52 protein-coding genes, 1 other RNA gene, 1 pseudogene and 3 other annotated features are annotated in these 55,391 nt (G+C 40.1%); of the genes and pseudogenes, 41 read left to right on the top strand and 13 right to left on the bottom strand.

All coding sequences use genetic code 11. From position 1 onward, the window contains the following. The first annotated feature begins 111 nt into the window (after positions 1-111). Positions 112-336: a binding site (T-box leader), on the top strand. Between the two features lie 54 nt (positions 337-390). Further along, on the top strand, positions 391-3,033 hold the full coding sequence (locus tag IEX94_RS06965; protein WP_188856602.1) for a valine--tRNA ligase: 2,643 nt from the start codon (positions 391-393) through the stop codon (positions 3,031-3,033). Positions 3,034-3,093: 60 nt separating this feature from the next. On the opposite strand, the gene IEX94_RS06960 is transcribed toward IEX94_RS06965, so the two are convergent. Then, a complete protein-coding gene (locus IEX94_RS06960) occupies positions 3,094-3,975 on the bottom strand; it encodes an ATP-grasp domain-containing protein (RefSeq protein ID WP_188856601.1) in 882 nt (293 codons plus the stop codon). 59 nt (positions 3,976-4,034) lie between these two features. Here IEX94_RS06960 and IEX94_RS06955 point away from each other — a divergent pair, with 59 nt between their 5' ends. From IEX94_RS06955 to yajC, 28 genes and pseudogenes are all read left to right on the top strand, one after another. Next, positions 4,035-5,255, top strand: a complete 1,221-nt coding sequence (locus IEX94_RS06955; RefSeq protein ID WP_188856600.1) for a bifunctional folylpolyglutamate synthase/dihydrofolate synthase — start codon at positions 4,035-4,037, stop codon at positions 5,253-5,255. 93 nt (positions 5,256-5,348) lie between these two features. Next, on the top strand, positions 5,349-6,104 hold the full coding sequence (locus IEX94_RS06950) for an SPOR domain-containing protein (RefSeq protein ID WP_188856599.1): 756 nt from the start codon (positions 5,349-5,351) through the stop codon (positions 6,102-6,104). A 166-nt stretch (positions 6,105-6,270) separates the two neighbouring features. Further along, complete coding sequence (gene radC, locus IEX94_RS06945) at positions 6,271-6,831, top strand: RadC family protein (protein WP_188856598.1); 561 nt, start codon at positions 6,271-6,273, stop codon at positions 6,829-6,831. A 551-nt stretch (positions 6,832-7,382) separates the two neighbouring features. Beyond that, positions 7,383-9,266, top strand: coding sequence for a reverse transcriptase/maturase family protein (locus tag IEX94_RS06940; protein WP_188856597.1), 1,884 nt, complete (start codon positions 7,383-7,385; stop codon positions 9,264-9,266). Positions 9,267-9,345: 79 nt separating this feature from the next. Then, positions 9,346-9,486, top strand: a pseudogene (locus IEX94_RS06935) (JAB domain-containing protein); the annotation flags it as partial. A gap of 199 nt (positions 9,487-9,685) precedes the next feature. Beyond that, positions 9,686-10,723, top strand: a complete 1,038-nt coding sequence (locus IEX94_RS06930; RefSeq protein ID WP_188856596.1) for a rod shape-determining protein — start codon at positions 9,686-9,688, stop codon at positions 10,721-10,723. 12 nt (positions 10,724-10,735) lie between these two features. Continuing rightward, positions 10,736-11,638, top strand: a complete 903-nt coding sequence (mreC, locus tag IEX94_RS06925; protein WP_188856595.1) for a rod shape-determining protein MreC — start codon at positions 10,736-10,738, stop codon at positions 11,636-11,638. Continuing rightward, positions 11,635-12,168: a rod shape-determining protein MreD gene (mreD, locus tag IEX94_RS06920; RefSeq protein ID WP_188856594.1), complete on the top strand. Its 534-nt coding sequence runs from the start codon at positions 11,635-11,637 to the stop codon at positions 12,166-12,168. Before mreC ends, mreD begins: the two co-directional genes overlap by 4 nt. Positions 12,169-12,212: 44 nt before the next feature. Further along, the gene (gene minC, locus IEX94_RS06915) at positions 12,213-12,899 is read left to right on the top strand and encodes a septum site-determining protein MinC (protein WP_156856292.1); all 687 of its coding nucleotides are present in this window, start codon (positions 12,213-12,215) and stop codon (positions 12,897-12,899) included. After that, positions 12,892-13,692 carry a septum site-determining protein MinD gene (minD, locus tag IEX94_RS06910; protein ID WP_156856291.1) on the top strand — a complete coding sequence of 267 codons (801 nt, stop codon included), beginning with the start codon at positions 12,892-12,894 and terminating at the stop codon, positions 13,690-13,692. The genes minC and minD overlap by 8 nt, the downstream gene beginning before the upstream one ends. Positions 13,693-13,938: 246 nt before the next feature. Beyond that, entirely contained in the window at positions 13,939-14,700 is a 762-nt protein-coding gene (locus IEX94_RS06905; protein WP_194461795.1) for a M23 family metallopeptidase, read from the top strand. Next, a complete protein-coding gene (locus tag IEX94_RS06900; RefSeq protein WP_156856342.1) occupies positions 14,687-15,538 on the top strand; it encodes a M50 family metallopeptidase in 852 nt (283 codons plus the stop codon). The genes IEX94_RS06905 and IEX94_RS06900 overlap by 14 nt, the downstream gene beginning before the upstream one ends. Positions 15,539-15,598: 60 nt before the next feature. Further along, positions 15,599-15,675 (top strand) — a sequence feature (ribosomal protein L21 leader region). Between the two features lie 14 nt (positions 15,676-15,689). Beyond that, complete coding sequence (rplU, locus tag IEX94_RS06895) at positions 15,690-15,998, top strand: 50S ribosomal protein L21 (RefSeq protein WP_156856289.1); 309 nt, start codon at positions 15,690-15,692, stop codon at positions 15,996-15,998. Between the two features lie 12 nt (positions 15,999-16,010). Continuing rightward, entirely contained in the window at positions 16,011-16,340 is a 330-nt protein-coding gene (locus tag IEX94_RS06890; RefSeq protein ID WP_156856288.1) for a ribosomal-processing cysteine protease Prp, read from the top strand. A gap of 13 nt (positions 16,341-16,353) precedes the next feature. Then, positions 16,354-16,644, top strand: coding sequence for a 50S ribosomal protein L27 (rpmA, locus tag IEX94_RS06885; RefSeq protein ID WP_156856287.1), 291 nt, complete (start codon positions 16,354-16,356; stop codon positions 16,642-16,644). 341 nt (positions 16,645-16,985) lie between these two features. Next, complete coding sequence (locus IEX94_RS06880) at positions 16,986-17,498, top strand: Spo0B domain-containing protein (RefSeq protein WP_188856592.1); 513 nt, start codon at positions 16,986-16,988, stop codon at positions 17,496-17,498. Positions 17,499-17,509: 11 nt separating this feature from the next. Next, positions 17,510-18,790: a GTPase ObgE gene (gene obgE / locus IEX94_RS06875; protein ID WP_188856591.1), complete on the top strand. Its 1,281-nt coding sequence runs from the start codon at positions 17,510-17,512 to the stop codon at positions 18,788-18,790. A 21-nt stretch (positions 18,791-18,811) separates the two neighbouring features. After that, complete coding sequence (gene pheA / locus IEX94_RS06870; RefSeq protein WP_188856590.1) at positions 18,812-19,663, top strand: prephenate dehydratase; 852 nt, start codon at positions 18,812-18,814, stop codon at positions 19,661-19,663. Positions 19,664-19,799: 136 nt separating this feature from the next. Further along, positions 19,800-20,699: a SafA/ExsA family spore coat assembly protein gene (safA, locus tag IEX94_RS19685; RefSeq protein ID WP_229782606.1), complete on the top strand. Its 900-nt coding sequence runs from the start codon at positions 19,800-19,802 to the stop codon at positions 20,697-20,699. Between the two features lie 234 nt (positions 20,700-20,933). Beyond that, a complete protein-coding gene (nadE, locus tag IEX94_RS06860; RefSeq protein ID WP_188856589.1) occupies positions 20,934-21,674 on the top strand; it encodes an NAD(+) synthase in 741 nt (246 codons plus the stop codon). Between the two features lie 58 nt (positions 21,675-21,732). After that, positions 21,733-22,251: a YhcN/YlaJ family sporulation lipoprotein gene (locus tag IEX94_RS06855; protein ID WP_188856588.1), complete on the top strand. Its 519-nt coding sequence runs from the start codon at positions 21,733-21,735 to the stop codon at positions 22,249-22,251. 296 nt (positions 22,252-22,547) lie between these two features. Further along, on the top strand, positions 22,548-23,282 hold the full coding sequence (locus tag IEX94_RS06850) for a YebC/PmpR family DNA-binding transcriptional regulator (RefSeq protein WP_188856587.1): 735 nt from the start codon (positions 22,548-22,550) through the stop codon (positions 23,280-23,282). Between the two features lie 549 nt (positions 23,283-23,831). Continuing rightward, positions 23,832-24,434: a Holliday junction branch migration protein RuvA gene (ruvA, locus tag IEX94_RS06845; protein WP_188856586.1), complete on the top strand. Its 603-nt coding sequence runs from the start codon at positions 23,832-23,834 to the stop codon at positions 24,432-24,434. Between the two features lie 18 nt (positions 24,435-24,452). Next, positions 24,453-25,457, top strand: a complete 1,005-nt coding sequence (gene ruvB, locus IEX94_RS06840; RefSeq protein ID WP_188856585.1) for a Holliday junction branch migration DNA helicase RuvB — start codon at positions 24,453-24,455, stop codon at positions 25,455-25,457. After that, the gene (locus IEX94_RS06835; protein WP_188856584.1) at positions 25,454-25,651 is read left to right on the top strand and encodes a DUF2905 domain-containing protein; all 198 of its coding nucleotides are present in this window, start codon (positions 25,454-25,456) and stop codon (positions 25,649-25,651) included. Before ruvB ends, IEX94_RS06835 begins: the two co-directional genes overlap by 4 nt. A gap of 45 nt (positions 25,652-25,696) precedes the next feature. Next, positions 25,697-26,725, top strand: a complete 1,029-nt coding sequence (gene queA / locus IEX94_RS06830; protein ID WP_188856583.1) for a tRNA preQ1(34) S-adenosylmethionine ribosyltransferase-isomerase QueA — start codon at positions 25,697-25,699, stop codon at positions 26,723-26,725. A gap of 16 nt (positions 26,726-26,741) precedes the next feature. Continuing rightward, the gene (tgt, locus tag IEX94_RS06825) at positions 26,742-27,881 is read left to right on the top strand and encodes a tRNA guanosine(34) transglycosylase Tgt (protein ID WP_188856582.1); all 1,140 of its coding nucleotides are present in this window, start codon (positions 26,742-26,744) and stop codon (positions 27,879-27,881) included. Positions 27,882-27,936: 55 nt separating this feature from the next. Then, on the top strand, positions 27,937-28,185 hold the full coding sequence (gene yajC, locus IEX94_RS06820; protein ID WP_156856339.1) for a preprotein translocase subunit YajC: 249 nt from the start codon (positions 27,937-27,939) through the stop codon (positions 28,183-28,185). Between the two features lie 508 nt (positions 28,186-28,693). Here yajC and IEX94_RS06815 read toward each other — a convergent pair. Together IEX94_RS06815 and spoVB are read right to left on the bottom strand one after the other, a co-directional pair. Continuing rightward, positions 28,694-29,071, bottom strand: a complete 378-nt coding sequence (locus IEX94_RS06815) for a TIGR04086 family membrane protein (RefSeq protein WP_188856581.1) — start codon at positions 29,069-29,071, stop codon at positions 28,694-28,696. 93 nt (positions 29,072-29,164) lie between these two features. Then, a complete protein-coding gene (spoVB, locus tag IEX94_RS06810) occupies positions 29,165-30,718 on the bottom strand; it encodes a stage V sporulation protein B (protein ID WP_188856580.1) in 1,554 nt (517 codons plus the stop codon). A 113-nt stretch (positions 30,719-30,831) separates the two neighbouring features. Between spoVB and IEX94_RS06805 the strand changes: the two genes are divergently transcribed. From IEX94_RS06805 to dtd, 7 genes are all read left to right on the top strand, one after another. Continuing rightward, positions 30,832-31,116 carry a post-transcriptional regulator gene (locus IEX94_RS06805; RefSeq protein WP_188856579.1) on the top strand — a complete coding sequence of 95 codons (285 nt, stop codon included), beginning with the start codon at positions 30,832-30,834 and terminating at the stop codon, positions 31,114-31,116. Positions 31,117-31,156: 40 nt separating this feature from the next. Beyond that, positions 31,157-33,409, top strand: coding sequence for a protein translocase subunit SecDF (secDF, locus tag IEX94_RS06800; protein WP_188856578.1), 2,253 nt, complete (start codon positions 31,157-31,159; stop codon positions 33,407-33,409). Between the two features lie 20 nt (positions 33,410-33,429). Then, the gene (locus IEX94_RS06795) at positions 33,430-33,768 is read left to right on the top strand and encodes a LapA family protein (RefSeq protein WP_156856272.1); all 339 of its coding nucleotides are present in this window, start codon (positions 33,430-33,432) and stop codon (positions 33,766-33,768) included. Between the two features lie 51 nt (positions 33,769-33,819). After that, positions 33,820-36,138 carry a single-stranded-DNA-specific exonuclease RecJ gene (gene recJ / locus IEX94_RS06790; protein ID WP_188856577.1) on the top strand — a complete coding sequence of 773 codons (2,319 nt, stop codon included), beginning with the start codon at positions 33,820-33,822 and terminating at the stop codon, positions 36,136-36,138. Next, on the top strand, positions 36,128-36,640 hold the full coding sequence (locus IEX94_RS06785) for an adenine phosphoribosyltransferase (RefSeq protein WP_188856576.1): 513 nt from the start codon (positions 36,128-36,130) through the stop codon (positions 36,638-36,640). The genes recJ and IEX94_RS06785 overlap by 11 nt, the downstream gene beginning before the upstream one ends. 206 nt (positions 36,641-36,846) lie before the next feature. Further along, a complete protein-coding gene (locus IEX94_RS06780) occupies positions 36,847-39,051 on the top strand; it encodes a RelA/SpoT family protein (protein ID WP_188856575.1) in 2,205 nt (734 codons plus the stop codon). A 25-nt stretch (positions 39,052-39,076) separates the two neighbouring features. After that, positions 39,077-39,523 (top strand): D-aminoacyl-tRNA deacylase, encoded by a 447-nt coding sequence (dtd, locus tag IEX94_RS06775; protein ID WP_156856268.1) that lies wholly within the window; start codon positions 39,077-39,079, stop codon positions 39,521-39,523. A gap of 48 nt (positions 39,524-39,571) precedes the next feature. On the opposite strand, the gene IEX94_RS06770 is transcribed toward dtd, so the two are convergent. Continuing rightward, complete coding sequence (locus tag IEX94_RS06770) at positions 39,572-40,633, bottom strand: N-acetylmuramoyl-L-alanine amidase family protein (RefSeq protein ID WP_188856574.1); 1,062 nt, start codon at positions 40,631-40,633, stop codon at positions 39,572-39,574. Positions 40,634-40,816: 183 nt separating this feature from the next. On the opposite strand from IEX94_RS06770, the gene IEX94_RS19985 reads away from it, so the two are divergent. Both IEX94_RS19985 and IEX94_RS19980 read left to right on the top strand, forming a co-directional pair. Further along, entirely contained in the window at positions 40,817-40,942 is a 126-nt protein-coding gene (locus IEX94_RS19985) for a hypothetical protein (protein ID WP_268239582.1), read from the top strand. Continuing rightward, complete coding sequence (locus IEX94_RS19980; protein ID WP_268239581.1) at positions 40,939-41,067, top strand: hypothetical protein; 129 nt, start codon at positions 40,939-40,941, stop codon at positions 41,065-41,067. The genes IEX94_RS19985 and IEX94_RS19980 overlap by 4 nt, the downstream gene beginning before the upstream one ends. Before the next feature lie 303 nt (positions 41,068-41,370). Here IEX94_RS19980 and IEX94_RS06765 read toward each other — a convergent pair whose 3' ends face one another. The 7 genes from IEX94_RS06765 to IEX94_RS06735 all read right to left on the bottom strand — a co-directional run bounded on the left by IEX94_RS06765 (position 41,371) and on the right by IEX94_RS06735 (position 49,218). Then, positions 41,371-41,715 (bottom strand): BPTI domain-containing protein, encoded by a 345-nt coding sequence (locus IEX94_RS06765; RefSeq protein WP_188856573.1) that lies wholly within the window; start codon positions 41,713-41,715, stop codon positions 41,371-41,373. 209 nt (positions 41,716-41,924) lie between these two features. Continuing rightward, positions 41,925-42,275 carry a PTS sugar transporter subunit IIA gene (locus IEX94_RS06760; RefSeq protein ID WP_229782605.1) on the bottom strand — a complete coding sequence of 117 codons (351 nt, stop codon included), beginning with the start codon at positions 42,273-42,275 and terminating at the stop codon, positions 41,925-41,927. Beyond that, positions 42,262-43,017: a ChbG/HpnK family deacetylase gene (locus IEX94_RS06755; protein ID WP_229782604.1), complete on the bottom strand. Its 756-nt coding sequence runs from the start codon at positions 43,015-43,017 to the stop codon at positions 42,262-42,264. The genes IEX94_RS06760 and IEX94_RS06755 overlap by 14 nt, the downstream gene beginning before the upstream one ends. Before the next feature lies 1 nt (position 43,018). Further along, positions 43,019-44,302, bottom strand: coding sequence for a PTS cellobiose transporter subunit IIC (gene celB, locus IEX94_RS06750; protein WP_188856572.1), 1,284 nt, complete (start codon positions 44,300-44,302; stop codon positions 43,019-43,021). After that, entirely contained in the window at positions 44,302-44,622 is a 321-nt protein-coding gene (locus IEX94_RS06745) for a PTS sugar transporter subunit IIB (protein WP_188856571.1), read from the bottom strand. The genes celB and IEX94_RS06745 overlap by 1 nt, the downstream gene beginning before the upstream one ends. A 104-nt stretch (positions 44,623-44,726) precedes the next feature. After that, entirely contained in the window at positions 44,727-46,022 is a 1,296-nt protein-coding gene (locus IEX94_RS06740; protein ID WP_188856570.1) for a 6-phospho-beta-glucosidase, read from the bottom strand. Positions 46,023-47,301: 1,279 nt separating this feature from the next. Next, on the bottom strand, positions 47,302-49,218 hold the full coding sequence (locus IEX94_RS06735) for a BglG family transcription antiterminator (RefSeq protein ID WP_188856569.1): 1,917 nt from the start codon (positions 49,216-49,218) through the stop codon (positions 47,302-47,304). 420 nt (positions 49,219-49,638) lie between these two features. Further along, positions 49,639-49,859, top strand: a binding site (T-box leader). A 73-nt stretch (positions 49,860-49,932) separates the two neighbouring features. Here IEX94_RS06735 and hisS point away from each other — a divergent pair. The 3 genes from hisS (at position 49,933) to ssrS (ending at position 53,239) form a co-directional block, all read left to right on the top strand. Continuing rightward, positions 49,933-51,216, top strand: coding sequence for a histidine--tRNA ligase (gene hisS, locus IEX94_RS06730; RefSeq protein WP_188856568.1), 1,284 nt, complete (start codon positions 49,933-49,935; stop codon positions 51,214-51,216). Position 51,217: 1 nt separating this feature from the next. Next, positions 51,218-52,984: an aspartate--tRNA ligase gene (aspS, locus tag IEX94_RS06725; protein WP_188856567.1), complete on the top strand. Its 1,767-nt coding sequence runs from the start codon at positions 51,218-51,220 to the stop codon at positions 52,982-52,984. A gap of 75 nt (positions 52,985-53,059) precedes the next feature. Beyond that, positions 53,060-53,239, top strand: a non-coding RNA gene (gene ssrS, locus IEX94_RS06720) — 6S RNA. 45 nt (positions 53,240-53,284) lie between these two features. On the opposite strand, the gene IEX94_RS06715 is transcribed toward ssrS, so the two are convergent. After that, a complete protein-coding gene (locus tag IEX94_RS06715; RefSeq protein WP_188856566.1) occupies positions 53,285-53,923 on the bottom strand; it encodes an RsfA family transcriptional regulator in 639 nt (212 codons plus the stop codon). A gap of 75 nt (positions 53,924-53,998) precedes the next feature. Continuing rightward, a complete protein-coding gene (locus tag IEX94_RS06710) occupies positions 53,999-55,291 on the bottom strand; it encodes a replication-associated recombination protein A (RefSeq protein WP_188856565.1) in 1,293 nt (430 codons plus the stop codon). Positions 55,292-55,391: the final 100 nt, after the last annotated feature.

The following is a 55,391-nucleotide window of genomic DNA, read 5'->3' as shown; positions in this document are numbered from 1 at the left end:
CAGAAATACTGGAGTGGAAAGGGTACCGAGAAAATCTTGACACAAACTTGTTCCAGTAAAGAGTTGACGTTTTTAAGTGAAGTGTATACAATATAAGGTAATTAAAATATAATGATGCAAATGATTGGGAAGAGTACAGGATGAACGCCTACAGGAAGGGAAATGATTTGCTGAGAATTTCCTAGGAAGGTTGTGCTGGAAGGTCGCCCTTGATGCAGCTGCTTCGAATTACAGTAGAGGCACGCCGGCTATGCGCCGATATCTGTCGATGAGTGTACAAATATTTATTTGTAAACAAAGGTGGTACCACGGAAGTTAACTCTTTTCGTCCTTTTTTGAAGGATGGAAAGGGTTTTTTTAATTGTTAAAACTAAAGGAGGGTGATCGGTGATGTCGGATAAAAAAGTAACATTGCCATCAAAATATAATCCAAATGAAGTAGAAGCAGGTCGTTATCAATTTTGGCTGGAGGGGAAATTCTTTGAAGCCCCGAATGATCCGAAGAAAGAACCTTATTCTATCGTTATTCCACCGCCAAACGTAACGGGCAGGCTCCACCTAGGGCACGCTTGGGATACGACAATGCAAGACACGATTATCCGCATGAAGCGAATGCAAGGATATGATGTTCTCTGGCTTCCAGGGATGGACCATGCAGGAATTGCAACCCAGGCAAAAGTTGAAGGTGAATTGAAAAAGATGGGAACGAACCGTTATGAGCTTGGACGGGAAAAGTTCCTTGAGAAGTCTTGGGAATGGAAGGAAGAGTATGCTTCTTTCATTCGTTCACAATGGGAAAAGCTCGGCTTAAGTGTTGATTACTCGAGAGAACGATTTACGCTCGATGAAGGATTGTCCGATGCGGTTAAAGAGGTTTTCGTCAAGCTTTATGAGAAAGGACTCATTTACCGTGGCGAATACATTATCAACTGGGATCCGCAAACAAAAACAGCTCTTTCCGATATTGAAGTAATTCATGAAGAGGTCGAAGGGAAATTTTATCACTTTAAATATCCCATCAAAGATAGTGATGAGTTTATCGAGATTGCTACAACACGTCCGGAAACGATGCTTGGAGATACGGCGGTAGCTGTCCATCCGGATGATGAAAGGTACCAACATCTTATTGGGAAAACGGTAATTTTGCCACTTGTCGGTAGAGAAATCGAAATCGTTGCAGATGATTATGTTGATATGGAACTAGGTTCTGGCGCGGTAAAAATAACACCAGCCCATGATCCGAATGACTTTGAGATTGGTAATCGTCATAACTTGGAAAGAGTTCTTGTTATGAATGAAGACGGTACAATGAACGAAAATGCTGGTAAATATGAGGGGATGGACCGGTTTGAATGCCGTGAACAGATTGTAAAAGATCTAGAGGAAATCGGTGCCCTCCTGAAGATTGAGGAAAGGGTCCACCAGGTTGGCCACTCGGAACGAAGCGGTGCAGTTGTGGAACCGTACTTATCGACCCAATGGTTTGTAAAAATGAAGCCACTTGCTGATGCTGCAGTTGCGCTACAAGAGAGTGATGATAAAGTCAATTTCTTCCCAGAAAGGTTCGAACGGACGTACCTCCACTGGATGGAAAACATTCGTGATTGGGTAATTTCACGACAGTTATGGTGGGGCCACCGGATACCGGCCTGGTACCATAAAGAAACAGGAGAAATCTATGTAGGAAGAGAAGCCCCTCGTGACCATGAGAATTGGGAACAGGATGAAGATGTACTTGATACATGGTTCTCCTCCGCCCTTTGGCCGTTCTCTACGATGGGCTGGCCGGATACGGAAGCGGCTGATTTCAAACGTTACTTCCCGACTAAAGCACTCGTAACTGGCTACGACATCATCTTTTTCTGGGTAGCGCGGATGATTTTCCAGTCGAAGGAATTTACAGGGGAAAAGCCATTTGAAGATGTGCTCATTCATGGATTAATCCGTGATGCAGAGGGAAGGAAAATGAGTAAATCTCTTGGAAATGGTGTTGACCCGATGGATGTTATCGATAAATACGGGGCAGACTCCCTTCGTTACTTCTTGTTAACTGGCTCAACGCCTGGACAGGATTTACGATTCCACTGGGAAAAGGTTGAATCAACTTGGAATTTCGCGAATAAAATCTGGAACGCTTCCCGATTTGTCTTAATGAACTTAGAGGATTTCAACTATGATGATATTGATTTGTCTGGAGATCTTTCAGTTGCTGATAAATGGATCTTGACAAGATTGAACGAGACGATTGATCAAGTAACGAAGAATACGGATAAATATGAATTTGGGGAAGCGGGTCGTCAGTTATATAACTTTATTTGGGATGAGTTCTGTGACTGGTATATTGAAATGGCGAAACTGCCACTTTATAGTGATGATGCCGCCAAGAAGAAAACGACGCAATCTGTATTAGCTTATGTGCTTGACCAGACGATGCGTTTGTTGCACCCGTTTATGCCGTTTATTACAGAAGAAATTTGGCAGCAACTGCCACATGCTGGAGAATCCATTACCATTGCCAGCTGGCCACAAGTGAAACAGGAATTACATGATGAACTGGCTGTTAAAGAAATGTCTCGTCTTATGGCCATCATCAAGTCAGTTCGTAATATCAGAGCTGAAGTTGATACACCAATGTCGAAGAAGATCAATATGCTAATTGAGGCGGAGAACGAACAAATTGTCTCTGAACTTGAGCGAAATCGAGCATATGTGGAGCGTTTCTGTAATACGGAAAAATTAGAAATTGCCGCTAAGCTACAAGTTCCAGATAAAGCAATGACAGCCGTTGTGACAGGAGCAGAGATTTTCCTGCCGCTGGAAGGTCTAATCGATATTGATAAAGAATTGGAACGTCTGGAAAAGGAATTGGAAAAATGGACTCAAGAAGTAGATAGAGTTAAGAAGAAATTATCTAATGAAGGCTTTGTGAGTAAAGCTCCAGAAGCTCTAGTTGAATCGGAAAGACAGAAGGAAAGAGATTACTTGGAAAAACAGGCAAAAGTAAAAGCAAGACTGGAAGAATTAAAAGGTTAGGAAAAAAAGAAGCAGCTGGAGGCTCAACTCATTGAACCCCAGCTGTTTTTTTGTTCCCCTTTATAATTTATTTAAAATATATTCCATCATGTAATCTGCAGCATTGATGCCAGTACATTCATATAAATTCCGGATATGTGCGTTGGAGTTTATTTCACATACGATTGGCTGATTTCTATCACCATTCAATAAATCAACTCCGGCAAAATCAGCATCGATTGCTTTCGCCGCCTTCACTGCTAGTTCTTCTTCTTCTTGAGATGGTGTATAAGCTTCCATTCGGCCTCCCGCCGTAATATTAGCCCGGAAATCGTCTGCAGACCTCCTTTTCATTCCAGCAACGACTTTGTCACCTACAACTTGCAAACGAATATCCACTCCATAACTCGTGTGGACAAATTCCTGGAAGACAAATGGCTTATTGCCGATTAACTGAAGTTTTTTATCGAGTTCCTGTTTATTTTTAACAAGATATACTTGCTCACCGAAGGAACCGAATGCTTCTTTCATTACGAGAGGAAATCCGAGTTCCTTAATTGCCTTATCTATAATCCGTTCGTCAAAACTCCCTGTGTGGAAGATTTTTGGAGCGATAATTGTTTTCGGAATTGGCAGCTGTAATTTGGAAAGTTTTTGATACGTTGCAATTTTATCATCACTCACAGCAATCGCTTTTGCCTGATTAAATACAGGAACACCAAGGTATTCCAATTGCTTCGCTAAATAAATATCCTTATCTGTAAATACTACATAATCAGGGAGGGAGGTTTCCGATAATAAACCAAGGCTTGAGGTTGTAAGCAGACTTAGTAAATCATTATTTTTAATAATTTCAGCCTTACTATTTAATGTCCTTGCAGCTGTTTGAATCATTTCCGCGAAATCAAGAAATTTATTTCCTGGCAAGTTGCCGTTATAGATGATCCATCCGGTTCGTTTCAACTTTCATTTTCCTTTCTGCTATAATTAACTTACGATCAATCGAGGAAAGCGGTGTTATCATGTTTTCTACTATACAAGAGGTGGAAGTGTTTTTCAATGAACGAAAAAAATTGGGGATGAAACCAGGTCTTGAGCGGATTACTGGATTGCTCAATCGTTTAAATAACCCAGAAAAACATTTCAAAGCGATTCACATTGCCGGTACGAACGGTAAAGGATCGACATTGCATTTTATTAAAGCCGCCCTGATGGCAAACGGCTATGAGGTTGGGGTTTTTACATCACCGAGCTTCACGGGCTTAGGAGGCCACATTTTTTTAAACGATCAACAACTATCTGAACAAGCATTACTTGAATGGATGAATCGCCTTTTCCCGCATATTAGGGAAATGGATAAGGCGAATCTTGCACCGACAGAGTTTGAAATACTTACTGCTCTGGCGTTTTCTTTTTTTGCGGAAAATGGAGAAATTGTTCTCATTGAGACGGGAATGGGTGGGCGATTCGACACAACGAACGTCTTGCAGCCGATTCTGTCGATTATTACATCGATTGCTCTTGACCACACGGATTATTTAGGGGGAAGTGAGGAGGAAATTGCTTGGCACAAGGCTGGAATTATTAAAAAGGCGATACCGGTTATCATTGGTAATGTGAGTGAGGAAGCTTTTGCTGTAATTAAAGAAGAGGCCCGGCATAAACATGCTCCCTATTATAGGCTTGGGATCGATTTTAATCGCAGCCAGCTTAATCTGCAAATGAAAGGTGAACACCAGCTTGATAATGTCAGTCTTGCGATTCAAGCGGTACTTATTTTAAAGGGAAATGGCTTTGAAATGGATGTAGAAAAAGGGATCCACCAGATGGAAAAGACGATGCTTCCTGGCCGGTTTGAACAGATTCAAAGTAACCCAACGATTATCCTTGACGCCGCTCATAATCCGGACGGGATAAAGGCTTTTGTTCAGACTGCCAATGAATTATTCCCAGATGCGGAGAGACATGTGATTGTTGCCATGTTTCGTGATAAGGCAACGGAAGAGATGCTGGACTTACTAACAGAACAATTTGATCATGTCACCCTTACTTCCTTCGATCATCCGCGGGCATGGAACCTTGATGAATTCCAAGGAAATACCTCGGTCGATCAAATAGATTCTGACTATCAAGCAGTTCTCGAACGTACTTTACAAAGTGATAGCGTATATTTTATTACCGGCTCTCTTCATTTTATAACAGAGATACGTCACTATTTATTGAATCAACGTAAAAAGTTGTAGAAAACTTTTACAATTCACCTGACAAATTTCTTCTAGTTTTTCATTCTGGATATGGTAGAGTAATGCAAAGGAATTCTAGCAGGGAGTGACGAGATGTCAGATAATAAATATACGGATGATCGGTTTATTGAGGATGGCAGCGCAGTAAAGAAGAAAGTGGAAAATGAGTTTACACCTGTCCATTATCATCCAAAAAAAGTAAAGGATAATAGTTGGCTTGCACCTGTTTTCCTGACCATTCTATCAGCCGGTGTGATTGGTACAGTGTTAGGAATATTTATTATCAATTTATTTACCGGTATCGAAAACGAGCAGACGGGTGAGGATCCGAGTCCCTCTACAGCAGTCACCGCTCAAGGAACGGACAATCAAGTAAAAGCGGAGCAACAATTGCCGACACTTGCTGCATACGTTCTCCAAGCTGGTTTATTTGAGGAAAAAGCAAATGCAGAGGAATGGCAGCAATCCTATATGTCAGCAGGAGAACCAGCATTCATTTGGGAACGAGACGGTCAATACTTTTTATTGATTGGGATTTCCCATACAGAGGAACAAGCTAAACAAAGGGCGATGGAGTTACAAGGTGAAGGATTCGATGTGTTCGTCAAAGAGTGGCAAACAAATGAAAAAGAGCTGAAACTAACAGAAGGTGCGTCTGAATGGGTTGAACAGCTTGGGCAAGTATGGGAGGAAGCATTAACTGCCAAAGAAAACACTCCCCTCGTGAACCATTTGGAACAAGCACCGAAAGCAGATGAATTAGGGAATCTCGTTGAAATTTTGAGTGAACAGACAGAAAATATTGAAGTTTACCTTCTGCAAGTCATGCAAGCTTATGATAATTTATAACTTGTCTGTTTTAGAATTATCAACAGATAAAACCACCTGATAAGGAGAATATCCTCGGGTGGTTTTTGTATTTTCACTTAGAAAACAGTCTATAAAAAAGGGATACGGGAAGTTGAGTTTTCCTTGCGAAGTTCGTAAAGTAAGAGCAAGAAAGGAGGTTGTAGGAATGCAAATCATGATTAAAGATGTACCGAAAGAGGATAGACCGAGGGAACGTGCTATTAGACTTGGAGCAAGTCATCTGACCAATCAGGAAATCTTAGCAATCCTGCTTGGTAGCGGTACGAAAGTAGAGTCCGTCATGATGCTTGCCAATCGGGTGCTTATGCATTTTGAAGGGTTAAAACTATTACACGATGCCACATTTGAAGAATTGACAGCGATTAATGGAATCGGTCATGCAAAAGGAGTGCAGATCCTTGCTGCAATCGAACTTGGCAAAAGAATGAGTCAGTATAAACCGGATGATAAATACGTGATCCGCTCACCCGACGACGGAGCAAATTATGTCATGGAAGAGATGCGCTTATTGAAGCAGGAACATTTCGTCGTTTTGTTCCTGGACACCAAGAACCACGTTATGCACCGGCAAACCATTTTTGTTGGAAGCCTCAATGCTTCGATCGTTCACCCGCGCGAGGTCTTCCGTGAAGCTGCAAAGCGTTCAGCTGCTTCGATAATTCTGACACATAATCATCCTTCCGGCGTGCGCCTGCAAGATGCGTAATTTTAGCGATTAATTAGTAATCTGGAACTCCTTACAACGTTCCATGGTCAGCATCTTACCTTGAGGAGAAATCCATAGAGGGAACAGAGCATGATGTGAAAAGGAGAAGAGACGACAAAACTATCTAACGTCGAGTCAGTTCTTCAGACCAAGTGATGTATGGTAAAAGCTAAACTGCTTGAATCCTAGACGAATGAGCGATGGGTGCGCCGTTGCCTACGATAGTTAACAGGCGATGAGGACAAAATGGGAGATATATCGCCAGAGTGTCTACTGGGTATTCTCCGGAGCCCTGTCCATAGTAAGGTTTGTCCTTCAATCCTCCGTATGAGGAAACCGTCGAAAGGGATACCTAACCATCACGCATCTAAAATTATGTCATAATGCAGGGATTACCTACGTGCAAGTGCCGATTGGCTATTAGACAAGGGTCTATGAAAATTGCATATGGTAACGGAGTCTCCATAGTACTCAACGTTTGCTTGTAATGAGTTTAGCAGGGGGAAGGGAGATAGGTTGATGTTAACGTCAACGAGAAAGGAGTCATGAATATGGCAACAAATCCATTTCATCAGTTGGACGTTATAAGGAAAGCTTCTCAAAAAGGAAACATTATCACGGATTGTTATCGTCTCATGTATAACAAAGAGTTGTGGATTAAAGCATATGCAAAACTATATCCGAATCCAGGGAACCTAACAAAGGGAACATCTAATGAAACAATAGATGGTTTCAGTTTACATAAAATTGATAACATCATAGAGCAATTAAAAGCTGGAACATTCCGCTTTGCACCTGTACGCAGGGTTTATATCCCAAAATCCAATGGTAAAAAGAGACCTTTAGGAGTTCCAAAATTTAAAGATAAGATGGTACAGGAAGTTATGAGAATGATACTGGAAAATGTATTTGAGCCAGTGTTCTCGGATAATTCTCATGGGTTTAGAGAAGGGAGAAGCTGCCATACAGCTCTATCTCAAATCAAAAACACGTGGAAAGGACTAACTTGGTGTATTGAAGGAGACATTAAAGGCTTCTTCGACCATATTGACCACACTGTACTACTAAAACTTATCTCAAAGAAAATAAATGATCATCGTTTCCTTCTTCTACTTCATAATGCGCTTACCAGTGGTGTAATGAAAAATTGGACATACAATAAAACTTATAGTGGTACACCACAAGGAGGTATCATTTCTCCTATTCTAGCCAATATCTTGCTTCATGAGTTTGACCTCTTTATGGAAAGACAAATGAAGGCATTTGATAAAGGTAAGAATAGGGCAAGAAATGAGGAGTACATCAAGGTTCGATCAAAAATCAGCACACTAACACGAAAGATTACAAGACTCGATGAAAGAAACGGGCATAGTCATTGGCAAGGTAGGGAGGAGTTAGTCCTCAATATTCAGGAACTTAAAGCTAAACAATTAGAAGTTCCCTCTATTGACCCAATGGATCAAAACTATCAAAGAATGAAATATGTCCGCTATGCTGATGATTTCGTGATTGGAATTGCCGGCTCAAAACAAAGTGCTTTGAAAATGAAAGAAACGATTAGAAGTTTTCTAGAACAGGAACTCCATCTTGAACTCAGCGACGAAAAAACACTGATTACCCATCTTGAAAATCCAATTCCCTTTATTGGATATGAATTTCGTAGATGGAATGAGGTTAAGGTAAAAAGGGTCTTATATAAAAACCAAAAGCATCCCTTGAAAAAAAGAACTCTATCAGGTGCAATAAAGTTAGAAATTCCTGAAAAGAAAATCAAAGAATTTGCAATTGAAAATGGATATGGTAATTTAGATACCTTTAAAATTATACACAGAGCAAAACTAATAAACAATTCGGAAATGGAAATTCTCCATACCTATAACGCTGAATTGAGAGGAATCGCAAATTTCTACAAGTTAGCTAATAATTATCATCATCTAGATAAACTATTTTATTTAGCTGAAAGTAGTTTTATAAAAACGATTGCTAATAAAAGAAGAAGTACCTCCAGGAAGGTTGCTTATAGTATGCGGACCCACAAACAAGGTGTCTTATGCCTTGTAAGGAAAGATAAACATGGAAATGAAAAATTACACCAGTTCGTAAAGCTTAAAGACCTACCTAAGCATAAAGGTGCAATCAAAGCAGACACACCCGATATTGATATATTAGTTAATACAATGAAATATTCGGGCAGAACTGAATTTGAACAGCGTTTATTAGCAAACAAATGTGAAGCGTGTGGTACAACAGAAGGTCAGATGGAGGTTCATCATGTCCGTAAGTTAAAGGACCTGAAGAAAAAGAAACACTTAACATATTTGGACAAAAAAATGATTGAACGCAATAGAAAAACCATTGTTCTATGTTATAAGTGCCATCATGATCACCATGAGCAGCAAATTCCGATTAGTCAACTGGCGAGCCGTATACGCTGAAAGGTGTACGTACGGTTCTGAGGGAGGAATTGTGAAACCTGCCTTGGGAACAAAGTAAGGCGCATGATTCCTACCCTACGATCCCTCACCTTCCCAAGAAGATATCCATGTCACGAGACGCTTAGTCGAGGCTGGGAAAATAATGGGAATAGAAGTACTCGATCATTTAATCATTGGAAATCGTAAATTTGTGTCATTGAAGGAAAAAGGGTATCTGTAACAATATAAGACTATCTATTTTATCATTTATTTCGTATAATATTATAGGAATTGTTTTATCAAGCGCCATTTTTCTGCTAACAATTGAAAGTGGCGCTTCTTAATCTTGAAAAAGGATAAAATGAATGTTTGCAACAGGTTTAAGAAATAGATATAGTTAACTACATATAAGAAATTCGTGAACGGAGAGGGAGATTGGATTGGCAAAGTTTAGTTTTTCGCAGGATTTTGGTATCGATTTAGGTACTGCAAATACATTGGTGTTCGTTAAAGGTAAAGGAGTAGTTGTGCGGGAGCCGTCCGTTGTTGCCAAAAATTTGGAAACAGGTAATATCGAAGCGGTTGGAAGTCATGCAAGAAATATGATTGGTCGTACGCCAGGAAACATAACAGTTATTCGTCCGATGAAAGATGGGGTTATTGCGGATTATGACACGACGGCAGCGATGATGAATTATTATATTAAGAAGGCAATGCGTGGTCGTTCCATTTTTGCAAAGAAACCGAACGTAATGATTTGTGTTCCTTCCGGGATTACAATGGTGGAAGAACGTGCGGTAATTGATGCGACTAAACAAGCTGGCGCCCGCGAGGCGTTTGCAATCTCTGAACCATTTGCTGCTGCTATCGGTGCTGGTCTTCCTGTTTGGGAGCCTACAGGCAGTATGATAGTCGATATTGGCGGGGGAACAACAGAAGTTGCGGTAATCTCCCTTGGCGGTGTTGTTACAAGCCGTTCAATCCGTGTAGCTGGTGATAATATGGATGATGCGATTATTAATTATATCCGCAAAGAATATAGCTTGTTAATTGGAGAACGTTCAGCGGAATCGATGAAATTAGATATTGGAACGGCAGGAGAAGTAACCGAAGACAGCGAATTGGATATCAGAGGAAGAGATTTGCTGACCGGCTTGCCGAAAACAATTTCAGTAACCGCGAAAGAAGTATCCTCTGCTTTAAATGAAACAGTGGATGCAATTGTTGAAGCTGTGAAGAATACACTTGAAAAAACGCCGCCAGAACTTGCTGCAGATATTATGGATCGTGGTATTGTACTGACAGGCGGTGGCGCGATGCTCAAAAATATTGACCAAGTAATAAGTGATGAAACGAAAATACCGGTTTTCATTGCGGAAGAGCCACTAGAAAGCGTGGCAGTAGGAACAGGGAAGTCAATTGACTATATCCAGCATTTCCGAAATACAAATGTATCAACTCTATCTTCAAATAATTAAGTAGGTGTTTTCATGCGTTTTTTTAGAAATAAACGACTTTTTATCTTTCTGATTGGCTTTATCTTACTCGTCGTGCTTGTTGGTTACACCTTCAAAGACCGGATAAAAGTTACCTTTGCAGAAGAATTTATAAACGATGCGATTGGCTGGGTGCAATATGTGATCCACACACCAGTCAATTTTACAACAGATGTCTTTACAAATATTAAAGATTTCCGCAACACATATGAAGAAAATCAGGTACTGAAAGAACAACTTAGCCAGTACCGCTCACTCATTTACGAAGTTCAGGAAGTTAATAAAGAGAATGAAGAATTACGTGATGTGCTCGATTTGATGGAATCTGATTCAATTCGCAGTCATGAGGCAATTCAGGCAATCGTTATTGCCCGCTCTCCCGAAAGATGGCTTGAACAGGTAACAATCAATAAAGGTAAAAATCACGGTGTCAAAGCAAATATGTTAGTTATGACGGCAGATGGGATGATTGGAAAGGTCCAGTCAGCCAATGAGCATACTGCTAGAGTAAAATTGTTAACCGGCTTTGATCAATTTAATCGGATATCTGCTATGGTTTCCCGTGATAAGGGACGCAATATATTCGGTATGATCGAAGGGTTTGATGAAGAGACGAATTCATTGCTCTTCCGTATCATTGAAGAATCGGAGCAAGACATAGCGGAAGATGACCTTGTCGTATCTTCTGGTATGGGGGGCGTATTTCCAGCGGGAGTTCCGATTGGTACAGTAAAGGAAGTGACATCAGATCAATACGGTTTAACTCAGATTGCTCTTGTTGAGCCGTCTTCCGATATGTATGATATTAATCATGTCATCGTACTTGACCGTGCAGTTGACCAAGTTGATGAATCTAGTGAGGCAGATGATGGAGAAGAGGAGGACAATGAAGAATGAAAAAGGCCTACTTACCACTCATTCTACTTGTTCTTGTAATTTTTGAGGGTTTGGCAATCAACCTTCTACCAAAAGAAATAGCATTAAGTGATTATTTAATTATCGCTCACTGGGTTCTTGCCTTTCTTGTTTACATTGCTGTTTACTACGATCTGGAAGATACATATTATTCCATTGTATATGCCTTTATGTTTGGGCTATTAATTGATGTTGTCTATGCAGGTGTTCTTGGTGTTTATATGTTTTCCTATGGGATCGCAATCTACGCTGTACATGGGCTCCGGAAAATATTGCACCGTAATTTTTACGTCTTGCTTCTACTATGTGTTACGGCAATTACGCTTGCTGATGGCTTAATTTACTTGATGTATACCGTTATTGGTGTGACAGATATGATTTGGTCGGATTATTTACTTAGAAGATTACTGCCGACAATACTTGCTAATCTGTTATTTTTACTACTTCTCTTTCCTTTACTTAAAAAACGAATTGTTCGCTGGAGTGAGGAACAATTGGATCACGGAAATTAAAAAGTGGAGGATATTTAGGGCTTTTTTGGAAGAGGTGACGAAATTTGCATGAAAAGAAACCAATAATCACGATAAAAGGGAACAGGGAAGGCCTTACATTAATGATTGATGATGAAGTGCCTTTTGAAGAAGCCCTTGTCGAATTAAAAGATAAATTACAATCGACTCAACAAAATAAAAATGAACCGGTTGTTTCTGTGAAAGTACAATCTGGCAATCGTTTTGTAGACGAAGAAAAGCAGTATAAGTTACGGGATATGATTGAAGGGGAAAATCATTTTAAAGTAACAGCAATTGAAACAAATGTTGTTCACCGTGATGAAGCGCTGCGCTGGAAAGAGGAGAGTGAAATTAAGACGATCCACCGGATTATTCGTTCTGGACAAGTCTTAAAAGTAACTGGCGATCTCTTGCTTATTGGTGATGTAAATCCGGGTGGTAAGGTTATGGCCACTGGTAATATTTATGTTTTAGGTAATTTATTCGGGATTGCCCATGCTGGTTATAAAGGTGATCGCAGTGCATTTATTGCAGCATCTTATATGAAGCCGACTCAGTTGCGGATTGCTGACTATATTAGCCGCGCACCAGACTATGAAGCAGATGGTGTCTATATGGAGTGTGGCATAATTGATGAAAATGAAGATAAAATCATCATTGATTCGTTAAAGCTTCTTTCACGGAAACGAAATGAAATAAGCGGATTCGAAAGGAGAATGCAAAATGGGTGAAGCTATTGTAATTACTTCTGGTAAAGGTGGCGTAGGAAAAACAACAACGACCGCTAATATAGGTACAGCATTAGCTTTAATGGAGAAAAAAGTCTGTCTGGTGGATACAGATATAGGCTTAAGAAATCTTGATGTGATTATGGGACTTGAAAATCGGATTATCTATGACATTGTGGATGTCGTTGAGGAACGCTGCCGGTTAAATCAAGCATTGATTCGCGATAAACGCTTCGACTCTTTGGTTCTTCTCCCAGCTGCACAAACCAGTGATAAATCTGCGGTTACCGTTGAAGGTATGAAAAAAATCGTTGCTGAATTGAAGCAAGAATATGATTATATAATTATTGATTGCCCTGCAGGAATTGAGCAGGGATTTCAAAATGCTATTGCGGGAGCGGATCGGGCTATTGTCGTAACGAATCCCGAGAAATCAAGCGTGCGTGATGCTGATCGCATCATAGGCCTCTTGGAACAGGAAGAAATGACGGAATCTCCTCGTCTTATTATCAACCGGATCCGGAATCATATGATGCAAAGTGGCGACATTATGGAAGTGGATGAGATCGTCCAGTTATTGGCGATTGATTTAATAGGTATTGTGATCGATGATGAGGAAGTCATTAAAGCTTCTAATAATGGCGAGCCTGTTGCTTTAAACCCCAACTCTAAAGCTTCCATTGCTTATCGAAATATCGCAAGAAGAATCCTTGGAGAAAATGTTCCGCTACAATCTTTAGAAGAAGATAAAGGCATCTTCCAACGCTTCAAAAAATTCATCGGCATGCGCTCATAAAACTATAATAATATTAATCAAAACCGATACTTTTAAAAGTGTCGGTTTTTTGGCTTCCTAATTTTAATCCGCAACTTCTATACATCGGAGGTTATCCTGTCGCACCAGGAAAGCGAAGGCGCATGGGGGCCGTGAACCCTTAGGAGAGAAGTTATTCTATCTTCATTCATCAACTATAAATCATTCATAACTCCGGACGAGCTTTCATATATTGATAAGGAAATAGCAGGAAAGACGGTGAATGGAATGAGTAGGGATATAAGAAAAGTTCGAAAAGCAATAGAACAACGTAAAAGAGAACGGAACGTATCAAAAAAAGGAATGGAACAAGACAGCGGAATCTTTCACCAACCAGAAGAAAAACACGGATATCCACCAGAAATTAACAACTATGTTTTTAAAAAGAAAGCAGGTAAAGACCTTGTAACCGGTCTGATGATGAAAGGTATTCTTTCGGGAATTCTATTCTTTTCTGTCGCTCTCTTAATGACTACCAACCACACCTTACTTACAAAACCTCAGGAAATAGCCAATCAATTATTACGTAATGACTTCCCATTCGCTAAAGTAAACAGTTGGTACCGGGATGTATTCGGCAGTCCATTAGCATTCTCCCCGCAACCTGTGGATCTGCCAGAGGAACACCAGGAAGCGGTCATGCCGGTAACGGGAGATATAATTGAAACCTTCCAAACGAATGGAACAGGTGTAAAGATATCTCCAGGTAAAGAAACGGATATCGTTGCTCATCACGAAGGAGTTGTTGTATTTGCAGGGAAATATCCGGACACAGGTCGAACAATTGTCGTCCAACATGCTGATGGGACGAATTCTAGTTATGGTAATTTAACGGATATTGATGTGCATCTATATCAATACGTAACGGCAAACGAGCGAATTGGTACATTCGCACCTACGGAAAGTGCTGATGCAGTTTATTTTTCTCTGGAAAAAGATAATACATTTCTAGATCCGGTCAAGGTAATAGTGGTTGATGATGGCTCGTAACCTACTTCCCCCCCTTCACATTCATCCAGTTCTAATATTATTTATCGGCATTTCTTTACTGACTGGTACTTTCATGGAAATGATGATTATCTTTGCAATTGTGTTTATTCATGAAATGGGGCATTATTTAGCGGCGAAATTTTTCAAATGGCGGGTAAAAAGAGTGATGCTCTGGGTGTTTGGTGGAGTAATGGAGACGGAGGAACATGGAAATCGTCGGGTGAAAGAAGAATTAATCGTTACGTTGGCAGGACCAATTCAGCATATTCCAATCTACCTTGTCCTTCATGCGCTGTTTTATCTCGAGTTGATTTCAGAACCGCTATTCCAAACAGCGATATGGTATAATACGGTTATACTTTTATTTAATTTATTGCCAATTTGGCCACTTGACGGCGGAAAAATTCTTTTTTATTTATTGTCGGTCATCCTTCCTTTTCGGAAAGCATTGGATGCCATTTTTTTATTATCTTTGAGTTTGTGTGCTTTTCTTTCGATAGGTTATATAATTTTTTACCCATTTACGTTGACCTTTACCGCAATCATGATTTTTCTATTTCTTGAAAACAGATTAGAATGGAAACGCCGATTCTATGTATTCATGCGTTTTCTTATGGTAAGATACAGAGGGAACGAGACTGTTAAAAAAATTGAACCGTTATATTTGCCGGGTAATTTAACATTGATGGACGTATTTAATCATTTCAAAAGAGAAAGAAGACATTTGATCATTATTCCAGCTAATGAAAGATCCGTTAAGCGAATCGATGAAACAGACTGTTTACATGCCTATTTCCGTGAAAAACAATATACGAAACGAATAAAAGATTTATTCTAAATGGAAACTTGACATAACTGCTTTAAATATGGTAATATCAATACGTTATACAACGTAGCACCAGTGCTACAACCGCTCAGAACAGGTTTTAAACTTTTATGAGTGAGAGTACCTGTATGGCGAGTCTTAGTGATCAAGGAGGTGCGGATTCATGTACGCAATTATCGAAACAGGTGGTAAGCAAGTTAAAGTTCAAGAAGGTCAAGAAATTTATGTTGAAAAAATTTCTGCAGAGCCAAACGAAACGGTAACATTTGACAAAGTACTCTTCGTTGGTGGAGATGACGTAAAGGTCGGAGCTCCATATGTTGACGGTGCGAACGTAACAGCTAAAGTTGAAAAGCAAGGCCGTCAAAAGAAAATTAGAGTATTCAAATACAAACGTAGAAAGAACTACCATCGTACACAAGGGCATAGACAGCCTTACACAAAAGTAGTAATTGAAAAAATCAATGCTTAAAGGTCGGTTCAAGTGATTCAAATAACTGTTGAACGTAAGAAAGATTTATTGCACTCCATTGAACTTTCTGGACATGCTGAAAGTGGACCATATGGCTATGACCTCGTCTGCGCGGCTGTTTCCGGAGTGTCGATTGGGGCAGTAAACGCAGTCTTCGAATTAACTGATACGGATATTGACGTTAAGCAGGGAGGAGAAGGTGGTTATTTAAAAATCACTTTCCCTTCCCTCTATATTGAAAACGAATTGGAAAAAGCACAACTTCTTCTTGAAGGAATGCTTGTTTCCTTAAAATCCATTGAAATGGAATACGGTGAATTTATACAAATTCAGGAAACATAAGGAGGTGCACGATATGCTACGTTTAGATTTACAGTTCTTTGCTCAGAAAAAAGGTGCAGGTAGTACTCGTAACGGACGTGATTCACATTCAAAACGTCTTGGCGCAAAACGTGCGGATGGCCAGTTTGTAACAGGTGGTTCCATTCTATACCGTCAACGCGGTACAAAAGTTTACCCGGGTGATAACGTTGGCCTTGGTTCAGATGATACACTATTTGCAAAAGTGGATGGTGTTGTTAAGTTCGAACGCTATGGTCGCGACCGTAAGAAAGTAAGTGTTTATCCGGAAGCTCAAGAAGCATAAAAGATAAATAGCGAACTCCAGCCAAATTTCGGCTGGAGTTTTTTGCTACTCACATAGGAGCCTATAAATTAAAATTCCAACCTCCACATATTGGGTTTCCCTCATGTTTAGAGGAGGGGGTATTACAGACCGTTAATGCGAGATAAAGCGCCCTCCAGTTAGTACGTTGCTGTGACACTACTGAAAGTGCTAGTGCGATCATTTCGGTGGGGCGAGTAATCCCAGCTTCAAGTGTTGCAACAAGAAAGACCTCGTGCTTTTATCCTTTCCCGTCTTTATTAAATTTGATGAAGTATTCATTCGTTTCTGCTATACTTTCTATATCAATGGGAGGTACACTTATGGAAGCAAAAGAGGTAGTAAGTATCATTCAATCGTATCGTCATGATTTGCTGAACGATCTGCAGATTATTCAGGGATATGTTAAATTAGGTAAGATGGAAAAAGTGGACGACAATCTGAATAAACTCTTCGCATTTTTCCATAAGGAAAGGAAATTACTGAATCTGAATATCCCTCATGTTGTTATCTGGTTTTTGGAATTCAGGATGAAGTACAATCAATTTAAGCTTGATTATTCGATCCGAGTTGATGATATAAAATTAACAGATGCAGATCTGTATATTAAAGAGAAATTGGATCAAATTATTCAAGATATAGAACAAAGAGCCGATGACGTAAACGTTTATACCATTCACGTGGATTTTACAGAAAATGAAAATGGCTGTACTATAAATGTTTCCATCGATTTGAAAGAGAGAAGTGCGGAAGATAATATTCCCCCTTCAGAAGATATTTACATAAAACAAACACCGGAAAAACGGATCTATAGCTTTGACGTGTTTGCAAGTTAAGAGGTGATAGTATGTTCGTCGATCAGGCTAAAGTATATGTGAAAGCAGGAGACGGTGGAAATGGTCTCGTTGCCTTCCGCAGGGAAAAATTTGTTCCAATGGGAGGACCAGCCGGCGGTGATGGCGGTAATGGAGCAGATGTAATTTTTGAAGTTGATGAAGGTTTGAACACACTGATGGATTTCCGTTATAATCGTCACTTTAAAGCAAAGCGCGGCGAAAACGGAATGAGTAAATCAATGCATGGTAAAAATGCTGAAGCCCTTGTCTTAAGTGTGCCGCCTGGAACGGTTGTTATTGATGAAGAAACAGAGGAAGTAATTGCAGATTTAACCGAACATAAACAACGGGCCGTCATTGCCAAGGGTGGAAGAGGCGGACGAGGGAATGTTCGCTTTGCGAGTCCTAAAAACCCCGCACCGGAAATTGCGGAAAACGGGGAACCTGGTGAGGAGAAAAATATCCGTATTGAACTTAAAGTAATCGCGGATGTTGGACTAGTTGGTTTCCCAAGTGTAGGTAAATCAACATTGCTATCTGTCGTAAGTGCAGCAAAACCTAAAATTGCTGATTACCATTTTACCACTTTGGCCCCGAATTTAGGAGTAGTCGATACAGGAGATGGTCGCAGTTTTGTCATGGCAGATTTGCCAGGTTTAATTGAAGGAGCGAGTGAAGGAGTAGGTCTCGGTTTTCAATTCCTCCGTCATGTCGAGCGGACAAGGCTCATCGTTCATGTCATTGATATGGCTGCATTAGACGGGCGTGATCCTTATGAGGATTATGTTACGATTAATGAAGAGCTTGCGTCTTATAACGAACGGCTTAAGAATTTGCCGCAGATAATTGTAGCGAATAAAATGGAGATGCCGGAAGCACAGGAAAATCTTGTCGACTTCAAGGAGAAGCTAGGGGAAGACATACGTATTTTCGAGGTGTCAGCAATCACAAAACAAGGCTTGAAAGAGCTAATTTATGAAATTGCTGACGAACTGGATACAATTCCGAAGAGAGAACCTGATATGACTGAGAGAGATGAAACGGTTGTCTATCGTCATCATAAAAAAGAGGATGATTTTCATATTACACGTAACCCGGATGGTTCTTTTGTTCTTCACGGGGAAAAATTGGAACGATTATTTAAAATGACTGATTTCACCCGCGAGGAATCGCAGCAGCGCTTCGCCCGTCAGTTGCGGGGAATGGGTGTAGATAATGCGCTTAGAGAGCGGGGAGCAAAGGATGGAGACACGATCCACTTGCTTGATTTGGAATTTGAATTTATAGAATAGATTTGTTTTGGGGGGAACATTTTGACGACGATTGGATATTTAGGACCAAAGGGAACATTTACGAAATTAGCGGTGGATACAACATTCAATAATGAGGACAAAGTCAGTTATTCAACGATCCCTGAATGTATTGATGCAGTAGCAAATGATGAGATTGACATAGCGGTAGTACCGATAGAGAATGCGATTGAAGGAACTGTGCAGTTGACTGTAGATTATTTAATTCATGAAGTCACTTTACCGGTTGTGGCAGAAGTTGTTGTGCCAATTCAACAACATTTACTCGTAAGGCCGGATTTTGGTGGAGACTTATCGCAAATTACGGAAATTCATTCCCATAGTCATGCGATCGCTCAGTGCCATCGTTATCTTCATAAAAACTTAACTACAGCAAAGTTTTCGTATACGACCTCTACAGGTCGAGCGGCAGAAATTGTCGCTGAAAGTACAGAACCAATTGCTGCGATTGGAAACAGTTTGGCAGCAGAAGAATATGGTTTACAGATTTTCGCGGAAAATATTCATGATTATGCTAATAACCATACGCGATTTATTGTATTGGCAAAAAATAAAGCATTAGTAAATGTGAAGCATCCGGTTCAATTGGAGAAAACGACGTTGAAGATTACGTTACCTAGTGATCAACCAGGTGCCCTGCATCAGATTCTCTCCGCTTTTGCTTGGAGGAAGATGAACTTATCAAAAATTGAATCCCGTCCGACAAAAACAGGATTAGGAAATTACTTTTTTATCATTGACGTCAACCAAGCTTATGATGATGCACTGTTCCCTGGTGTGAAAGGAGAACTCGAAGCGCTTGGCTGTGAGGTGAATGTATTAGGTACCTATCCGGTATATCACATGAATCTATAATAACGCAGAGGCTAGGAAGATAAATTTTCTCCTAGCTTCTTTTTTGTGTTCCTTCCGGGTTAACTTTTGAGATTACATTGCATATGTTGATATAGAGTAATTAGCCTAGATTGTTAACTAGAAAGGAAGGATCTTTTTGAAAATACACATTGTCCAAAAAGGAGACACGTTATGGGAGATTGCGAAGAAGTATCATGTGGATTTTGAAGAGCTAAAAGAACTGAATTCACATTTAGCAACCCCAGATATGATCATGCCCGGGATGAAAATAAGGATACCGACCCATTCCAAAAAGGTGACTCATGGAGATAAAACAAAAACGTTACCAAAAGCTGAAAAGAAACATGTTCCTGCTCCGAAAAAAGAAGTTAAGAAAGAAAAACCAATGACAGAGCTACCAAAAATGCCAACATTTCCATTTGAACCGCAGAAAATGTTACCAACTCTCGAGAAAAAGCACAAAGAGCATCCAGCAGAAATTCATCCAGAACTTCCGAAAACTAGTAAAAAGAAAGAAAAACCAAAAGCTAAAGAACATGTAAAACCGAAACAAGAAAAACAAGTAATGCCAAAAACACAGCCCGCGCACCCACCAATGCAGCCGCCTATGCACCAGCCAATAATGCCGCCGATGGAACAACCATGTTTCGTGCAACCACAAATGATGCCAATGTTTACTTATCCTTGTCCAGGATATATGCCAATGCCCCATGTGCCGAGTGGTTGTGGATGTGGCTGTGGCGGGGGACATGGACATCAGTCATTCCATCATGGCGGGCATGACCCGATGTTTATGCCAATGCCGATGCAAATGCCTATGCAAATGCAGATGCAGCACCAACCTCAAGCATTTCCTGGTATGATGCATCAACAGCAGTTCCAAGCACCTCCAGAAGAAATGTATCAAGGAGTAAACACAAATAACATGCAGATGTTTCCAGAACCAGCTTCAGGGTTAAGGAATGAAGAATTAGAATTATACCCGACACCTGATGGGAATGAAGCAGGTGCCTCAAATGATGAGAAAGAAGAATAATCATAAATCATTCAGAGACGAGACGTTACGTCTCTTTTTTTTGGGGTAAAAGAGAAATAGAAGAAATGGATACTTGTTTAATTTTAAAATAATGGTTTTCATGCTAAAATCGTACAAGACAGCGTTCTTAAAGTGAAACTCATTCAGTGGGATATCCTTACCACCCCACTGCATGTTAGCTGAACAGAATCAGGGATTTACGAACTGTAATACGTGATAAAGGAGTGTACCAATTTGGAACAACATATTGAATCGATTGTAAAATGGTTAAGAGAACGAACAGAAGCTGCAAAAGCAGACGGTTTGCTTGTTGGTGTAAGTGGCGGACTGGATTCTGCCGTTGTAGCTAATTTGATTAAACTTGCCTATCCTGATAATTCTTTAGGGGTTATCCTGCCTATCCAGACAAGTGAAAAGAATATTCAAGATGCACGCGACGTCACGACAGCTTGCGGGATAGAGGAAATGACAATCGACTTAACAGAAACACATAAAATGATGTATCAAGCCATTTCGGAAAAGATGATTGAAAATAAAAGTTTTGCTCAAGCGCAGGATCAATTAGCCGATGCTAATTTACGTGCTCGTTTACGAATGAGCACATTATACACAATCGCGGCGCATCGTAATCATTTGGTTGTCGGGACGGATAATGCGTCAGAATGGTATACCGGCTACTTTACAAAGTATGGCGATGGAGGAGTCGATATTCTCCCACTTGTTGATTTTACAAAGGGTGAAGTACGTGAAATGGCTCAAGCCTTAAATGTACCGCAAGCTGTGATTGAAAAAGTTCCAAGCGCTGATTTATGGGAAGAGCAGACAGACGAAATGGAAATGGGTATCTCATATGCTGTAATCGATGCATACTTGAAGGGGAAACAAATCTCCGAGGCTGATCGAGTGTTGATTGAAAGTATGCATGAACGCACGCAGCATAAAAGGAAAAGTCTGCCAATGTTTCGCAGAAAATAAAATAGATGTGTAAAACAACCTTTCTTATACAAACTATAGATAAGGAGGTTGTTTTATTATGTTGAAAAAATCAATATTCTTTCTCTCGCTTTTGTTTATCGCAGGCTGTGTAATGTCACCTGGAAATAATTCGCAACAAGAGGGATATGGGAGTCCAAGGGCACCGAGTTATAGGGGCAGCGGGCATGATGAGGGTAATGTCAATGATTACGGTAGAATGTTGCAACAGGAAGAGCTCTCAACGAATGATTTCAATTCCTACACTGATCCAACGATTACGGATAGAAGTGAACAGATTTCACAAAAATTACTGGAAAACCGCGATATTATCATGGCAGAAGTCCACGAAAGGGATGATCAGATTTATGTTGCGGTTCGGCTTAGGGAAAATATTGCAGATACTTCCCATGAAGAAAATGTCATTCCTGAAATTGAAAAACAGGTGAGGGATGTTATGGGAACGGATGAAAAGCAGATTGTTATATGGACAGACCATATCGAATGGAATCAATTCAAAAACGAAGGAGCAGAGCTCGATTTCATGGACAACTTCAACAATTTTTTTGAAAGAGAATAAGTTGAAATAATTTTAAAGTGGTGTAAAACGTTTCCAGTGGAGGTCCACAGTCCCCTACCTCCCCCTTTCCTCAGAAATCCCTAGGTATCGGGACTGTTCCCTGGGTACACCCTAATGCATACTCATGTTATTTTTATTCGATAATATTTTAATATTCAGTAAGCCTAGCAATCAGTTTCTCGCGGAACAGTCCCAATACAAGGCGCCAGTAAAATTGCTCTGTGGAGGCTATACTTTTCACTAGGGTCATTTTTTGGTATAGTTATTAAAGATATTGCTAGAGAGGAGAATGTCCAATGGCTGGCCATTCCAAGTGGAAGAATATACAAAGAAGAAAAGGTGCACAAGACGCAAAACGGGGCAAAATCTTCATGCGCCATGCAAAAGATATTTATACCGCAGCGAAACAAGGTGGCGGAGACGAAACAATGAACCCGGCACTCCGTTTAGCAATCGAAAAAGCTAAAGCGGATAATATGCCGAATGATAACATAGAAAGAAACATTAAAAAAGCAACAGGAACTTTAGATGGGAGAAACTTTGAAGAAATTACTTATGAAGGTTACGGTCCCGCTGGAACAGCAATAATCGTCAATGCGCTTACTGACAATAAAAACAGAACAGCAGGAGAAATAAGACACGCTTTTAGTAAAAACGGCGGAAACCTTGGAGAAAGCGGAAGTGTCGCATTCATGTTTGACAGGAAAGGTATTATTATCATCAATAATGAACAAGGTGAGATTGATGAAGATGAAATCACACTTGAAGCACTAGAAGCAGGAGCTGACGATATCCATACACACGAAGGCGTATATGAAATTGTTACGAGCCCGGAAAATTTCTCTGATGTAGTTGCATATTTTATGGAAAAAGACTTTGACATAACAGATAGCGAGTTAACGTTAATTCCACAAAATTATACCGCAGTATCGGGAGAAGATGCAGAAAAAGTACAGCAACTGATCGATGCTTTAGAAGATAATGAAGATGTTCAAGAGGTTTACCATAACATTGATGAAACAAATGAATGATTATCTCTAAAACTTCTATTCCAAACTGGGATAGAAGTTTCATCATTTCTATCCTTTTATCACGTATTAACGGTCTGTAATACCCCACTTCTAAACATGAGGGAAGCCCAATATGTGAAGGGCGGGGATAAACAGCCCGTAAATGCCTGATTCTGTTCAACTAACATTCAGTGGGGAGGGAAGGAATTCCCCATTGAATGAAGTTTCACTTTATCACGTATTAACGGTCTGTAATATCCCCACTTCTAAACATGAGGGAAGCCCAATATGTGAAGGGCGGGGATAAACAGTCCGTAAATGCCTGATTCTGTTCAACTAACATTCAGTGGGGAGGTAAGGAATCCCCACTGAATGAAGTTTCACTTTAACATGGTGCAACCGTCTGGAAACCCCTCCATTGCCAATCGGAGGACGAATTAATTTAAGCGGGCTGACGTACGCTGACACCTTGATTAACTGGACTAATCTTTAGCGGGAATCCCTAACTGAATGAAGTCTTGTTTTATGTTAGTATAAATCTATGAGGAAACAAAAGGAGAAGGTCATTAGATGATTGCTTATATAAAAGGCAAGTTGATGGCGATACAAGATGAAGCTATCATTGTTGAAACAACAGGTGGAATTGGTTATGAACTGCTTTGTCCGAACCCGTTTTATTACCAGCATCAACTCGAAGAAGAAGTAATGATCCAGACATATCATCATGTCCGGGAAGATGCGCAGCTTTTATACGGGTTTAAAAATGAAGATGAGAAATATTTATTCACTAAGCTAATTTCTGTTTCAGGCATTGGACCTAAAGGTGCACTTGGAATTATGAGTGCGGTTGATATCCCTTCCTTTGTTACTGCGGTAGAAAATGAGGATGAGAAATTCCTGACGCAGTTCCCCGGGGTAGGTAAAAAAACTGCCAGACAAATTATTTTAGACTTGAAAGGGAAGCTCACTTCCTCGTTCAGTATTACACCAACGGAAGCTGAGGATATACAAAGAACAGATGAAGCTGCCTTAACAGAAGCGAAAGAAGCACTGAGAGCTTTAGGCTATACAGAAAAAGAACTGACAAGCATCATGCCTGCATTGAGAAAAGAAAACTTGACGAATTCGGATGAAATTGTCCGCAAAGGGTTAGCATTATTATTACAAAGCTAAGAGAGGAGGAAGAGTTTGATGGAAGAAAGAATGGTAGCCGGGGACGTGCAGGAAGAAGATCTTGGACTCGAACAAAGTTTACGGCCAGAAACCCTTAAGCAATATATTGGACAAGATAAAGTGAAGGAGAACTTACAAATCTTTATTCAAGCAGCTAAAATGCGGAATGAGCCGCTAGATCATGTTTTACTATCAGGACCACCTGGTCTTGGGAAAACAACGCTTGCTGCTATTATCGCCAATGAAATGGGAGTCGATTTCCGGACTACTTCAGGACCAGCGATTGAACGTGCTGGTGATTTGGCTGCAATTCTCTCCTCTCTTGAAGCAGGTGACGTCTTATTCATAGATGAGGTGCACCGATTACCAAGGGTTGTGGAAGAAGTCCTCTATCCGGCAATGGAGGATTATTTCCTCGATATCGTTATTGGCACTGGTCCAAGTGCCCGTTCTGTTCGAATTGATCTACCACCATTTACTTTAGTCGGTGCCACCACCCGATCAGGATTGCTGACTGCTCCGCTCCGTGACAGATTCGGTGTTTTGAGCCGGCTTGAATATTATGAACAGAAAGATTTAACATCAATTATCGAACGGACTGCTGAGATATTCGAAACATCGATTAAGAAAGAAGCAGCAGCAGAAATCGCCTTGCGAGCCAGGGGAACACCAAGGATCGCCAATCGTTTATTCAGAAGGATTCGTGATATTTCCCAAGTAAAAGGGGAAAAAACAATTAGTTTAGACATCACGAAGCAGGCACTTGCCATGCTGCAAGTTGATGACGCGGGCCTTGATCATATTGATCATAAATTACTAACAACGATCATCGAACGGTTTAATGGAGGTCCAGTGGGGCTGGATACGCTGGCTGCTACGATCGGAGAAGAGGCGCAAACGATTGAGGATGTGTATGAACCGTATTTGATGCAGCAAGGCTTTATCCAGCGGACACCTCGTGGAAGAATGGCTACCGCTCAAGCTTATGTACATTTTGGAATGGAAGGGCCGGAAAAGAGATGAATATAAGTAAATTACTGATTATAGCGGGGATCGTTTTAATCATACTCGGACTCATCTGGCGTTTTATTGGCAGACTTCCCGGTGATATTCAGTTCAAGACTGGAAATGTGACAGTTTATTTTCCGATCGTCACTTCTATTTTAATCAGTATTATTCTGACGCTGATTTTTTATGTTATCGGCAAGTTCAGATAACGAATTCGAATAATTTGAAACCGAAACAGAATGAAGGAGACACCTATGAATATAGAAGATTTTGATTTTCATTTACCAGAGCGCCTTATTGCGCAAACGCCGCTAAAAGATAGAACCCAATCGAAGTTACTCGTCTTAGATCGAGGTAAGGATAATCCAGAACATCGAAATTTTAAAGATATCAAGGATTATTTAAAGCCAGGTGACTGCCTTGTATTAAATGATACGAAAGTTCTGCCAGCAAGATTGTTCGGTATAAAAAAAGATACAGGTGCAAAGATTGAAGTATTGCTGCTTCATCAAGACAAAGAGGATACGTGGGAAGTATTAACGAAGCCTGCGAAAAAAGTGAAAATCGGTACAGAACTGATATTTGGAAATAATGAGTTACGTGCAGTTTGTACAGGGATTAAAGATCATGGTGGAAGAATTTTTGAGTTTTATTATAAGGGCATATTCTATGAAGTGCTTGATAAGTTAGGGGAAATGCCTTTACCTCCATATATTAAGGAACAGTTACCGGAAAAAGATCGTTACCAGACTGTTTATGCGAGAGAAGAAGGATCTGCTGCCGCCCCTACAGCGGGGTTACATTTCACAACTGAATTGTTAGAAGAACTTAAGCAGTCGGGAATAAAGCTTGCCTTCATCACGTTGCATGTTGGACTGGGCACCTTCCGACCAGTCAGTGTTGATAATATTAAGGAACATGAAATGCATGCAGAGTTTTATCATATGTCCGAGGATACGGCGGCTACATTAAATGAAGTCAAACAATCAAGCGGCCGGATCATCTCCGTTGGTACAACATCGACACGTACATTAGAAACGATTGCAAGAGATAATAATGGGGAGTTTATTGCAACAAGCGGTTGGACGAATATTTTCATTTATCCGCCTTACACTTTCCAAGCGATCGATGGATTGATTACAAACTTTCATTTACCAAAATCTACCCTTATCATGTTGATCAGTGCTTTTGCTGGAAGAGATAAAGTGTTGGATGCTTACAGAGAAGCAGTTGAGAAAGAATATCGTTTCTTCAGCTTTGGTGATGCAATGCTAATTATATAGACAAAGGAAGAATAATATGGTACCTATAACATATGAATTAATTAAAACAGATAAGCAAACAGGTGCAAGGTTGGGAAGAGTTCATACTCCTCATGGTTCCTTCGATACACCGACATTCATGCCGGTCGGAACACTTGCAACTGTGAAGACAATGAGTCCGGAAGAGTTACAAGAGATGAACGCAAATATCATTCTCTCCAATACGTATCATCTTTGGCTACGACCAGGAGAAGATATTATCCGTGAAGCAGGCGGGCTGCATAAGTTCATGAATTGGGACGGAGCTATCCTCACCGATTCTGGAGGTTTCCAAGTGTTCAGTCTGAGCGATATGCGGGAAATTGTGGAGGAGGGTGTCCATTTTCGTAACCATTTAAACGGGGACAAGCTTTTCCTTTCTCCTGAAAAAGCGATGCAGATTCAAAATGATCTCGGGGCCGATATTATGATGGCCTTTGATGAGTGCCCGCCATTTCCTGCTACTCATGAGTATATGAAGTCTTCCGTCGAACGGACGGCGCGTTGGGCAGAGAGATGCCTCGAAGCGCATGGCAGACCGGATGAGCAAGGATTATTCGGTATTGTCCAAGGTGGGGAGTATGAAGATCTACGGAAGCAGAGTGCCAATGATTTAATCTCGCTTGATTTCCCAGGATATGCAATTGGTGGTCTTTCTGTCGGGGAACCAAAGGATGTGATGAACCGGGTACTTGAATTAACAACTCCATTATTACCGACAGATAAACCGAGATATTTAATGGGGGTTGGTTCACCTGACTCCCTTATCGATGGTGCAATACGTGGAGTTGATATGTTTGACTGTGTTTTGCCAACCCGGATAGCGAGAAATGGGACATGTATGACGTCAACAGGGAGACTTGTTGTGAGAAATGCGAAATTCGCACGCGATTTCCGTCCAATTGATGAAAATTGTGATTGCTATGCATGTAGAAATTATTCTCGTGCATATATTCGTCACCTTGTTAAAAGTAATGAAACATTCGGATTTAGACTTACCACTTATCATAATCTTCATTTTCTGTTAAAATTAATGGAGCAAGTACGAGCTGCTATACGCGAAGATCGTCTTGGTGATTTTAAAGAGGAGTTTTTTGAACAATACGGGTTTAACAAACCAGACGCAAAAAACTTTTAACTTGAATATGTTCTCTTAAAGAGATAATAAGGAAGGAGGATGAACGTTGGATTTAATGGCATTGTTACCGATAATTTTAATGTTTGTAATTTTTTACTTCTTACTAATCCGTCCACAGCAAAAGAGGCAGAAACAAGTAAGAGAAATGCAAAATGATCTGCAAAAAGGCGATAAGGTTATTACAATCGGCGGTTTCCATGGAATTATCCATGCGCTTGATGAAGGTACAGTAGTTATTCAAGCAGGAGACGGTACGAAACTTACGTACGACCGATCCGCAATCCGCGAGAAGGTAGCTGAGTAAGCCCAAATGTGATTCAACTACATAGAATTGCAAAAAACAAAGGCGGAAGCGCCCGTTTAGCAACGTACAAACTGGAGCACTCCGTAATGAGATAAAGGAAACACAACGAGCGCAGTGAGTTGATGTTGACTTATCGATTGGAGGAGTGTGAAGTTTGCTAGTTGCTGGGCGCTGGAGCCGGACGTGGCTAGCCCTGGATATCTAAGTTACCCACAGCATTTTTATTTTATAGTTTCTTATACTACAAAAAAATGGTCCTATTAAAGGGCCATTTTTGTAATCTCAAGTAGATGATTGTCCATTGATGTACGAAATCTTGATAACTTTTTAAACCATGAATATAGCTTCCTGCACTTCGCTTTCCATCAGGAGTCTCCAGGTGTTTTTTTGTTAAGATATAATTCAAAATAAGATAATATAATAGGAGCCACAAGTTAGAGAATCTTCCGGAGCTGTCTCAAGGTATCGGGACTATTGACTTTAAGTAGAGAAGAAGGGATCTGTTAGCTCATTCTGCATCTTTTTGAAAGAGGTTAACGCCGATCATGCCGCCGAAGATTGCGGCTAGTATGAAGCCTGTGTGGTGAAGCATCTGCTGCATGGAAAAGCCATTTTGATAGCCGAGATATTGAACGAGAAAAATAAATAACGTAAACCCGAGTCCCGTTAACCCGCCAACGACCCATCCCTTTGATTTCCCCTTAATCCCAGTGATCATCCCACCAATAAACAACCCAACCAACCCGACTGAAAATGCTACCCAAGAAAGCATCCATTGACTAATTGTTGTAAACTGTAAAACTAATGCCAACACAAAACTAGAAACTACAATGAACAAAAGAATGAAAATCCAGCCATATAATAAAGCGATCAATTGACGTTGCAACGTAATCTCCCCCTATGGTCGTCCTTTTTATTACTTTATTCAACCATGCGCCCTAATAGAAGTGAATTTTCACAGAATCTCCAATTTTCCCGATTAGCTTAACCATTTATCAAAAATAGGGATTGCTCGCAGTTCTTCCTTTGTAATAAACTGGAGTAGAAACAATACACTGAGATAAATCGCAATCAATAGAAGGAAGATCAACCCAAGCATCATTATTCCCCCCGAACTTAAGATATAAATTTCTCTTAACATCCAACCGACGAAAAAAGGCAAGAGGAAAAGAGCGATCATTTTCAGCATATCTTTGAGGGGAATATGATATTTGATTTTTTTATTCAGCACCGTTAAGTGTAATAAAGTAACAAGTATGACGGAGGTTGAATGAGCTATGGCTACACCATTTATCCCGAATGCTGGTTGCTGTGCCAATACAAAAATTATTAATAATTTCATGAAAGTGCCAATCAATGTATTCCACATCGATTCCTTTGCATAATCAAGTGCTTGCAGTGCCGATTGTAATGGTGCTTGAATGTAAAGTAGAATATAAAAGGGGGCCATTAGAACGAGCAGCTGATTGGCACTCGAACTCCCGTACATGAATAATAAAATTTGTTCAGAGAAGAGTAACAATACAATAGTCGCAATCGCTCCTGAGGCAAATGAAATCCGGATTGCTTGATGAATCCGATAATGTATAAGTTTTTGATTGTTTTTTGCTCCTGCTTCGGAAATGGATGGAATCAGCGCGATTGCAAGAGAATGTGTAATAAACGTTGGTAAGAATAGTAATGGGATGACGTAGCCTGTCAGTTCACCGTACTGCTTCGTAACTAGTGTTGCAGTCACTCCTGCAATAGCAAGAGCTTGAGAAACGAGAATCGGCTCAAGGAAATTAGAGATAGATCCAATCAGTCTGCTGCCAGTGCTCGGCAAGGCTATTGAGAATAATTCACGCATTGTTTCTCTTGTATTCTTGAAATAAGAACGGATCGGTCTTCGATTTTTACCTGATTTTCGTAATTTAAATTGATATAGCATGTACATAAGAGAAGCAAACTCGCCCAGGATTACACTGAACATTGCTCCTGCTGCAGCGAACTCAACACCGTACGGAAGAAGCAGCTTAATGAAAATATAAACAAACACTATCCGGACGATCTGTTCGAACACTTGTGCATAGCTTTGCGGCTTCATATTATGCTTACCCTGGAAGTATCCCCGAAGAACGGATGAGATGGCGACAATCGGAACAATCGGACTAATTGCGAGCAAAGGATAAATTGTGCGCTCATCTGTAAGTAGCGTCGAGGCGATATAGGGAGAACCGAGTATCATAGCGATTGTTAAAATAATACTTGTGACTGAAGTAATGAGCAGGGAGACGACAAGAATGCTTCTGATTTTCTCATGATTACCTACTGCATCGGCTTCAGCAACACGCTTAGCAATAGCAACAGGCAGCCCAATTTGGGTCAATGTAATGACTAAAAACAAGGTCGGAAGGGCGAGCATATACAGGCCTACACCTTCTTCACCAATTAAACGCGCAACTACAATTCGGTTGATGAAGCCGAGGAAACGCGTAATCATTCCAGCTAGCATAAGGATTAAAGCACCTTGTAAAAATGTTTGCCTTGTCATTTTATCGTCCTGCCTTCTCAAAAAATACAAATTCATATACAATAATATATATGCAAATGTGTTGGCCAAGCATGACAAGATTCTATAAATACTCCATTTAGGAGGGGTAGATAATGGAAACAATTCAAAGCGTTAAAAAATGGAAACTAACCGTTACACCTTTTTTACACAGTAAAGCTGAAGAATTGCATCTAATGGGTTATGAGCAGGCAACTAGTGAAGATGTCTGGAAATGCCTTGTAGATAAAGTATGGAAAGGGTATCCGGATAAGCGGATTTATGAGACGGTAGCTGATATTATGCAATTAAACTCATCCATTTACTTAAGCTACCTTACCGTCAGTTCGTTTCAAGATGATGATCTTGCCGGTTCCATTGCTGCTTTATTAGATACATAAAGGAATTTTAACCCGAGAGATTAAGGGAGGAACAAGGAACATGAAAAAGAGAGGCAGACTCGTTGCCTTTTTTCTAATCGTGCTTATTTTTGGTACACTGATTGGAACAACGACAACTGGAGTTACAAAAAACATAAGTTTAGGATTGGATTTACAAGGTGGCTTCGAAGTCTTATACGAAGTCGAACCGATTGATGAAGAACAGGAGATTACCCGTGGCCTAATGGAGGGTACTGTTCAAACACTGAACGACCGGGTGAACCGTCTAGGGATTAGTGAGTCGGTCATTAACATTGAAGGAGAGAACCGCATACGTGTACAGCTTGCCGGTGTAGAGAATCAGCAAGAAGCGAGGGATATGCTTGCAACATCCGCGCAACTCTCTTTCCGTGACGTAAATGATGTCGAGCTGTTAGATGGTTCCGACGTCAAGCCGGGGAGTGCGAAACAAGACTTCGACCAAACCACGAATCAACCGATTGTTTCCCTCAAGCTGAATGATGCAAATAAATTCGGTGAAGTCACTACAGAGATTAAAGATATGGGACCACCTGATAATTTATTGGTTATTTGGATGGACTTCCAGGAAGGGGATTCCTTTAAAGAGGAAATACTAAAGGAAGAGCCGAAATTCGTGTCCGCACCAAGTGTTGATCAGACATTGCATACGACAGATGTCATGATAACCGGTGATTTCACGGTGGAGTCAGCGAAGGCATTGGCTGATATTATCAACTCCGGTTCCTTACCGGTCCATATGAACGAAATATTCTCTACTTCTGTTGGAGCTCAGTTTGGAGAACAGGCACTGAATGATACAGTCTTTGCAGGTATCGTTGGAATTGGCCTTGTCGTTCTATTTCTGATTGCCGTTTACCGCTTTACTGGATTCATTGCTTCCATCAATTTGATTATTTATACGTATCTTGTCCTCGTTGTCTTTATGGCGATGAACGGTGTATTAACACTTTCAGGTATTGCCGCACTGATTCTTGGTGTAGGTATGGCAGTAGATGCGAACGTTATTACGTTTGAACGCTATAAGGAAGAACTCCGGTCCGGTAAATCGGTGAAAGCTGCCTTCCAAGCAGGAAGCAAGAACTCCTTCCGTACGATATTAGATGCGAACATCACGACAATGATTGCAGCGGTTGTCCTTTTCATTTTTGGTACAAGCTCCGTCAAGGGATTTGCAACGATGTTAATTATCAGTATTCTCGTAAGTTTCATCACGGCAGTATTTGGAACGAGACTATTCCTAAGCTTCTGGGTGAAAAGTGGATTCTTGAAAAATAGAAAGACATGGTTTGGCGTTAAGAATAAAGAAATTAAAGATATTGCGGAACCAGAAAGGGAACCGAAACTATTTAACCGAGAAGTTAATATTGTAAAACACAGGAAAAAGTTTTTTGTATTTACGGGGATTCTTTTAGTGGCTGGGTTTGCAGCGCTAGCAATCTTTAAGATTAATCCCGGCATTGATTTTACAAGTGGATCACGAATAGAGGTAATCGCGGATGAACCGATTGATATCGAAGAGGTAGAACAGACATTTTCAGACCTTGGAGTGGAAGCGAGCAGTCTCGTGCCTTCTGGTGAAAATAATGAACTTGCTGTTGCTCGCTTTGATACGGTACTTTCCGATACAGAAATTACCGAAATCCAACAAACCTTTAATGAAAAATATGGCTTTGATCCAGGGATAAGTATTGTCTCCCCGATCGTTGGAGAAGAACTCGTGAAGAATGCGGTCTATGCGGTTGCAATTGCAGCGGTATTCATCATTATTTATGTTGCATTCCGGTTCGAATTGATATTCGGGGTTACAGCAGTCCTTGCACTTCTACATGATGTATTGATCATGTTGTTCGCTTTCAGTATTACGCAAATTGAGTTTGATATAACGATTGTTTCGGCAATCCTGACGATTATCGGTTACTCTATTAATAATACGATTGTAATCTTTGACCGAGTTCGGGAGAATATTCAATTTGAAAAACGGGTAACGTCTAATAAAGTACTTGCTAGGATTATTAATAAGAGTATTATTCAGTCGTTTACTCGTACAATGAATACGACAATATCAACATTAATTGCGATTCTTGCATTTCTTGTACTCGGAACGTCGTCCATCTTTACGTTTACTCTTGCATTAGTAATTGGGTTAGTTGCAGGTACGTATTCTTCCCTCTTCCTTGCAGCTCAAGTATGGCTCGTCTGGCGAGGGAAAAATCTCAAAGAAAAACCACTCGATTTCAGAAAGAAAAAACGAGTGGAAGGACCCCAAGTATAAGCTCTTAGGAGGAGATGGAAATGAAAGGTCAGGGTTACGTTATTCTGGCAATTGTACTAACGATTTTAATATCAATATTTGCCGTTATCAATATTGAGCCTGTCCAAGTGAACTATTTCTTTTGGAGTGCGACATCTCCTCTCATTCTCGTTATTTTGTTTTCCGTTTTAATGGGAGGACTCATTACAGCTGGTGCAGGCATGTTTAAAATCTTTCAAATGCGGAAGCAAATGATGAAGCTTGAGAAGGAACATAAGCTTTACCGGGAACGTTTGGAGAAAGCGGGCATCACACCACCTGTAATTAAAGAAGAAACAAAGGAGAAAAACGTTAAAACCGTTCCTAAAAAGAATAATTAAATTGCTACCCCTGCCGGTCTTTTGTATAATAGATTGGTCAGGGGTGAATTTATGTTACATAGCAAGGCAAACTGGAAAACATTAACAATTGAATCTGATGCAAAATTAATAAATGATATACCTTTTAAACTTTCTCCTGTTGTTGAAAAACTATTGCTGCAACGGGGGATTCGCTCGTCTAGGGAAGCGGAAAAGTTTTTATTCCCATCTTTGGACGATGTTCATCCACCTGAAAAGATCCAATGGATGGATAAGGCAGCCACGCGTGTAAGAGAAGCAATTGAACAAAATGAAAAGATTTTAGTTTACGGTGACTATGATGCAGATGGTGTCACTTCTACAGCTGTTCTCATTAAGGCTTTGGAAGAGCTTGGAGCAAATTGTTCCTATTACATACCAAATCGATTTACAGAAGGCTATGGACCGAATGAAGAAGCTTTCCGCCAAGCTTATGCTAACGGGTTTACAGTGATCATTACGGTGGATAATGGAATTACAGCTGTTCACGAAGCGAATGTGGCAAAAGCTCTTGGCGTTGACCTTATTATTACCGATCACCACGAGGCACAGAATGAACTCCCTGATGCTTATGCAATTATTCATCCCGCTCTCTCTGAGAATTATCCATTTAAAGAATTGGCTGGAGTAGGGGTTGCATTCAAGTTCGCTCAGTACTTACTTGGGTTTTTTCCGAAACATCTGCTCGGGTTTGTAGCGATTGGAACGATTGCCGATCTAGTTTCGTTAACGGATGAAAACCGAGTACTATCCTATTACGGACTGAAAGAATTAACAATAAGCAATACACCGGGAATTTCAGCATTAAAACAGATCTGCAAAATCGAAGGAAATGTGACAGAAGAAGATGTTGGTTTTAAAATGGGACCACGCTTGAACGCAGTTGGAAGGCTGCAGGATGCCGGTCTTGCCGTTGAACTTCTACTGACGGAGTTCCAAGAGGAAGCCCAAGAACTCGCTGAAGAAATAGATCAGTTGAATCAGGAAAGACAGCGGATTGTAGAAGTGATAAGAAAAGAAGCAGAGAAAATGGTAGACCCAAGCAAGTTCGGTGTTATGATTGTATATAAGGAAAATTGGAATGAAGGTGTATTGGGAATTGTTGCTTCTAGACTTGTGAAGCAATTTGATCGCCCAGCAATTGTATTGAACTTTAATCCAGAAACGAATGAATTAAAAGGTTCCGCAAGAAGTATTCCAGCTTTTGATCTATTCACGAATTGCATGAAAGTTCGCCATCTATTTTCAAAGTTCGGTGGGCATGCTCAGGCAGCGGGGATGACAATCCCTCTTGAGAATGTTGAAAAAATTCAGGAAGCACTTGACGGATATATGAAAGAGCAACTGACGGAAGAGGACTGCAAAGAAGAAATTATAATTAGTGGAGAAGTGGAAATCGCTGAGATAAACGAAGGGTTAATCGATGAAATCAATCGTTTGGCACCATATGGTATGGGGAATCCGAAACCTGTTTTCAAGATCGAACATATTCCTGCTGAAGGAAGGCAGATTGGAAGCAAGAAAAACCATTTAAAATTGCAATTCCGCGAAGATGGAAAGCTTTTGGATGGAATCGGGTTTGGATTTGGAAATCTTTATTATGCAATTTCGCCGAACACCCCTCTACAAGTAGTCGGGGAGTTAGGAATCAATGAATGGAATGGCAACCGTAAACCCCAGATTATGATTCAAGACATGCGAATAGAGGAATGGCAGCTATTCGATTATCGTGGCAGAAAAAATGTTGATTTCAGCTTTTTGGCAAATGAAGAAGTTATCGCTGTTTCGGAAAATCCGCTGGAATATAGCTTTATTCCCACAATCAGCTATGAAGCGAAAGACCAGGAATTACAGAAAGTTCCCCACCTGATTTTGTGTACACTGCCAGCTCGATTGAATGACTTAATTCAACTCATCCAGAAGATACAACCAGTTAATATTTATGCTTGTTTCCAATTAAATGACAGTGCCTATTTAAAGACATTTCCAACAAGAGAAGACTTTGTCTGGTTATATGCACTGTTTCATAAGCGTAAAACAATCGACATGAAGCGGGAAATCCAGTCCATCATGAAAGTAAAGTCTTGGTCTAAAGAACATATTGTTTTCATGCTGCGTGTTTTTTCCGAGCTTGAATTTGTTAGGATGGATAATGGAGTAGTTCATGTCAATCCAACCCCGGAGAAAAAGGATTTGGAAGCTGCTGATGTGTATCAGGAAAGGTTACGACAGTTAGAGATTGAACAGCAATTGTATTACTCCAATTATGAGGAGTTTAAAAACTGGTTTACACCATATATAAATTACCTTGAAACGGAAAAGTCCAAGGAGGAAATGATAAATGGATTATAATAAATATATTGAAATTGTAGATGACTGGCCGAAAGAAGGGATTTCTTTTAAGGATATTACCCCGCTCATGTCTGATGGTGATGCATTCCGCGCAGCAGTAGATGATATTGTTGAGTTTGCCAAAGAAAAAGAAGTAGACGTTATCGTCGGTCCGGAAGCAAGAGGATTTATTATAGGCTGCCCTGTTTCTTACGCGCTAGGCCGCGGATTTGTACCTGTTCGAAAAAAAGGCAAGTTGCCTCGTGAAGTGATTCAAGTAAACTACGGTCTGGAATACGGTGAGAATGTTCTAGCTATCCATAAAGATGCGATTAAATCAGGCCAGCGGGTTCTTATTACAGATGACTTACTTGCGACAGGTGGAACAATCGAAGCAACAATTAAACTTGTCGAAGAGCTCGGCGGAGTAGTAGCAGGCTGCGCATTCCTTATTGAGTTGAGCTATTTGAATGGCATTGATAAATTAGAAGGATATGAAGTTCTATCTTTGATAACGTACTAATATACACATCAGGTCTGGCTATATATTGGTCAGACCTCTTCTAATATATCCCCAAATTCGATCTTGTTCTTGTTTTTTCACCGTAATTATAGACAGTGGACGAATAAACGCATATAATGGAAGTTATTTAAAAGGATAATTATTAAGGAAACTTCCTTATCTACAGATAAGTCAAACAATTTTAGATAGTTGATAAAGGTGATTAAATGGCAAAAGATGAAGTTATAACAATTGAACAATTAATGGACAGGGCAAGTGAATATTTATCAACGGACGATCTAACCTTTATTAAACGCGCCTATGAATATGCAAAAAAATCCCATGAAGGCCAATTTAGAAAGTCAGGAGAACCGTATATCGTCCACCCTGTCCAGGTTGCTTGGATACTTGTTGATCTGCAAATGGATGCGGAGACCATTGCAGGTGGATTTTTACATGATGTCGTTGAGGATACTGAGACGACGCTGGAAGAAATTGAAGGAGAGTTTAATGAGGAAGTTGCTTTGCTTGTCGATGGTGTAACGAAACTTGGGAAAATCAAGTACGAGTCCAAAGAAGAATTACAAGCGGAGAACCACCGCAAAATGTTTGTTGCAATGGCAAAAGACATTCGGGTCATTCTCATTAAGCTTGCGGACCGTCTGCATAATATGCGGACATTGAAGCATTTACCACCACATAAACAACGGCAAAAAGCGAATGAAACAATCGAAATATTTGCCCCGCTTGCTCACCGTCTCGGAATTTCAACGATTAAATGGGAATTGGAAGACACCGCGCTACGGTATCTAAACCCGCAGCAATATTACCGCATCGTACAATTAATGAAACAGAAGCGAGAACAGCGTGAAACATATATTGAGGAAGTCATCAAGCAATTATCGATTCAACTGGATGAAGTCCATATTGAAGCGGAAATGTCCGGTCGTCCGAAGCATCTATATAGTATTTATCAAAAAATGGTGAAGCAAAACAAGCAATTTAATGAAATCTATGATCTGCTCGCTGTGCGGATTATTGTAGACAGTATTAAAGATTGTTATGCTGTGCTTGGTATTATCCATACAAACTGGAAGCCGATGCCTGGAAGATTTAAAGATTATATTGCGATGCCAAAACAGAACCTTTATCAATCCTTGCATACGACTGTTATCGGTCCGAAGGGTGATCCGCTTGAGGTGCAGATCCGGACAAAGGAAATGCATGAAATTGCAGAGTACGGGATTGCTGCACATTGGGCATATAAAGAAGGTAAACAGGCGAAGAGTGGTTCAGGCAGTTCATTTGAAGAGAAATTATCTCTGTTTCGGGAAATACTAGATTGGCAAAGCGAAACCCATGATGCGGAAGAGTTTATTGAGTCATTAAAAATCGACTTATTCTCTGATATGGTCTATGTTTTCACACCTAAAGGCGATGTGGTTGAACTCCCTTCAGGGTCTGTGCCAATCGACTTTGCCTATAAAATCCATACGGAAATTGGTAATAAAACGATTGGGGCCAAAATTAACGGAAAAATGGAACCCCTTGAATATAAATTGAAAAATGGCGATATTGTTGAAGTGATGACCTCGAAACATTCTTATGGTCCATCGCAGGATTGGTTGAAAATCGCAAAAACTTCACAAGCGAAAAGCCGAATCAAACAGTTTTTCAAGAAACAACGCCGGGAAGAAAATATTATCAAAGGGAAGGAAGCTGTCGAACGGGAAATCCGTGCGCTCGACATTCTTCCAAAAGAAGTATTAACCGAAGAGAATTTGAAACGAGTTTGTGAGAAATTCAGCTTTACGAATGAAGAAGATCTTTATGCAGCGGTCGGCTATCAAGGAATTACAGCAGCACTTGTAGCTACAAGGTTAACAGATACGATACGGAAAGATAGAGAAAAAGAAGAAAGTGTTAAAAAGATACTTTCCGAGGAATCGGCTGAAAAGACGAAAAAGAGAGCGCATCGTAAAGATTCAGGTGTTCGGGTAGAAGGAGTAGAAAACTTATTAGTACGTTTAGCGAAATGTTGTAACCCTGTACCAGGTGACGAAATCAGAGGTTATATTACGAAAGGACGGGGTGTGTCCGTGCACCGAGCCGACTGTCCGAATATCGATACGGAAGAAGCGAAGGAACGATTTATAGACGTATCTTGGGAAGACGATTATACAGACACGAAGCATTACTATGTCGATTTGCAAATTTCAGGATATGATCGTCAAGGAATGCTTAATGAAGTGCTTCACGCTGTAAGTGAAATGAAGACAAATATTACCCATGTGAATGGCCAAACGGATAAGAATAAAATGGCTGTCATTCAGTTGACAATTCTTATTCAAAATACGGGTCATTTAAGAAAAATTGTTGGCAGATTAAAGAAAATCCCAGATGTATACTCTGTAACAAGAACGATCAACTAGTTGTAAAGTAAGGAGAAATAGTGAAATGAAAGCAGTAATTCAACGCACAACCAATGCATCCGTAACCATAGATGGTTCCGTCGTAGGTGAAATCGATCACGGTCTCGTCGTATTGCTTGGGGTGACACATGAGGATACCGAGCAAGATGTTAATTATTTAGTGAATAAAATCATCAATTTGCGTATATTTGAAGATGAAAATGAAAAAATGAATTTGTCTTTAAAAGATGCGGAAGGAAGCATTTTGTCAATTTCGCAGTTTACGTTATATGCGGACACGAGAAAGGGAAGAAGACCAAGTTTCGTTCATGCGGCAAAGCCTGACGTGGCTAATCGTCTATACGAAAGTTTTAATGAAGCACTGCGGCAGGAAGGTATCCATGTAGAAACCGGTGAATTTGGTGCTATGATGGACGTTAACCTAACCAACAACGGTCCAGTCACTATCCTAATCGACAGCAAAGATAAATAAAAAAGAAGCAGGGATATGTAATAATTGCATCCCTGCTTCTTTTTTTGGTTATTCGGTGTCTGCGAAATAACGCTGCAGACCGTTGATAATACCGGTCACCATTTTCTTTTGATATCCCGTGCTATGTAATAGCTCATCGCTCTCTTCATTGGATATAAACCCGAGTTCAAGCAATATACCAGGATTAAACGTTAGGCGGGTGACATATAAATCTTGATTAGAAATTCCTCTATCTTTTTCATTTGTTTCCTTAATAATTTCATCATGGACATAAGTTGCAAGCGATTCATATTGATCATGATAATAGAAAGACTCAATACCTGAAACACTTGGAACTTCAGGGAAACTATTGTAATGGATACTTAAGAAAGCATCCGTATTGATAACGTTAGCTAAGCTGGAACGGCTTTCTAGAGGGATGAATTCATCATTCTGTCGAGTCATAACGACTTCTGCTCCAAGTGCCGTCAATTCCCTTTCCAACTCTCTAGCCGTCAAGTAGGTAATGTCCTTCTCGTAGGATCCGCTAATACCAATTGCTCCGACATCTCTACCGCCGTGTCCCGCATCAATTATAATGGTTTTACCCCGCAGACTAGTGTTCCGGTTACCGGTTTGTTCAATATAATCTCGTAGAACAAAACCTGATACCTTATCATTTGTAATCTCCAGCCAATTTTCCGTTTCCGAGACAACTTCAAATTCTTCATCCTTATCGGTAAATGCAACAATATCAGAACCGGGAGAAGCTTCTTCTCTTAGATGGGTTCCATCTTGCTGAATCGTCACAGTAGACAAGGAAGGTTCTTCTAATTTTTCCTCCTCTTCTTTTGTTTCCTTAACTGGATCGTCCTCTTCATTTATCGTCACAAACTCTTTTGTAATCCAACCTTCCGAATCGGCATATTGAATTTTTATCCACTCGTCCGTTTCTTCAAGGATTTCATATTCATCCCCGCTGTTAACTTGTCCGATACGATCGAAATCTGTACCAGGTCCAGTTCGGACATTCAATTTATCTTCTTCGATCATTGCATTTTTTGCAAAAGCCGTTGAAGTAAGTAATAAAAGAAATGTGAAAGAGAGGATGATAATCTTTCTGAAAGACAAATTTGTTCCTCCAATCTATAAGTACAGTCAATAGTAGTATTCTAAAGTATAATAAATTTTTGTGCTAGTGGCAAAGCTAACGGTGCAGCTCGGAGTCTCGTTTTCAGGTTTTTTGAGGATAAGATATTTCTTGTGTTTAGATAAAACTTGAAGGGTCTCTTCTTTTGAATAAAGGTGATTGGAATGAATAAAATTTCCTATTTCACCCTAAGTTATGAGAAAGAGCAATATGAAGCTGTTTTTATGCAAGCTGCATTGACAGATGTTTTAAATGAATTAAATCTAATTTCGTCGTTAAGGAATATGTGAATGGAGAACTTAAATTAGAACAAACTGCAGAGGTATTAGCTGATGTCTATACGGATTATGTAAAGACTTCAGAAGTAGCGGAGGAACACGAAGAAATCTTAGCAGAGATTACGTATGCCCCCTGAGCTGTGTTGCATCTAGTTCTTGTTGTTACTTTGAGGGGCAACGCTATGAGCATTGCGGAGCCACATGTGTCTATTATAATTACGCTGTTGGCGGTTCACCAATCAATGCGTTTGACTGGTGTTGTGTAACGCATGACAGAGAGCTTCAAGGCCCGCCACCGCGTCCGAGTAGATGTGACGCTCATAAGAATTTATTAGTTGCTCGAAGGGTATGAAAGGACCTGGTACTACTACGATTTGTAATGGAATTCGACTAGCCGGTGTATTGACGGTTGCGGATACATTGGTTAAAAATAAATTATTCTAGAAAGAGTAAAATATGTCTGTCAAAAATGGTACGACAACGCCCAAGAGAAGTAGAGCAATGACAACGTACAGGATGGTCCCGGCTATCAGCACAATCCATTTTCTATTCTTATATTGGTACCAGTAATTAACACCCCAGAGCAGAATCGTGATAATATCATAACCGATTAGGAGGCCGTATGGTCTTGGAGCTGGGCTGATATTTACGATGGAGAAAAAAGCGATAAAACCGATAAAGCCGAGTAAGAGCCAATTGACAACATGCACAACAATTTCATAAAAAGTAACATTTTTTTCATTAAACCACCACCTCGGTTTATATGCCATGAATTTTTTTATCATATCATCGTCTCACTTTAGAAACTTTTTATAAAGTACTAAGCTCCAGTTATAGTATTAAAGATTTGGCTATAAAGTAGCTTAGTACTATAAAAGGCTATTCTCTTTCACGCTATTCTGCAGATGAAGCAGATTAACAGTAAATATTTTTACAATAGATATAATGCGCTAAGTTTCTTTCCGCAGTTAAGCCCTTCATTTATTATTCAAAACTAATCCTTTCCTGCACGAATCCATTCCTCCACACGTCTTTCCAACCGATGCTGGTTTCCGTAAAGATGAATCATCTCTTCTATCAGTTCTTTTTCAGACATAACCGTCATTAAGTGATCCTGAGCGTGTACAAGAAGGATGGATAATCCGCCTAAGTTTTCTTTTGCTTCTTCTTGAATAAAACGTGTTTGTATTTTGTGTGCTTGCAGTAATTCTTTGGAAGCTTCTTCTAAACGATTCTGTGTGTGCGAGAAATCTCCAATTCTTGCTTGTTGCAGAGCTTCATGCAGGGCATTTTTAGCATTTCCAGCGTATAAAATGATTTGCATGGATAAATTATCTATATTCATGGTGTATCCCTCCAAAATGAACCAGCTCCATTGTTTGGTCTTCGATGATTTCTTTTAATCGATGGTCTATTAAGATTTCTAATTCCTTCATTCTTGTTTCTGTATAGCTGCTTGCTGCAAGGAGCCATGGATCTAGAAAAGCCGGATGGCACATGACTTCACTTACACCATTTTCTATATTTTTCAAGATTGATTCGAGATAAGGAATGGTTACATTCTCTGTACCGTAAAAGTCATAATATAACTTGTCCGTACTATCCACAGTACGCCAGTGATTTTCTGTGAAGGAGCGGACCGGCAGTTTATATGCTTCAGCTACTTCTAAGACCGCTTCCAATGCTTCTGGTAGATGTAAATGCATATGATGGTGGCTGTCAATATGCGTAACATTGGGATACCATTGTAACAATAATTCCAGCTGTGCAAGCAATTCGTCTTTTATATCTGATTTCTTGGCGGATTTCATTAGGGAATGACCAGTTAAAAATTGTCCTGAATGATCAATTAAACTTGGTACATTCTTAGAAATTGGCTTTCCGGCATCTAGTGCAAAATGTAAACCAATGCCAAGATTGGGGCAGTTTTTTGCCAATACTAGGCTTTCTTTTGCGAAAGGACTATTTACCATTGCTGTGGTACTAGTGACGATACCAAACTGATGCGCATAGAGAATTCCTGCTGTAACACCTGGAGTCATCCCGAAATCGTCCGCATTAATAATTACTTTCTTTTTGGTTCGCATATCAGTCATCCTCATCATCAGCCAATGTATCTTCTTTATTTTCTTCTTCCTCTTTTAACAGCTGTTTGTCGTACATTTTAAAGAATGGGAAGTAGATAAGCATCGCTACGAAAATATTTACAATCATTAGTATGCCGCCACGGAAATCACCTGTTGTTAATATACCGGAAAATGGAGGTGGTGTTGTCCATGGAACAATGGCATAAGGTTTGCCGACCAAGCCAATAGACATGGCAAAATAAGTGATGATCCCAACTGCCAGAGGAGCTAGAATAAATGGAACAATTAACAATGGATTCATGACGATAGGTGCACCGAAAATGACGGGTTCACTAATGTTGAAAAAAGCTGCTCCTGCTGAACCTCTTCCAAGTCCTTTTAAATGTTTAGATTTTGCCATAAAGAGAAACAATAGAGTAAGCGCCAGCGCCATACCTGATCCACCTACTGCCCACCAGATTGCCATATAAGGCTGACCAACAATATGCGGGAGTTCTTCTCCAGCTTGCTGTGCAGCTACGTTTTGTTCTGTTAGACTATACCAAATTGGAGCCATGACACTGGCTACAACAGAAATGCCGTGAATTCCAAAAGACCAGAGCAGGTGAATTAATATAATCGCAACCATTGCGCCCCAAAAGCTTGAGCCGAGCATTTGCAGAGGCTCTCTTAATACCGCTCCAACAATTTCATGTAAAGATAGGTTCCACACACCGCTAAGTAGGAGATCTATTCCCCATACTACTGCGACAATAACGGCTCCAGGAATAAGTGCAGTAAATGCTCTCCAAACGGAAGGAGGCACACTTTCAGGCATACGAATGACAATATGTCGCTGTTCAAAGAAGCGGAATATTTCTACAGTAAGAATAGACAAAAGGATAGCGATAAAGAGTCCTTCGCTTCCTAGTAAGTTAAGTGGGATGTTTCCATCTTCCGTCAAAGGTGTTGCAACAAAAAATGCTGCGATACTTAAAACTCCGGCTGAAAGTCCGTCCATTTTATAGCTTTTTGCCAAGCTGTAAGCGATAGAAAATGCTGCAATTAATCCGAGTAATCCAAAAGTGGCATCTACAGGAATGCTTAATTTAGCAGCATATGGAGCCATAAATTCTGCCCATGACTCAACGGGTGGGGAGGAAATAATTAAAAATACACTTCCTATGATCAACAACGGCATTACAGCAATAATGCCATCTCGTACCGCTTTTAAATGACGTTGTTCCGCAAGTCTTCCCGCGACAGGCATGAAATAACGTTCCATAAAACCTTGAAACCCATTCATTAACCTTCTCTCCTTTGTTTATTTTTTAAATCTAGAGCTTGTTTTAGCACCTTTTTTCCGTCTAGCATTCCATAGGCTTTCATATCGATAACAGCTATTGGTACACCAGCTTCTTCTGCTTTCTTGAATATTTCTCTTTTTTTGTAACGAATTTGCGGTCCAAGTAGGATAATATCTGCGATCTTCAGCTGTTCTTCTAAATCATCCACGGAATAAGCCTCAATCGTAGCATCAATTGATTGATTAGCAGCTTCATTATTCATTTTTTTTACAAGTAAACTGGTGCTCATTCCAAGTGCGCATAGCAGTACAATTTTCATTTTCCAAAACCTCCCGAATGTATTTTGCATAAAGTAAATGTTTAATCAGTAGGGCGTTCTAGTTAGTTAACCCATGATAAACACAGTTTGTACAAGATATAGTGCTAACTCCAACCTAAATAAGATTTATTTACTGCCAGCATGTCGTCGAGAACCTCTTTAGCCTTGTTTGCGGAAGGAATCAGTGGATGAAGCGTTAAAGCTTGCAAAGCAATTCCTTTATCTCCAGTTATAGCTGCTTCAACAGTGAGTTCTTCATAAGCTTTGACAACCTGCATAAGCCCACGAATTTGTGGTGAGGCTTCTGATGTTTGTAATGGTGTAATTTGATGCTTTTCAACAACACAATTGATTTCTACACAAACATTGTCCGGTAAACTAGAGATTGCTCCATTATTTCTGACATTCAATGTATGAATTTGCTGTGTATCCAAATGAATGGATTTAATCAGCTGTACAGCCGCTTCAGAATAATAAGCACCTCCCCGTTGTTCCAATGCTTTCGGCTTTATGTCTAACTCTGGATTTTGATAAAGTTCGAACAGTTCTTTTTCTACTTTCTGCACGTGATCTGCTCGTGTTTCTTTTTTTTCGTACTCTGCTCTTTGTTTTTTTAATATCTCATCGGTCTGATAATAGTATCTATGATATCCACAGGGGATAGCACCAAGTGATTGGAGAAAATCTGTATCCCAATCAAAATTTGGTATATTAGCAGCTTCATAACTATCTGATTTTCCTGTGAGAATATCTTGGATACGTGATTGACCATTAATATACAGTCCGGTTATCCAAATTAAATGGTTAATTCCGATAAAGTGAATTCGTACATCCTCTACTGGTACATCGTAAACTGCAGCGAATTTTTTATAGAAATTAATAGGGTTATTACAAAGCCCGACTGCTTTAATTTTGGAATGCTTCAGTACCGCTTCTGTTACTACACCAGCAGGATTGGTGAAATTTAATAACCACGCATCTGGGGCTAACCTTTCCATCTCCTTACAAATTTCTAAAATAACCGGAATGGTTCGAAGCGCTTTCATAAATCCTCCAGCACCGGTTGTTTCTTGACCAATAACGCCATGCTTCATAGAAATATATTCATCATTTCTTCGCATTTCCAATTGCCCGACTCGAATTTGTGTGATTACATAATCTGCACCTTTAATCGCTTTTTCTCGATCCATGGTTGCAATGATACGAATAGGGAGACCTGATTTTTTAACCATTCTATTTGCGAGTGCTTCGATGATTTGAAGCTTTTCTTGTCCTGTTGGTATATCGACAAGCCATACTTCTTTTATCGGAAGGTGGTCTGCTTCTGCAATAATGCCCTCCAAAAGCTCTGGAGTATAAGAGGACCCACCGCCGATAATTGTTATTTTGATAGACTGCATGTGCTCTTCACCTCTCCTTTCTTACTTTTATTGTATTTTAAACCATCGAACTTTTGCACCGAGTCTTTTTCCATTTGCAAAGGAAAAAAGTCAAGTGGATAATACTGGATTTTTATTAAAGAAGATTTTATCACGGAGAAGCGCCCGTAAAACTCCCGCCTCCAAATAAAGAGTGAGAATAAATTTATTTAGGCGGGAAATAACGGGCGCTAACTCGGAGTAGCCGTCAAGGCAAGAATCTAATGGAGTGAAAGTCTCCTGTCATCAATTGATCGGTTCAGATGACTAGTATATCCAATGCGTGGGGAGGTAACAAACCACGTTCTGCTTGGAAGTAAAAGTCACTGCGGTTTAACTCTACACAGAGAGAGTAAGAGTCGGAATAGTTAGAGTGGCGAGCAAGTCTGGAGGCCAAAAGGCTTTAACGAATACTGCAGACCCGAAAACCCGTACCTTTAAAACTGTTTATAAGGAAGAATGCGAAGCGCCGACCTGAGTTAGTGGGGAAGGCCGATGTTCTATGGGAAGAAACGGTCAAGTGCACCATAGAAGCTGCTGGGGTAGGGGGTTGGCATCCAGAGAAAGATTTTCAGAGATAACGACGGGAAGGTCCTACTTCCAGCTGGGATAAAACAACCAGCAAAGACAACCATATAAGCTATCAGCGAAAGTGGTATGGATGATTTAGGATTGGCGCATGAGGTTGTAGTAGCGAGGAGGAAAGGGTAATGCCTTTCTAAGTTTATGGAAATAAACTTCTATAACAGTAACACCAAAATAGAGCAAAGAACCCTGGGCATCTGGGACGCCATCGAGAAACAATAGAACACCAAGTCTATAAAAGTTAAAATCTTTTCCGATGGCTAGCGCATAAGTAAACTTGCAAAATAACGGGTGAATATGTGTGTTGACATGTAAACCTGTATTATGTGAGATAGACTTATGTAGCGACAGTAATCCAGAGTCAGAACCGGACTCGGGAAATCCGACCGTCCGGGATCGTAGGGGGCTAAAGGAAATGTGGTTCAATGTTTGAATGCGCGCGCCAGTTTTTTACCCGACCCTGAATCACTTAGGCTAATTCAGTGGGAGAAAAGAAGCATACTAAGTTCGCGACGTCTTGGGGTTGGGATTGCGATTACTCACCCCAGCGTAAAGAGCTGTGCATCGAAAACTCCAACTGAATGAAGTTTCGTTTTATTCATGGTTTGAATGAAGAAAAATCGGGAATGGAGGGTAACCAAATAAGGCCTTTAAATCCAGAAGTATCCATTCGGATTTAAAGGCCTTTCCATTGCTGTAAAGTATGTTTAAATTGTTTAAATGTCGTACAGGCGATTAACCTTTGAATCAAATCCTTGTCCTCTAACAAATCGCCTAACTCTTCAAACATACTTTTGATCTCTTTTTGTTTTCCTTTTTGTATACTTAATAGAAAAATTAGCTGCACAGGCTTGTTCCCCCATTTAATAGGCTTAACTAACGTCATCACAGACCAGAATGTATGTGTATTTTCTGGATCAAGTGGATGAGGAATTGCGACGAGATTACCAAAGCTGGTGGGTGCATAGTTTTCTCGTTTTAAAACGGAATCAAGATAATTATCATTGGAAAATCCTGCCTTGTAAATTTCATTGCACATAAAATGAAGAATGGAATCTGGATGTTTGAAATCTTGCTGCAAGTAGGTAAATGATTCATAAAGATAATGATCTGTCATATCTTTTCCTTTGCTTAGGAGATCCTTTATTTTAGAAAGATCTGTTTTTCCTAAAATCGTACTTACTTGAATAACCGGTTTTTCAGTATCCCAGGGAATCGGAATGGTTGTGATGATTAGATCAATATAATCCAATGAATGATATTTTAAGTTATGCATTTCTGTTGTTCCGACAATAACTAAGTCTTCTGATAACATGTTTTTAAGTTTATATTTTAAGAGATGTGCACTGCCCATTCCAGAAGCGCAAACGATAAGGCAACGTTTTTTGTTGGAAAGAAGCTGCTTTCTTCGCTCTTGAGCTACTTCAATATGCAATGCGAGATAAGCAATTTCATCTTCATTGATTTTGATGGATTTCTCTTCAATCAATACTTCGCTTCCAGCTACTGCTGCTTCAAACGATAAAGGATAATTCATCTTTATCTCATCCAACATTGGATTTCGCATATTCATTTGATATTGATAACGATTCATTGCCGGCTTTAAATGTAACGCTAATGCAAGCTTCAATTCTTCGTCTTCTTGTAAATGAAACTCATATTGCTGGTCGATTCTTTTTATTATTTGTTCTGATAGTCGAAGTATTTCCGCATCAATAACTTGATGAGTTTCTGTCGTACTGTCTTCGGGAGAAAGGAGTTTTGTTCCCATTAGATGTATCGTTAAATAAGCGACTTCATTATATGGGAAAGTGATAAATAAATCTTCTTCAATCTCACGTAATATTTTTTGGGCAACTTGGTATTCCATCGTGTCTTGTAAACTGGCATCATCTATTTCTGTTTGGATTGTGTTGTTTTCTCTGAGGCGTCTAATGGAAATAGCCAAATGTGTGATTAAGTTATGAAGGTTTATATCTGAAATAATGATCTTACTTTGTCGCAAGTTGGATAAAATCGTGTTGCTAATCATGTTCAAATCTTTTTTATTTAAGATAGGTAAATCCATATCATGACGTAGTAGGGAGATACTTTGCTGAAAGAGCCATTCAGCAATACAAAAACGAATTTGCATTTCGTCGCCTTCTACTTTTATTCCGTAGTTTGGTTTCTGCTTCAGTGTAAGTTGATAGTCTGCTAAAATTTTACGAACCTGACGTAAATCATTTTGTAACGTTGAACGGCTGACATAAATCTTTTCCATTATTTCATCTATCTTGATATAGTCCGTTTGCAGTAATAATGTTTCCATCAAAAAATGGACCCTATCTTCTGGTTCAACAGGGATATCCTGTTCCATATGATGTTGTAAAAAAACAGCCATTTTTTTCTGGTCATTATCTGTTAAGGCATACCCTTTCCCGCGTACAGAAACAATTTCTAGACCGTAATCAGATAAAAGTGGTTGTAGATTTTTAATGTCATTTCGAATCGTCTTGGAACTAACATGGAGCTCTGCAGCTAATTCTTGACTGGTTAAAGATTTCTCGGAAGTGAGAAGTAGATGTAAAATCTGTTTCCATCGTACATTCATATAGCAACCCTCTTTAGTTCTTTATTCTAATCACAATATATCATGATAACCTTTATTCGACTAATCACTAACTTTAATAATTAAGGTATTTCAATATTGATTGGATTCTCACGGTTGGAAATTCAGAGAGCTAAAAGAAGTATTTATTTGCAAAAAAGAAAGACGATGGAAACGTCTTTCTATATAGCTCTATATTGATGGTTGGAAGGGTCGAACGGTGTGAAATAGGATACAGTATAATCAAGGCTAACCATTTCACTATATTCAAATACTCTCCCGTCATGGAGGATACCTCGATTGATGATCTTCATTGCCGCAGTTCCCTTTTTGCAATTTAAATTGTTCTTATACAATCGTTCTTGACAATTTTCTTGGAACAGCTTATGATTATAATCATTCAAATAAGCTACGAATAAATAGACAATACCGTTGATGGAAAAAGTAATTGGAAACTAGGTAAAGCAGAGAAGAGATGTCACTGGCTGAGAGCATTTCTATACGATAGTCCAATGAAAGACATTCCAGAGGATATAGACCGAAAATTAGAGTAGGGATATACGTAGACAGGCGTTAACTGTGTGTAGAGCGGATGTATTTACATCAACTAGGGTGGCAACGCGGGCAAAAATCCCGTCCCTTATTTTTATAAGGGACGGGATTTTTATATATTTTTTCGAGGAAATAAATTTGTAGAAAGTAAAGGAGGAGATGGTGTTGAGTATGAATGCACCACGAGGAACGGTTGATATTTTACCGAAAGATGTCAAAGCTTGGCAATATGTTGAAGAACAAATTAAGGAAATCTGTAAGAGATATCATTATAAAGAAATCCGTACTCCTGTCTTTGAGCATACAGAAGTGTTCCAGCGCGGAGTTGGTGATACGACGGATATTGTCCAGAAAGAAATGTACACGTTTGAGGACCGCGGCGGGAGAAGTTTAACGCTAAGACCTGAAGGAACAGCTGGCGTCGCCCGGGCCTATGTGCAAAATAAGCTGTATGGAGATGTGAATCAGCCAGTTAAACTTTATTATTTTGCAGAAATGTTCCGTTATGAGCGCCCGCAAAAGGGTAGAATGCGTCAATTGAATCAGTTCGGTATCGAAGCGCTAGGCAGTGCGGATCCCGCTATTGATGCGGAAGTGATTGATTTAGCAATGACGGTTTATCAATCATTAGGATTAACTTCCTTGAAGCTTGTCATTAATTCCCTAGGTGATAAAGAAAGCAGAGAGAAGCACCGTCAAGCATTGATCGACCACTTCACTCCGCATAAAGAAGAGCTATGTGCCGACTGTCAAGTCCGCCTCGAGCAAAATCCGTTACGTGTCCTCGATTGTAAAAAGGACCGGGACCACCCGGCAATGGGAACAGCACCATCGATTCTTGACTTTTTGAACGAAGAATCGAAAACGTATTTTGAGGAAGTAAAAGGGTACTTAGATGCGATGGGAATTGACTATGTCATAGATCCTACCTTAGTTCGCGGGCTGGATTATTATAACCATACGGCTTTTGAAATCATGAGTGATGCAAAAGGATTTGGAGCGATAACAACACTTGCTGGTGGTGGAAGGTACAACGGAATGATCGAGGAGTTCGGTGGGCCAACTACACCTGCTATCGGTTTTGGAATGGGCTTGGAGCGTCTTCTGATGGCCCTTGAAGCTGAAGGGGTTGAAATACCGGACACGGACAAATTAGATTGTTACGTCGTTGCTGTTGGTAAGGAAGCGGAACAAGCAGCTGTTCGCCTAGTTCATGACCTGCGTGCAAATGGTGTGCAAGTTGATAAAGACTATCAAATGCGGAAGATGAAAGGCCAATTGAAAGCAGCGGACCGTTACGAAGCTAAATATGTCCTAATCCTTGGTGAAGAAGAGGTAAGCAACAATACGGTAACAGTAAAGGAAATGGCTACGGGTGAACAACAAGTTCTACCGATGGAAAATATAGTTGATACGCTGACAGGGAAATTAACAGGAGGTAGTAAGTAAGATGACAAGAATTTATGCCGGAACAATAAATGAAGAGCATATCGGTCAAACAATTCTGCTCAAAGGTTGGGTGCAAAAGCGCCGCGACCTTGGTGGATTAATTTTTATTGATTTACGTGACCGATCAGGTGTTGTGCAAGTAGTATTCAATCCAGATGAATCAGCAGAAGCACTCCAGATCGCTGATACAATTCGTTCAGAATATGTGGTGGAGATTTCAGGGAAAGTTGTCGCACGTGAAGCAAGTACCGTCAATTCATTGATGAAAACCGGGAAAATAGAAGTCGTTGCTTCTTCTGTAGAAATTTTAAATAAATCCAAGAATCCACCATTTATGATCAAAGATGATACGGACGTTGCGGAGGATTTACGGTTGAAATATCGCTATCTTGATCTTAGACGTCCGGGCTTGCAGGAAACGATTAAATTACGTCACCAAACAACACAGGCAATCCGGAACTTTTTAAACAATGACGGATTCCTTGAAATGGAGACACCGATTTTAACGAAAAGTACTCCAGAAGGTGCTCGAGACTATCTCGTGCCAAGCAGGGTCCATCCAGGGGAGTTTTACGCCTTGCCACAATCTCCGCAGCTGTTTAAACAATTAATTATGATGAGTGGTTTTGAGAAGTATTACCAAATTGCCCGCTGTTTCCGTGACGAGGACTTACGTGCAGATCGTCAGCCTGAATTCACTCAGATTGATATTGAGACTTCTTTCCAGACAAGCGATGATATTATGGCGATGACCGAAAAAATGATGCAATATGTTATGAAAGAAGTTAAAGGAATTGATATTACGTTACCGTTTCCGCGCATGTCGTACGATGATGCGATGAATCGCTTTGGTTCGGATAAACCTGATACGAGATTCGGTATGGAAATTATCGATGCTTCACCTATTTTCAAAACATCCGAATTCAAAGTGTTTAAAGGGGCGATTGAAAATGGAGGAAGTGTGAGACTGTTGAATGTGAAAGGTGAAGCAGCTAATTTCTCCAGAAAAGATATTGATAAGCTGGCTGAATATGTTGATGTATACGGTGCTAAAGGACTTGCATGGTTGAAAGCGGAAGGAGCAGAGCTAAAAGGACCAATTGCCAAATTCCTAACTGAAGAGGAAAAGGCACAGTTGATAATAGAGGTTGAAGTTACAGATGGAGACTTATTATTATTCGTTGCGGACAAGAACCAGGTTGTTTTTGACAGTTTAGGTGCATTGCGTCTAAAACTTGGAAAAGAGTTGGATTTAATCGATCAGTCGATTTACAATTTCCTATGGGTAACAGACTGGCCATTGCTTGAGTATGACGAAGAACTTGACCGTTTCTTCGCAGCACACCACCCATTCACTTCTCCGGTAGAAGGTGAGCTCGATAAATTATTGACAGAACCTGAGAATGTGCGTGCGAACGCGTACGACCTTGTCTTGAACGGATATGAATTAGGAGGAGGCTCCATCCGTATTTATCAAAAAGAAACTCAGGAAAAAATGTTCCAAGTTCTTGGTTTTTCAGAAGAAGAAGCACAAGAACAATTCGGATTCTTAATGGAAGCTCTTGAATACGGTGCACCTCCACATGGGGGTATTGCTTTAGGGCTTGACCGGATTATCATGCTGCTTGCCGGCCGTTCAAACTTACGTGATACAATCCTGTTTCCTAAAACGGCCTCGGCTTCAGATCTATTAACGGAAGCACCAGGCGGAGTAGCGGAAGAACAGCTGAAAGAATTATCGATTCAACTTAGAAAACAAAAAGATTAATCAAAACGATTTGGTTATCATTTGATAATTCTAAAAAGCTATGTTAATATAAATTTACAATCAAAAGAATATCAAAAAATCCTGATGTGTGCGTCCATACGAAGTATTTTGACCGAACACCAATTGATAGGGAGCCTGGAAGTTTCCATCCTGCCATACCGTCTACTGCAGACAATATCAGCAGTTTGGAACAGGGCACCCACCTGCTAAAAGCGGGATCAAAACTTTTAAATGGACGGCACGATCGGGATCTCGTACATAATAAAAAGCGTAACGGCCATAGCCGTTACGCTTTTGGTTTTAGTTTGATGAAGGGTTAGCTAGTTGTTCAAGGTTTCCATTCTTATCCATTCGGAAACTCGGGGAGGTGAAGGATCGTTCATCTTTTAAAACGGTCATTCTTCTCGCCCGGTCCATGATCTGAATAAACGTCTGGTAATCATCCTGGATTGTTTCCAGTTGTTTTTCCGTCTGTTTCAATTGCTTCTCAAGCTTCGTAATTTCATCTTTTAATTGTTCGTTTTCTGTTAATGCTGCTTCTGTTGTCGCTTTTGACTGGTTAGAAACATAGTAGTCCTGTTTTACTTCATTCAAGAATGTGAGAACCATATCAAATGTAATGTCTTCCGTAACTTTTCTGTCAGCTACTATTTCCCTGCTTTGATTTGGTTGTTTCGGAGCAGGTGAGAAATTTTGTTTTGCTTGCTTTCGTTTTAGTTCTTTCCGTTGCCGTTTTGCTAAATCAATCGCATTGATATATTTATTACGAACTTCAGCATTCCATCTGAATCCACAGGCAGCAGAAGTCCGGTTTAATTTATCCCCAACTTCTTCAAACGCATTCAGTTGTGTACTTCCTTCCCTAATATGCCGCAACACGGTTTCTGCCAGCAATAGATCATCCTCATGGGACCAGGCGTCTTGTCTCACTTTGGCCATTTTATCCAACTCCTTTTTCTAGGCAAAACAATAGATTATCATGTTGCTAGTTATTATTGCCTCAAGAAAAAAGATTTATACGTCATTCTTTGGAAAACTCATTTCACGTTCGATTTTTTCATAGACATGTTTCATTGCTTTCTCAAATTTACCAGTATCTTTAGGCTCATAATATCTCTTGTTTTTAATCCGGTCCGGTAAATATTGTTGCGCGACCCATGCCCCGTCATAATTATGCGGATACTTATATTCGATTCCTCTGCCTAAATCTTTTGCACCTTTATAATGACTATCTTTTAGGTGTGAGGGAATGTCACCGCTTTTCCCACTACGCACGTCAGCGAGAGCGCCGTCGAGAGCTTTGTAGGCTGTATTGGATTTAGGAGAGAGGGCAAGTTCTACAATTGCAACAGCTAATGGAATCCTTGCTTCCGGAAACCCGATTCTTTCCGCGGCCTGTACAGCGGCAAGTGCACGTGGTCCTGCTTGTGGATTAGCTAACCCAATGTCTTCATACGCGATAACAAGCATTCTTCTTGTGATACTATCCAAGTCGCCTGCTTCAATTAATCTAGCTAAATAATGAAGAGAAGCGTTCACATCGCTCCCGCGGATCGATTTCTGGAATGCTGAGAGCACATCATAATGCGCATCCCCTCCCTTATCATGGGAAAAACTTTTCTTCTGCATACATTCTTCCGCAGCTTCCAGTTCAATGACAATTACATCATCCGCATTTGGTGGAGTTGACATTGCCGCAAGTTCTAGACCATTCAAGGCTGCGCGCATATCCCCGTTGGAGCTTTGAGCAAAATGATCGAGCGCTTCCGGAGTCATTTCAATGTCCATCTCACCTAATCCACGTTCTTTGTCCTCGATTGCCCGAAGTAATGCTGTTTTTACATGTTCAGGTTCCAGGGATTCGAGTTCGAATAAATGACATCTACTTCGGATAGCCGGGTTGATGGAATGATAGGGATTGCTTGTTGTACAACCAATCATCGTAATGAGATTTGTTTCAAGGTGAGGGAGGAGAAAGTCCTGTTTCGCTTTATCTAAACGGTGGACTTCATCCAAAATAAGTACAAGATTTCCACTTAACTTTGCCTCTTCAACAACGATTTCCATATCTTTCTTTTTATGTGTCACTGCATTCAATAATCTCACTTGAAGGCCTGCTGTTTTGGCGATGGCAAACGCAGTAGAAGTTTTCCCAGTACCTGGTGGGCCGAACAGAATCATGGATGCAAGCATATTCGCTGTTACCATACGTTGGATTAACTTCCCTTCTCCAACTAGATGTTCCTGGCCAATAACTTCATTGATATGAGTTGGTCGCATTCGTAGTGCTAATGGTTGTTGTTTCATAACTACCGTCCTTTATTAGTCGTTATTCTTTTTATGATATATCAATTTGTTAGCTATCCTAATAATTCTCCCTTAAAAGTAACCGAAAGAAACTACTGAT

Origin of the sequence: Oceanobacillus indicireducens (genome assembly GCF_014647195.1) — a bacterium.
GTDB lineage: Bacteria > Bacillota > Bacilli > Bacillales > Amphibacillaceae > Oceanobacillus > Oceanobacillus indicireducens.
The sequence above is the reverse complement of the archived record's forward strand: the minus strand, read 5'-3'. Positions and strand labels throughout refer to the sequence as shown.

What these genes read in the sequence shown, in the direction of transcription:
- aspS (WP_188856567.1), top strand. Translation starts at nt 51,218, where the DNA reads ATGACAAGAATTTATGCCGGAACAATAAATGAAGAGCATATCGGTCAA.
- minD (WP_156856291.1), top strand. Translation starts at nt 12,892, where the DNA reads ATGGGTGAAGCTATTGTAATTACTTCTGGTAAAGGTGGCGTAGGAAAA.
- IEX94_RS06795 (WP_156856272.1), top strand. Translation starts at nt 33,430, where the DNA reads ATGAAAGGTCAGGGTTACGTTATTCTGGCAATTGTACTAACGATTTTA.
- rplU (WP_156856289.1), top strand. Translation starts at nt 15,690, where the DNA reads ATGTACGCAATTATCGAAACAGGTGGTAAGCAAGTTAAAGTTCAAGAA.
- dtd (WP_156856268.1), top strand. Translation starts at nt 39,077, where the DNA reads ATGAAAGCAGTAATTCAACGCACAACCAATGCATCCGTAACCATAGAT.
- secDF (WP_188856578.1), top strand. Translation starts at nt 31,157, where the DNA reads ATGAAAAAGAGAGGCAGACTCGTTGCCTTTTTTCTAATCGTGCTTATT.
- queA (WP_188856583.1), top strand. Translation starts at nt 25,697, where the DNA reads ATGAATATAGAAGATTTTGATTTTCATTTACCAGAGCGCCTTATTGCG.
- IEX94_RS06955 (WP_188856600.1), top strand. Translation starts at nt 4,035, where the DNA reads ATGTTTTCTACTATACAAGAGGTGGAAGTGTTTTTCAATGAACGAAAA.
- tgt (WP_188856582.1), top strand. Translation starts at nt 26,742, where the DNA reads ATGGTACCTATAACATATGAATTAATTAAAACAGATAAGCAAACAGGT.
- IEX94_RS06940 (WP_188856597.1), top strand. Translation starts at nt 7,383, where the DNA reads ATGGCAACAAATCCATTTCATCAGTTGGACGTTATAAGGAAAGCTTCT.
- IEX94_RS06905 (WP_194461795.1), top strand. Translation starts at nt 13,939, where the DNA reads ATGAGTAGGGATATAAGAAAAGTTCGAAAAGCAATAGAACAACGTAAA.
- IEX94_RS06710 (WP_188856565.1), bottom strand. Translation starts at nt 55,291, where the DNA reads ATGAAACAACAACCATTAGCACTACGAATGCGACCAACTCATATCAAT.
- IEX94_RS19985 (WP_268239582.1), top strand. Translation starts at nt 40,817, where the DNA reads ATGAATAAAATTTCCTATTTCACCCTAAGTTATGAGAAAGAGCAATAT.
- mreD (WP_188856594.1), top strand. Translation starts at nt 11,635, where the DNA reads ATGAAAAAGGCCTACTTACCACTCATTCTACTTGTTCTTGTAATTTTT.
- IEX94_RS06765 (WP_188856573.1), bottom strand. Translation starts at nt 41,715, where the DNA reads ATGATAAAAAAATTCATGGCATATAAACCGAGGTGGTGGTTTAATGAA.
- IEX94_RS06835 (WP_188856584.1), top strand. Translation starts at nt 25,454, where the DNA reads ATGAATATAAGTAAATTACTGATTATAGCGGGGATCGTTTTAATCATA.
- IEX94_RS06740 (WP_188856570.1), bottom strand. Translation starts at nt 46,022, where the DNA reads ATGCAGTCTATCAAAATAACAATTATCGGCGGTGGGTCCTCTTATACT.
- IEX94_RS06855 (WP_188856588.1), top strand. Translation starts at nt 21,733, where the DNA reads ATGTTGAAAAAATCAATATTCTTTCTCTCGCTTTTGTTTATCGCAGGC.
- IEX94_RS06745 (WP_188856571.1), bottom strand. Translation starts at nt 44,622, where the DNA reads ATGAAAATTGTACTGCTATGCGCACTTGGAATGAGCACCAGTTTACTT.
- IEX94_RS06950 (WP_188856599.1), top strand. Translation starts at nt 5,349, where the DNA reads ATGTCAGATAATAAATATACGGATGATCGGTTTATTGAGGATGGCAGC.
- radC (WP_188856598.1), top strand. Translation starts at nt 6,271, where the DNA reads ATGCAAATCATGATTAAAGATGTACCGAAAGAGGATAGACCGAGGGAA.
- IEX94_RS06715 (WP_188856566.1), bottom strand. Translation starts at nt 53,923, where the DNA reads ATGGCCAAAGTGAGACAAGACGCCTGGTCCCATGAGGATGATCTATTG.
- obgE (WP_188856591.1), top strand. Translation starts at nt 17,510, where the DNA reads ATGTTCGTCGATCAGGCTAAAGTATATGTGAAAGCAGGAGACGGTGGA.
- yajC (WP_156856339.1), top strand. Translation starts at nt 27,937, where the DNA reads ATGGCATTGTTACCGATAATTTTAATGTTTGTAATTTTTTACTTCTTA.
- mreC (WP_188856595.1), top strand. Translation starts at nt 10,736, where the DNA reads ATGCGTTTTTTTAGAAATAAACGACTTTTTATCTTTCTGATTGGCTTT.
- spoVB (WP_188856580.1), bottom strand. Translation starts at nt 30,718, where the DNA reads ATGACAAGGCAAACATTTTTACAAGGTGCTTTAATCCTTATGCTAGCT.
- IEX94_RS06760 (WP_229782605.1), bottom strand. Translation starts at nt 42,275, where the DNA reads ATGAATATAGATAATTTATCCATGCAAATCATTTTATACGCTGGAAAT.
- IEX94_RS06785 (WP_188856576.1), top strand. Translation starts at nt 36,128, where the DNA reads ATGGATTATAATAAATATATTGAAATTGTAGATGACTGGCCGAAAGAA.
- recJ (WP_188856577.1), top strand. Translation starts at nt 33,820, where the DNA reads ATGTTACATAGCAAGGCAAACTGGAAAACATTAACAATTGAATCTGAT.
- celB (WP_188856572.1), bottom strand. Translation starts at nt 44,302, where the DNA reads ATGAATGGGTTTCAAGGTTTTATGGAACGTTATTTCATGCCTGTCGCG.
- IEX94_RS06850 (WP_188856587.1), top strand. Translation starts at nt 22,548, where the DNA reads ATGGCTGGCCATTCCAAGTGGAAGAATATACAAAGAAGAAAAGGTGCA.
- IEX94_RS06755 (WP_229782604.1), bottom strand. Translation starts at nt 43,017, where the DNA reads ATGCGAACCAAAAAGAAAGTAATTATTAATGCGGACGATTTCGGGATG.
- IEX94_RS06780 (WP_188856575.1), top strand. Translation starts at nt 36,847, where the DNA reads ATGGCAAAAGATGAAGTTATAACAATTGAACAATTAATGGACAGGGCA.
- IEX94_RS06805 (WP_188856579.1), top strand. Translation starts at nt 30,832, where the DNA reads ATGGAAACAATTCAAAGCGTTAAAAAATGGAAACTAACCGTTACACCT.
- rpmA (WP_156856287.1), top strand. Translation starts at nt 16,354, where the DNA reads ATGCTACGTTTAGATTTACAGTTCTTTGCTCAGAAAAAAGGTGCAGGT.
- IEX94_RS06735 (WP_188856569.1), bottom strand. Translation starts at nt 49,218, where the DNA reads ATGAATGTACGATGGAAACAGATTTTACATCTACTTCTCACTTCCGAG.
- ruvB (WP_188856585.1), top strand. Translation starts at nt 24,453, where the DNA reads ATGGAAGAAAGAATGGTAGCCGGGGACGTGCAGGAAGAAGATCTTGGA.
- ruvA (WP_188856586.1), top strand. Translation starts at nt 23,832, where the DNA reads ATGATTGCTTATATAAAAGGCAAGTTGATGGCGATACAAGATGAAGCT.
- IEX94_RS06900 (WP_156856342.1), top strand. Translation starts at nt 14,687, where the DNA reads ATGATGGCTCGTAACCTACTTCCCCCCCTTCACATTCATCCAGTTCTA.
- IEX94_RS06880 (WP_188856592.1), top strand. Translation starts at nt 16,986, where the DNA reads ATGGAAGCAAAAGAGGTAGTAAGTATCATTCAATCGTATCGTCATGAT.
- IEX94_RS06965 (WP_188856602.1), top strand. Translation starts at nt 391, where the DNA reads ATGTCGGATAAAAAAGTAACATTGCCATCAAAATATAATCCAAATGAA.